General features: G+C 50.0%; 49 protein-coding genes, 9 tRNA genes and 2 pseudogenes (1 of these 60 running past the window's edge). 27 read left to right on the top strand and 33 right to left on the bottom strand.

Going from position 1 to position 57671, the window contains the following annotated elements:
- The 4 genes from AAY72_RS04450 to AAY72_RS04435 all read right to left on the bottom strand — a co-directional run.
- Window positions 1-713, bottom strand: partial view of a methyl-accepting chemotaxis protein gene (locus AAY72_RS04450; RefSeq protein WP_057785743.1) — the 5' end (the start) only. 982 nt of this gene lie to the left of the window's left edge; the window shows 713 of its 1695 coding nt (coding positions 1-713); it begins with the start codon at window positions 711-713; its stop codon lies off the left edge, out of view.
- A 179-nt stretch (window positions 714-892) separates the two neighbouring features.
- Window positions 893-1507 (bottom strand): FKBP-type peptidyl-prolyl cis-trans isomerase, encoded by a 615-nt coding sequence (locus tag AAY72_RS04445; protein ID WP_057785742.1) that lies wholly within the window; start codon window positions 1505-1507, stop codon window positions 893-895.
- A gap of 104 nt (window positions 1508-1611) precedes the next feature.
- Window positions 1612-1911, bottom strand: coding sequence for a YfcL family protein (locus AAY72_RS04440; RefSeq protein ID WP_057785741.1), 300 nt, complete (start codon window positions 1909-1911; stop codon window positions 1612-1614).
- Window positions 1911-3041, bottom strand: coding sequence for an ATP-NAD kinase family protein (locus AAY72_RS04435; RefSeq protein ID WP_057785740.1), 1131 nt, complete (start codon window positions 3039-3041; stop codon window positions 1911-1913). The genes AAY72_RS04440 and AAY72_RS04435 overlap by 1 nt, the downstream gene beginning before the upstream one ends.
- A 513-nt stretch (window positions 3042-3554) precedes the next feature.
- Here AAY72_RS04435 and AAY72_RS04430 point away from each other — a divergent pair.
- Entirely contained in the window at window positions 3555-4952 is a 1398-nt protein-coding gene (locus AAY72_RS04430) for a coniferyl aldehyde dehydrogenase (RefSeq protein WP_057785739.1), read from the top strand.
- Here AAY72_RS04430 and AAY72_RS04425 read toward each other — a convergent pair.
- From AAY72_RS04425 to prmB, 3 genes are read right to left on the bottom strand one after another with little or no spacing between them, the layout of a single operon-like run.
- Window positions 4949-6130, bottom strand: a complete 1182-nt coding sequence (locus AAY72_RS04425) for an MFS transporter (RefSeq protein ID WP_057785738.1) — start codon at window positions 6128-6130, stop codon at window positions 4949-4951. The two genes, AAY72_RS04430 and AAY72_RS04425, sit on opposite strands and share 4 nt — an antisense overlap.
- Before the next feature lie 46 nt (window positions 6131-6176).
- A complete protein-coding gene (aroC, locus tag AAY72_RS04420) occupies window positions 6177-7283 on the bottom strand; it encodes a chorismate synthase (protein WP_057785737.1) in 1107 nt (368 codons plus the stop codon).
- Window positions 7284-8240, bottom strand: a complete 957-nt coding sequence (gene prmB, locus AAY72_RS04415; RefSeq protein WP_057785736.1) for a 50S ribosomal protein L3 N(5)-glutamine methyltransferase — start codon at window positions 8238-8240, stop codon at window positions 7284-7286.
- Window positions 8241-8290: 50 nt separating this feature from the next.
- Here prmB and smrB point away from each other — a divergent pair, with 50 nt between their 5' ends.
- Complete coding sequence (smrB, locus tag AAY72_RS04410) at window positions 8291-8875, top strand: endonuclease SmrB (protein WP_057785735.1); 585 nt, start codon at window positions 8291-8293, stop codon at window positions 8873-8875.
- On the opposite strand, the gene sixA is transcribed toward smrB, so the two are convergent.
- On the bottom strand, window positions 8872-9360 hold the full coding sequence (sixA, locus tag AAY72_RS04405; protein WP_057785734.1) for a phosphohistidine phosphatase SixA: 489 nt from the start codon (window positions 9358-9360) through the stop codon (window positions 8872-8874). The two genes, smrB and sixA, sit on opposite strands and share 4 nt — an antisense overlap.
- A 219-nt stretch (window positions 9361-9579) precedes the next feature.
- On the opposite strand from sixA, the gene AAY72_RS04400 reads away from it, so the two are divergent.
- Both AAY72_RS04400 and AAY72_RS04395 read left to right on the top strand, forming a co-directional pair.
- Window positions 9580-12345, top strand: coding sequence for an insulinase family protein (locus tag AAY72_RS04400; protein WP_057785733.1), 2766 nt, complete (start codon window positions 9580-9582; stop codon window positions 12343-12345).
- A gap of 249 nt (window positions 12346-12594) precedes the next feature.
- Entirely contained in the window at window positions 12595-14664 is a 2070-nt protein-coding gene (locus AAY72_RS04395; protein ID WP_057785732.1) for a bifunctional diguanylate cyclase/phosphodiesterase, read from the top strand.
- A 317-nt stretch (window positions 14665-14981) separates the two neighbouring features.
- Here AAY72_RS04395 and maoP read toward each other — a convergent pair whose 3' ends face one another.
- Complete coding sequence (maoP, locus tag AAY72_RS04390) at window positions 14982-15329, bottom strand: DUF413 domain-containing protein (protein WP_008983170.1); 348 nt, start codon at window positions 15327-15329, stop codon at window positions 14982-14984.
- A gap of 128 nt (window positions 15330-15457) precedes the next feature.
- Between maoP and AAY72_RS04385 the strand changes: the two genes are divergently transcribed.
- Complete coding sequence (locus AAY72_RS04385) at window positions 15458-16279, top strand: LysR family transcriptional regulator (protein WP_057785731.1); 822 nt, start codon at window positions 15458-15460, stop codon at window positions 16277-16279.
- Here the strand turns inward: AAY72_RS04385 and AAY72_RS04380 are convergent.
- From AAY72_RS04380 to fadI, 3 genes are all read right to left on the bottom strand, one after another.
- Complete coding sequence (locus AAY72_RS04380) at window positions 16265-16462, bottom strand: hypothetical protein (protein ID WP_008983168.1); 198 nt, start codon at window positions 16460-16462, stop codon at window positions 16265-16267. The two genes, AAY72_RS04385 and AAY72_RS04380, sit on opposite strands and share 15 nt — an antisense overlap.
- Before the next feature lie 172 nt (window positions 16463-16634).
- The gene (gene fadJ / locus AAY72_RS04375) at window positions 16635-18770 is read right to left on the bottom strand and encodes a fatty acid oxidation complex subunit alpha FadJ (protein ID WP_057785730.1); all 2136 of its coding nucleotides are present in this window, start codon (window positions 18768-18770) and stop codon (window positions 16635-16637) included.
- Window positions 18770-20080 carry an acetyl-CoA C-acyltransferase FadI gene (fadI, locus tag AAY72_RS04370; protein ID WP_057785729.1) on the bottom strand — a complete coding sequence of 437 codons (1311 nt, stop codon included), beginning with the start codon at window positions 20078-20080 and terminating at the stop codon, window positions 18770-18772. Before fadI ends, fadJ begins: the two co-directional genes overlap by 1 nt.
- 223 nt (window positions 20081-20303) lie before the next feature.
- On the opposite strand from fadI, the gene AAY72_RS04365 reads away from it, so the two are divergent.
- The 8 genes from AAY72_RS04365 (at window position 20304) to AAY72_RS04330 (ending at window position 30133) form a co-directional block, all read left to right on the top strand.
- Entirely contained in the window at window positions 20304-21260 is a 957-nt protein-coding gene (locus tag AAY72_RS04365; protein ID WP_008983165.1) for a MoxR family ATPase, read from the top strand.
- 1 nt (window position 21261) lies between these two features.
- On the top strand, window positions 21262-22209 hold the full coding sequence (locus AAY72_RS04360) for a DUF58 domain-containing protein (RefSeq protein ID WP_057785728.1): 948 nt from the start codon (window positions 21262-21264) through the stop codon (window positions 22207-22209).
- Complete coding sequence (locus AAY72_RS04355) at window positions 22202-22702, top strand: DUF4381 domain-containing protein (RefSeq protein WP_057785727.1); 501 nt, start codon at window positions 22202-22204, stop codon at window positions 22700-22702. Before AAY72_RS04360 ends, AAY72_RS04355 begins: the two co-directional genes overlap by 8 nt.
- A complete protein-coding gene (locus tag AAY72_RS04350) occupies window positions 22695-23681 on the top strand; it encodes a VWA domain-containing protein (protein ID WP_057785726.1) in 987 nt (328 codons plus the stop codon). The genes AAY72_RS04355 and AAY72_RS04350 overlap by 8 nt, the downstream gene beginning before the upstream one ends.
- Entirely contained in the window at window positions 23671-25482 is a 1812-nt protein-coding gene (locus AAY72_RS04345) for a VWA domain-containing protein (RefSeq protein WP_057785725.1), read from the top strand. The genes AAY72_RS04350 and AAY72_RS04345 overlap by 11 nt, the downstream gene beginning before the upstream one ends.
- Window positions 25476-27119: a BatD family protein gene (locus AAY72_RS04340; RefSeq protein WP_057785724.1), complete on the top strand. Its 1644-nt coding sequence runs from the start codon at window positions 25476-25478 to the stop codon at window positions 27117-27119. Before AAY72_RS04345 ends, AAY72_RS04340 begins: the two co-directional genes overlap by 7 nt.
- Window positions 27120-27301: 182 nt before the next feature.
- The gene (gene putP / locus AAY72_RS04335) at window positions 27302-28795 is read left to right on the top strand and encodes a sodium/proline symporter PutP (RefSeq protein WP_008983159.1); all 1494 of its coding nucleotides are present in this window, start codon (window positions 27302-27304) and stop codon (window positions 28793-28795) included.
- 111 nt (window positions 28796-28906) lie between these two features.
- On the top strand, window positions 28907-30133 hold the full coding sequence (locus AAY72_RS04330) for an EAL and HDOD domain-containing protein (protein ID WP_057785723.1): 1227 nt from the start codon (window positions 28907-28909) through the stop codon (window positions 30131-30133).
- 13 nt (window positions 30134-30146) lie between these two features.
- On the opposite strand, the gene AAY72_RS04325 is transcribed toward AAY72_RS04330, so the two are convergent.
- Complete coding sequence (locus AAY72_RS04325; RefSeq protein ID WP_008983157.1) at window positions 30147-30455, bottom strand: helix-hairpin-helix domain-containing protein; 309 nt, start codon at window positions 30453-30455, stop codon at window positions 30147-30149.
- Here AAY72_RS04325 and AAY72_RS04320 point away from each other — a divergent pair.
- The 6 genes from AAY72_RS04320 (at window position 30447) to AAY72_RS04295 (ending at window position 34850) form a co-directional block, all read left to right on the top strand.
- Entirely contained in the window at window positions 30447-30728 is a 282-nt protein-coding gene (locus tag AAY72_RS04320; protein WP_057785722.1) for a hypothetical protein, read from the top strand. The two genes, AAY72_RS04325 and AAY72_RS04320, sit on opposite strands and share 9 nt — an antisense overlap.
- Window positions 30729-30963: 235 nt before the next feature.
- Window positions 30964-31242, top strand: coding sequence for a PepSY domain-containing protein (locus AAY72_RS04315; RefSeq protein WP_008983156.1), 279 nt, complete (start codon window positions 30964-30966; stop codon window positions 31240-31242).
- Window positions 31243-31244: 2 nt separating this feature from the next.
- Complete coding sequence (locus tag AAY72_RS04310; RefSeq protein ID WP_057785721.1) at window positions 31245-31922, top strand: response regulator transcription factor; 678 nt, start codon at window positions 31245-31247, stop codon at window positions 31920-31922.
- A complete protein-coding gene (locus tag AAY72_RS04305) occupies window positions 31923-33239 on the top strand; it encodes an ATP-binding protein (RefSeq protein ID WP_008983154.1) in 1317 nt (438 codons plus the stop codon). It begins immediately after the preceding gene.
- 54 nt (window positions 33240-33293) lie between these two features.
- Window positions 33294-33659 (top strand): dihydroneopterin triphosphate 2'-epimerase, encoded by a 366-nt coding sequence (gene folX / locus AAY72_RS04300; protein WP_008983153.1) that lies wholly within the window; start codon window positions 33294-33296, stop codon window positions 33657-33659.
- A 309-nt stretch (window positions 33660-33968) separates the two neighbouring features.
- Window positions 33969-34850, top strand: coding sequence for a TIGR01777 family oxidoreductase (locus tag AAY72_RS04295; RefSeq protein ID WP_057785720.1), 882 nt, complete (start codon window positions 33969-33971; stop codon window positions 34848-34850).
- A 68-nt stretch (window positions 34851-34918) separates the two neighbouring features.
- Here the strand turns inward: AAY72_RS04295 and AAY72_RS04290 are convergent, their stop codons facing one another.
- Both AAY72_RS04290 and AAY72_RS04285 read right to left on the bottom strand, forming a co-directional pair.
- Window positions 34919-37405, bottom strand: a complete 2487-nt coding sequence (locus AAY72_RS04290; RefSeq protein WP_057785719.1) for an ABC transporter permease — start codon at window positions 37403-37405, stop codon at window positions 34919-34921.
- Between the two features lies 1 nt (window position 37406).
- The gene (locus tag AAY72_RS04285) at window positions 37407-38096 is read right to left on the bottom strand and encodes an ABC transporter ATP-binding protein (protein ID WP_008983150.1); all 690 of its coding nucleotides are present in this window, start codon (window positions 38094-38096) and stop codon (window positions 37407-37409) included.
- On the opposite strand from AAY72_RS04285, the gene AAY72_RS04280 reads away from it, so the two are divergent.
- Window positions 38095-38679: an arylesterase gene (locus AAY72_RS04280; protein WP_008983149.1), complete on the top strand. Its 585-nt coding sequence runs from the start codon at window positions 38095-38097 to the stop codon at window positions 38677-38679. The genes AAY72_RS04285 and AAY72_RS04280 overlap by 2 nt on opposite strands.
- Before the next feature lie 141 nt (window positions 38680-38820).
- Here AAY72_RS04280 and AAY72_RS04275 read toward each other — a convergent pair.
- The 9 genes from AAY72_RS04275 to AAY72_RS04235 all read right to left on the bottom strand — a co-directional run bounded on the left by AAY72_RS04275 (window position 38821) and on the right by AAY72_RS04235 (window position 39721).
- Window positions 38821-38896, bottom strand: a tRNA-Glu gene (locus AAY72_RS04275).
- 11 nt (window positions 38897-38907) lie between these two features.
- Window positions 38908-38983: transfer RNA gene (locus AAY72_RS04270), tRNA-Ala, on the bottom strand.
- A gap of 45 nt (window positions 38984-39028) precedes the next feature.
- Window positions 39029-39104, bottom strand: a tRNA-Glu gene (locus tag AAY72_RS04265).
- A 26-nt stretch (window positions 39105-39130) separates the two neighbouring features.
- Window positions 39131-39206 (bottom strand) — tRNA-Glu (locus tag AAY72_RS04260).
- A 12-nt stretch (window positions 39207-39218) separates the two neighbouring features.
- Window positions 39219-39294: transfer RNA gene (locus tag AAY72_RS04255), tRNA-Ala, on the bottom strand.
- Window positions 39295-39339: 45 nt separating this feature from the next.
- A tRNA-Glu gene (locus AAY72_RS04250) sits at window positions 39340-39415 on the bottom strand.
- Between the two features lie 33 nt (window positions 39416-39448).
- A tRNA-Glu gene (locus AAY72_RS04245) sits at window positions 39449-39524 on the bottom strand.
- A gap of 33 nt (window positions 39525-39557) precedes the next feature.
- A tRNA-Glu gene (locus tag AAY72_RS04240) sits at window positions 39558-39633 on the bottom strand.
- Window positions 39634-39645: 12 nt separating this feature from the next.
- A tRNA-Ala gene (locus tag AAY72_RS04235) sits at window positions 39646-39721 on the bottom strand.
- 220 nt (window positions 39722-39941) lie between these two features.
- Between AAY72_RS04235 and AAY72_RS04230 the strand changes: the two genes are divergently transcribed.
- Window positions 39942-40952, top strand: a complete 1011-nt coding sequence (locus AAY72_RS04230; RefSeq protein WP_057785718.1) for an ExeA family protein — start codon at window positions 39942-39944, stop codon at window positions 40950-40952.
- Between the two features lie 36 nt (window positions 40953-40988).
- Here the strand turns inward: AAY72_RS04230 and AAY72_RS04225 are convergent, their stop codons facing one another.
- Genes AAY72_RS04225 through AAY72_RS04210 form a run of 4 tightly spaced genes read right to left on the bottom strand, consistent with a single transcriptional unit; the run spans window position 40989 to window position 45728 of the window.
- Window positions 40989-42620: a TIGR03016 family PEP-CTERM system-associated outer membrane protein gene (locus tag AAY72_RS04225; protein ID WP_057785717.1), complete on the bottom strand. Its 1632-nt coding sequence runs from the start codon at window positions 42618-42620 to the stop codon at window positions 40989-40991.
- On the bottom strand, window positions 42595-43467 hold the full coding sequence (locus tag AAY72_RS04220) for an XrtA-associated tyrosine autokinase (RefSeq protein WP_057785716.1): 873 nt from the start codon (window positions 43465-43467) through the stop codon (window positions 42595-42597). Before AAY72_RS04220 ends, AAY72_RS04225 begins: the two co-directional genes overlap by 26 nt.
- A complete protein-coding gene (locus AAY72_RS04215; protein WP_008983145.1) occupies window positions 43464-45041 on the bottom strand; it encodes an XrtA system polysaccharide chain length determinant in 1578 nt (525 codons plus the stop codon). Before AAY72_RS04215 ends, AAY72_RS04220 begins: the two co-directional genes overlap by 4 nt.
- A gap of 48 nt (window positions 45042-45089) precedes the next feature.
- Window positions 45090-45728, bottom strand: a complete 639-nt coding sequence (locus AAY72_RS04210; RefSeq protein ID WP_008983144.1) for an XrtA/PEP-CTERM system exopolysaccharide export protein — start codon at window positions 45726-45728, stop codon at window positions 45090-45092.
- A gap of 206 nt (window positions 45729-45934) precedes the next feature.
- On the opposite strand from AAY72_RS04210, the gene AAY72_RS04205 reads away from it, so the two are divergent.
- Genes AAY72_RS04205 through xrtA form a run of 3 tightly spaced genes read left to right on the top strand, consistent with a single transcriptional unit; the run spans window position 45935 to window position 49710 of the window.
- Window positions 45935-47347, top strand: a complete 1413-nt coding sequence (locus AAY72_RS04205) for a TIGR03013 family XrtA/PEP-CTERM system glycosyltransferase (protein ID WP_057785715.1) — start codon at window positions 45935-45937, stop codon at window positions 47345-47347.
- 2 nt (window positions 47348-47349) lie between these two features.
- A complete protein-coding gene (locus AAY72_RS04200) occupies window positions 47350-48204 on the top strand; it encodes an XrtA system polysaccharide deacetylase (RefSeq protein ID WP_057785714.1) in 855 nt (284 codons plus the stop codon).
- 21 nt (window positions 48205-48225) lie between these two features.
- Window positions 48226-49710 (top strand): exosortase A, encoded by a 1485-nt coding sequence (gene xrtA / locus AAY72_RS04195; protein ID WP_057785713.1) that lies wholly within the window; start codon window positions 48226-48228, stop codon window positions 49708-49710.
- On the opposite strand, the gene AAY72_RS04190 is transcribed toward xrtA, so the two are convergent.
- Genes AAY72_RS04190 through AAY72_RS04170 form a run of 5 tightly spaced genes read right to left on the bottom strand, consistent with a single transcriptional unit; the run spans window position 49691 to window position 55049 of the window.
- Window positions 49691-50809: a glycosyltransferase gene (locus tag AAY72_RS04190; RefSeq protein ID WP_057785712.1), complete on the bottom strand. Its 1119-nt coding sequence runs from the start codon at window positions 50807-50809 to the stop codon at window positions 49691-49693. The genes xrtA and AAY72_RS04190 overlap by 20 nt on opposite strands.
- Window positions 50806-51753 (bottom strand): glycosyltransferase family 2 protein, encoded by a 948-nt coding sequence (locus tag AAY72_RS04185; RefSeq protein WP_057785711.1) that lies wholly within the window; start codon window positions 51751-51753, stop codon window positions 50806-50808. Before AAY72_RS04185 ends, AAY72_RS04190 begins: the two co-directional genes overlap by 4 nt.
- On the bottom strand, window positions 51746-52363 hold the full coding sequence (locus tag AAY72_RS04180; protein ID WP_057785710.1) for a DapH/DapD/GlmU-related protein: 618 nt from the start codon (window positions 52361-52363) through the stop codon (window positions 51746-51748). The genes AAY72_RS04185 and AAY72_RS04180 overlap by 8 nt, the downstream gene beginning before the upstream one ends.
- Window positions 52360-53586 (bottom strand): TIGR03087 family PEP-CTERM/XrtA system glycosyltransferase, encoded by a 1227-nt coding sequence (locus AAY72_RS04175; RefSeq protein WP_057785709.1) that lies wholly within the window; start codon window positions 53584-53586, stop codon window positions 52360-52362. Before AAY72_RS04175 ends, AAY72_RS04180 begins: the two co-directional genes overlap by 4 nt.
- 53 nt (window positions 53587-53639) lie before the next feature.
- Complete coding sequence (locus tag AAY72_RS04170; protein ID WP_057785708.1) at window positions 53640-55049, bottom strand: DUF2264 domain-containing protein; 1410 nt, start codon at window positions 55047-55049, stop codon at window positions 53640-53642.
- A gap of 235 nt (window positions 55050-55284) precedes the next feature.
- Between AAY72_RS04170 and AAY72_RS04165 the strand changes: the two genes are divergently transcribed.
- The 3 genes and pseudogenes from AAY72_RS04165 to AAY72_RS16665 all read left to right on the top strand — a co-directional run.
- Window positions 55285-56208 carry a glycosyltransferase family A protein gene (locus AAY72_RS04165; RefSeq protein WP_231728891.1) on the top strand — a complete coding sequence of 308 codons (924 nt, stop codon included), beginning with the start codon at window positions 55285-55287 and terminating at the stop codon, window positions 56206-56208.
- 8 nt (window positions 56209-56216) lie between these two features.
- Window positions 56217-56456: pseudogene (locus AAY72_RS17025) on the top strand (hypothetical protein); the annotation flags it as partial.
- Between the two features lie 315 nt (window positions 56457-56771).
- A pseudogene (locus tag AAY72_RS16665) lies at window positions 56772-57671 on the top strand (hypothetical protein); the annotation flags it as partial.

Raw genomic sequence — 57671 nt, 5'->3', positions numbered from 1 at the left:
GGTGTAATAATACTGCGTACTACTACCAGGGCTAGCAAGGTAATCACAATTAACGCAATAGCTGCGGTGACTATCGAACTCCAGAGGCTGGTTGCCAGCGAGTCATCGACTCGCTGCTGCATTACTGCAACCTGTTTATCCAGGCTGTCGATCCAAAAGCCGGTGCCTAGCATTAAACCCCATTTGGTGAGCTCTTCGGCATAACCCAGTTTCGGATCCGTGGTATTGGTTTCCGGATTATTCCAGTGATAATACAAATAGCCTTTGCCACTGCGGGCGGCATTCCATAGGCCCCGAATGACTTCAACGCCGTTCGGATCTTTTAGATCCATCAGATTACGACCCTGCAAGGCGGGGTTAGCAGCGTGCATCACATTGACACCCTGCTGATCATAGATAAAGAAGTAGCCCATGCTGCCACTGTCATCAAAACGCAGTTGGCGCAAGATATTTATGGCTTCTTCCCGAATGGCCGGATTGGTTGCGGCATCCGGCGCATTATAAAGATGAGCAATGGCCGTTTTACCCAGCTCCATATAGTTTTTAATTACTGCCTGCTGGCTTTGGCTATACACCTCTGCAAAGCCATCCACGCCCTGCTGGCCAAGGCTACGCGCCTGCATTAAGCTAAAAGTCACCAGCACTATTGCCAGTAAGGTGCTGGGTAATAACGCCAGCAGGAGGATACGGGTTTGAATGGTCAAATTTGCCATAAGCTACTCTCAGTTCGGTGAATAAAAAACGTCTGCTGAAAGTATAACGTCTGTTTAGAAAACTGCAGAAAAACTGGGGGCTTAGGCGACTGTTTGCTGATCTTTTCAGCAATTTTATCAGCATTAAAAGCACAAAGCCGGCAACGCCGGCTTTTTCACATGGAAGCGGAAACTAAGGGTTACAGAATCGCCAGCAGTTCCACATCAAATACCAGGGTGCTGAAAGGTGCAATAGCATTGCCGGCACCGCGCTCACCATAGGCCAGGTTATGCGGAATATATAGCCGCAGTTTTGAACCTACCGCCATCAGTTGCAGCGCTTCAGTCCAGCCAGCGATAACGCCGGATACCGGGAATTCTGCTGGTTCACCGCGCTGATAAGAGCTATCAAACACAGTGCCATCAATCAGGGTACCGTGATAGTGGGTACGCACGGTCGAGGCTGCGGTGGGCTTATCGCCTTCGGCGGCTACCAGAACTTCATACTGTAAGCCAGAAGCAGTAACGGTTACTTCCGGACGCTTGGCATTTTCTGCCAGGAACATTTCACCGGCTTCTGCCAGTGCCTGGGCTTTTTCCTGCTCTTCGACCTGCATGCGCTGGCTAATAACGGTGAAAGCAGCACGGATTTGCTCATCGCTAACTTCTGGCGCCTGCTCGTTGTAAGCAGCGGCTAAACCGGCTGCGACAGCGGTAATATCTAAACCATCGAACGGACGATCAGCCAGTTGCTGCCCCATTTGTAAACCGATACCGTAGCTGGCGTGCTGCTCTAACGTAGTAAATTTTGACATGGATTTCACTTGTATTGACGGGTGCAGCCGGGCTGCACCACTGTTAAAAGATGGCAGTATCTTACGTCAATTACCGCCAAAAGTCTTGTTCAGGCTGCCTTGACTCAGGCAGCCTGTTGTAAACGTTGCCAGATATCCTGCACCAGCAATTCGTCTGTTGCATTTAGCTCGCCCTGGGCAATCGCCTGCTCCAGGCTATCGTTAACCTGTTGCAGCAAGGTGGCCAGGCTAAAAGGTTGTTCGGCCAGTTGCAGGGTTCCGACGGCTAAATCAACATGACCACGTAAATAGCCGGCGGCAAATAGCTCATCGTCCGTGGCAACCGGCACTAACTGGTCAAAAAATTCCGCCGCCCGGGCAATAAAGTGTTCGGTATTGCAGTGTTCGGTATTGCTATCTTGCATTATGCTTCGTCCTCATAACCTAAGCGGTAAATCACATAATCGTTGTAACCGGTCAGCACCGGGATTAAGCCCTGTAACTCGCGATCTAACACCGGATCGCCAGTATCGGCCAGTAATGGCCGGCCATTCAGTTGCTGCAGCTTGCTCTTAGTCGCCAGTAGCAGAATGTTGTCGCGGCCAATGGCGCGGATCACGGCCGGGGAGAGTTGTTGATTACCGCGGCCAAACACATGGCCCTGACCACCAATCAAGGTAATAATTAATTTGCTGGGGGTATTCTGCACCAACTCCAGCAACTGCGCTGCGGTCACGTCTTTGGCCAGCAACTGACCATTTTCGACCACATCAACACCAAGCAGGGTATTGTCCAGCCCCAGTTCCGCCATCACCGCGGCAACAGTCGAGCCAGAGCCCATCACATAACGCACATCCGGTTCCATTAAGCCGGCAACGTAAGCCGCTAAATCATCCAGTACCAGCTCTTCTGACTCCTTGCCGGCCATTTTAACGCTTTGTACATAACGCAGCTCAGCCGGAATGCGCATCTCGCCATAGCGGCGGGCTTTAACGACCCCTTGACGAAAGGCACTTTCATCAATATCCATCACTGCGGCTTCCTGCTGACTGACCAGCTCACCGGCGACCAGTTTCGCCAGCAGCTTACCGGCGGCCAGCGGCGAAATCGCATACACGCCGGAATGGATCTTACAACCGGCAGGGATACCTAAGACAGTAGTTTTAGCGCCGACAACGCTACAGACATTGCGCGCTGTACCATCACCACCGGCAAACAGCAGTAAATCAACACCAGATTCGGCAATCACAGCTGCAGCCTGCTCGGTATCTGCCGCGGTAGTAAGTGAATCCGCTGGGGTATAGCAAAGCTGGTAATCAAAACCCAACTCTTCACAAAGCTGCTGCCCCATATCGCCAGCGACGGTGACGATTTGTAGCTTGTCACGCAGCGGCAGCAGTTGCTCCAGGCTCTGTCTGGCACGCTGCTGCGCCATCGGCACTGCACCAAGCGCCAGCGCCTGCTCTGCCATGCCATCACTGCCTTTTAAACCGACACTGCCACCTAAACCAGCCAACGGATTAACAATCAAACCCAAGCGAAACTGCGTTGTCATCGACCTCACCTGTGTGACAGCTTTCGAAATTGCTGCGCATTGTAGCGATTTGACTGCGGCTTGCCCAGCGCTGTGCCTGACAACCTGGCAACGAAGCAACTTAGCAACGTAGCAGCCTGGTAACCTGGCAACGAAGCGACTTAGTAACGTAGCAGCCTGGTAACCTGGCAACTAAACTTGCTCCACTGGTTGGACTACTTTAGAGTAACGGCATAACCCAGCGTGTTCTAGGGCGTGTTGACGTTTGCTGCTTAGATTTTGTTCGCACTGGCGGCGCTTTGATCGCGAAACGAGGAGCGCAGTTTAGTTATTCTAAATAAGTGACGAGTGACAAAGAGCAAAGCGTCGCCAGCGCGAACCCTTCGGGCAGCGTTTGGCTGGCGTTTCTACTGCGTTATCGCTTGTTCATGTAGAATAACTACACATCACAAGCTCTGCCTTGTATAAACACCAGCCAAACGGCTGCAAAAACAAGCAGCAAACGTCAACACGCCCTAGCAGTAGTGAGTTCTGATGAGCATAGAAAGCCTGTTTCAACAGCATCAACAGCAGTTTAACGCCGAACCCTATCCATCACTTGCTACACGCAAGCAACGCTTGCAGCGTCTGGCTGGGTTGCTAAAACAATACGACACGGCGTTACAACAGGCCGTCGCCCGTGATTTTGGCCAGCGCAGCAGTGTTGAAACGCAGCTGCTGGAAATTGCGCCCAGTCTGCAGGGCATCAAATATCAGTTGTCACAGCTTAAAGGCTGGTTAAAACCGCAGCGCCGTGCCGTGCACTATACCTTTGCGCCGGCAAAAAACTTTGTGCTGGCGCAGCCGTTAGGTGTGGTTGGTATTATTGTGCCGTGGAATTATCCGATTTTTCTGGCACTTAGCCCGCTTATGGCGGTACTCTCAGCCGGTAATCAGGTGATGTTAAAGCTGTCGGAGTTTACTCCGGCAACCAATGCGGTGCTGGCTGAAATGCTGGCAGAGGGCTTAACTGACTGTGTTAGTGTGGTTCAGGGCGATGCTGGGGTTGCCGCCGATTTTGCCGCCCTGCCTTTTGATCATCTGTTGTTTACCGGCTCTACCGGCGTCGGACGCAAAGTGATGCAGGCTGCGGCGGCCAATCTTACCCCGGTGACGCTTGAGCTGGGCGGTAAAAGCCCGGCACTGCTGACAGCGGATACCGACTTAGTGCATTTTAGCCAGCGCTTGCTGTTTGGCAAAACCGCCAATGCCGGCCAAACCTGTGTCGCACCCGATTATGTGTTAGTGCCAAAAGCCCGGATCCCAGCGCTGATTAGCCAGCTGCAAGCCGATTTTGCCAAACTCTATCCTGATTTTGCCACTAACCCCGATTACAGCACGGTGATCAATACGCAGCATTATCAGCGCTTACAACAGCTGCTAAGCGAGGCGCTCTCTAAAGGCGCAACCGCTTATCCCTGTGCAGGAATAGGCAGCGAGCTGCAACAACAACAGCGCCGGCTACCGCTAACCTTGCTGGTTGATGTGCCCGAGGAGTGTCAGATTTTACAGCAGGAAATTTTCGGTCCCTTGTTGCCGATTATCGGCTATGACAGCTTTGAGCAGGCGCTTGACTATATTAAATCCAGACCCAGGCCGCTGGCGCTGTACTTATTTAGTGAAGATAAGCTGTTACAACAGCGAGTGTTAACCCAAACTCATGCCGGTGGTGTTTGTATTAACGATACGCTGCTGCATGTAGCGCAGGAGGACTTACCCTTTGGTGGCATCGGGCCATCAGGTTTGGGTAACTACCATGGTCCGGAAGGCTTTTGGCGTTTTTCCCACGCTAAGGCGGTGCACCAGAAAGGCCGCTTTAGTAGCAGCATTTTGATTTACCCGCCCTTTAACCGGCCGTTGTTTAAAGCGCTGCTTAAGTGGCTAATGCGCTAAGACGAATCCGTCGCTTTATCATCCGCTCGCGGCATAGTACGCGGTAAGCTTAGCGCCAATAGCATCGCTATTGCCGCTGCCAGTGCTGCCAACGTAAAGGTGGCACTGGCGCCAGCCCCATCGCGCCAGCTGATACCGGCAATATAGGCGCCGATAGCCCCGCCACCGCCATAAATAATACCGGCATAAAACGCCTGACCGCGGCCACGCTGTGCCTTGGGGAAAAACTGCTGAATAAACTGCATAGCGCCGCTGTGGGCAATGGCAAAGCTACCGGCATGTAACAGCATACTGGCTGCCAGCACCAGCGGCTGATCACCAAGATAAGCGACGATTAACCAGCGCAGCGCAGTTAAGCCATAACAGGCGGCCAGTAAATGCCCCAGTCTGAAACGGCCTAAAATGCGGCCAGCAAAATAAAAAGCGACAATCTCCGCCGCCACCGCTACGCCAATCAACAAGCCGGTAACAGTGCCGCTATAGCCCAGATCGCGGCAATACAGGGTAAAAAAGCCATAGTAAGGCGCAAAGCTCATTTGCAGCATTAAGGCCGCGCCCATAAACAGCCACAGCACCTTACTTTTGAATAACTGACGCCAGGATAAGTGCACCTGCTGACTGGCCGACAACTTAGGCAATGGTGGCAGTTTAAATAAGCTCAGTAGCAGTAAGCCTAAAAACAGCAGCGCCGTCGCCGGCATAAACTCACTGCCAAAGCGCTGAAATAAATAGCCGCCAAGCAGCACCAGAATGATATAACCGACACTGCCGGAAGTGCGGATGCGGCTGTAAGCACCGGCATCATCGTTCAACGCATGAAAGGTACAGACTTCGAGCTGCGGTAAAATAGCGGTCCAGAAAAAACTAAACAGCGCAAAGCCGGCCAGTAAGGGCCAAAAGCCGGCATCGACAAAGCTGCTGCACCAGGCCAGGATCGCGATAATGGCGCCAAAGCGCATAATGCTCAGCGGCCTGGCGGTTTTATCAGCCAGCGTGCCCCATAGCGCCGGGCCAACAATTCGCGTCGCCGTGACCAGCGCCAGCAATAAGCCTATTTGCGCCGAACTTAAACCGCGGCCATCCAGAAACAGCCCGAAATAAGGCACAAACAGGCCTAGGACGCCGAAATAAGCAAAATAAGCCAGCGCAAGGGCTGGCTTGGTGGCAAGTGTTAACACGACTGTTCCGTTAAACTAGTGTTATTAAAAAGCGGTATTAATTACTTTACTGCTGCCGTGCCAGTGCCGCGATATCTGGTGTACTGACCTGGACGCCGGCATTTTGGGCGCGATGGCGCAGCAGATGGTCCAGTAGCACAATGGCGAGCATGGCTTCGGCAACGGGTACCGCGCGAATACCGACACAGGGATCGTGCCGGCCTTTGGTCACCACATCCACCACTTCACCGGCGGTATTAATGGTTTTGCCCGGAATACTGATACTGGAAGTCGGCTTTAACGCCATGCTGACCAGAATATCCTGGCCACTGGAAATACCACCCAGGGTGCCACCGGCATGATTCGCCGTAAAGCCCTGCGGTGTCAGCTCATCACGGCCAGTGGAGCCACGCTGCTCAACTACCGCAAAACCATCGCCGATTTCCACTGCCTTAACGGCATTGATACTCATCATCGCATGGGCGATATCCGCATCCAGACGATCAAACACCGGCTCACCCAGACCGACCGGCACACCGGTTGCCACCACATTAACCCGCGCGCCAACCGAATCACCGTCTTTTTTCAGCTGCCGCATATAGTCATCCAGCGCTTCTAGCTTGCTGGCATCCGGGAAGAAAAAGGCGTTTTGTTCCACCTGCGACCAATCCAGCTGCTCGGCCTTAATCGGCCCCAGCTGCTGTAAATAGCCGCGGATTTCTATACCGCAGTGCTCAGCGAGATACTTTTTAGCGATGGCACCGGCCGCCACCCGTACTGCCGTTTCGCGCGCCGACGAACGACCACCGCCGCGGTAATCGCGAATACCGAATTTATGCCAGTAGGTATAGTCGGCATGGCCAGGCCGGAACTGGCTGGCAATATTGGCATAGTCTTGCGAGCGCTGATCAGTATTTTCAATCAATAAGCCAATACTGGCGCCGGTTGTCTTACCCTCGAACACACCAGAGAGGATTTTGACACTGTCTTCTTCACGGCGCTGTGTGGTGTAGCGCGACGTGCCGGGCTTGCGCCGATCAAGATCCAATTGTAAATCTTCGGCCGTTAATACCATACCAGGCGGGCAACCATCGACAATGCCGCCAATCGCCGGACCATGACTTTCACCAAAAGTCGTAACTTTAAATAACTGGCCGATGCTGTTACCTGCCATTTAACTTTCCTCGAATAAATGCTGGCAAGCGACAAGTTGTGCTTTGCTCAGTGCAAAGACACCAAGGCCTCCGGCACTAAACTCCAGCCAGCGAAATGGGACGTCTGGATATCTATACTGCAATTCAACCATACTATTGCCCACTTCACAAACTAAAATACCCTGCTCGGTTAAATGTGCGGCCGCATCGCGCAGGATCTGCCGGGTTAATGCCAGGCCGTCGATACCAGACGCCAGCCCCAATTCTGGTTCGTGCCGGTATTCATCCGGCAAATCAGCCATATCTTCAGCATCGACATAAGGCGGGTTGGTGACTATCAAATCATATTGCTGACCGGCAAGGGCACTAAAGCCATCTGACAGAATGGGGTAGACCCGCTCCTGCAGCTGATGCTCGGCAATATTCAGCTCGCATACTGCCAGTGCATCCTCGCTGATATCGACGGCATCAACCTGCGCTTCCGGGAAAGCCACCGCACAGGCAATGGCAATACAGCCCGAGCCGGTACAGAGATCCAGAATATGGGCCGGGCTGCTGCCAGCCGGTAGCAGGCCCTGAAACTGCTGCTTAATCAGCTCGCCAATCGGTGAGCGCGGGATCAACACCCGCTCATCGACATAGAACGGCAGATCACAAAAATAGGCTTGCTGGGTCAGATAGGCGGCTGGAATGCGCTGCGCAATCCGTTGTTCTAACAGCGCGACAAATTGCTGTTTCTCATCCAATGTCAGGCGCACGCTAAATAACTTTTCATCACGCAGGGGCGGCAAGTACAACACATGCGAGAGCATCACTGCGGCTTCATCCCAGGCGTTATCGGTACCATGGCCAAAATAAACCCCACCCTGGTGCATCCGGCTAACGGCCCAACGTAACCAGTCATGCAGGGTCTGCAGTTCGCTATAGGCGCGGTCCAGTAATTCAGGACTAAAGGGTGCGGGTAAGGTGTCAGACATGGTATCCTTGGCTCCGGTAGCAGCTAATAAGATAGTATAGATTAAGGCCGATGCAGCAAAAAAAGCCGAAGCCCGATGCACTCAGCGTCGAAGAGCGAGCCCTGTTTCGCGACAGTGTCGCCGGTGCCCGCCCGCTTGAGCAGGACAAGATACCGCCAGTTGTCAGACGCAGCAAGCAAAAACGCCTGCCGACAGCTGCCGCTGAGCTATCTGCGCAAAAACTGTTCTTTTTCTCCGATGAATATGAAGCCATTACCGACACCAGCGGCAGCTTGTCTTATGTGCAGCAGGGTGACGATCCGATGCTGGCCGGCCGCTTACGCCGCGGTGAATTAGAACCGCAGGTGGTATTGGATTTACACGGCATGACGGCCAATGAAGCGAAAACACAGCTGGCTGGCTTACTGGACTACTGTCAGCAGCAGCAATTTAATTGCGCCTGTGTCGTACATGGCAAGGGGCTGGGCATACTGGCACGTAAGGTACCAAACTGGCTGGTGCAACATCCGAATGTGCGCGCCTTTCACACTGCTCCGAAAACCTGGGGCAAGCATGGCGCCCTGTTGTTATTGCTTAAAATCAATCAGAGCAACGAGCAGCAATTTCGTGAACTGCCCGCTGCTGGCCGGCGCTAACTTTTTAACAACGTCAATTCGAGTGGCGAATTTTGCTCCAGCAATTTTCCGCCCCGTGCCGTCTGATAGTCGATACAGCACAAGGCTGCAGTGGTAAAGATCGGCGCTCTGCCGGTTTCGGTCAGGCTTTCCACCAGAAAACTTACCAACGGCATATGCGATACCAATAACACTCTGGCATCAGGTTGTTCAGCGAGCAATAAATCGAGAGCGGTTTTCACCTGTTCTGCCTGACCATCGGGTACTAACTGCTGCATCACCTGCAACTGACATCCGCGTTGCTGTGCCTCCAACATCAGTGCCGCCGTTTGCCGGGTTCGCAAATAGGGGCTGACCCACAGGTAATCAAATGCCGGGTATGCCTGCGCCAACCAGCTTGCCATTTGCTGAACTTCGCTGCGCCCCTGTGTGGTCAGGGCTCGCTGCTGATCGTCCACTGCTGGCGGCTCGGCTTCGCCGTGACGCATAATCACGATATTTACCATGAAGTTGTTACCATACTACTCTATCTGTCCCATCTCGGTGGTCTGTCTGTCCCATCTGGTCGGCTGTTTAGCAAATAAGCATGCGTCAGGTGAAAATAGTGCGCTATGATAATGAAAGTCAGCGGCCAGCGTAACTGCTATTAAAGCATAAGACTCATGCTGGTTATTACTTATCGCTATGAGAGGCCGGATACTCCCAGCCACTCCAAAGGATATCACTTGGCAAGCACATCTATCCTGCAAAGCCCGAATGATCCCAGACAATTTGAATACCTGAAATTGTCTAACGGTTTGGCCGTGCTGTTGGTTCATCAGGCCGATAGTGAAAAAAGCGCCGCCGCGCTGACAGTCAACGTCGGCCACTTTGACGATCCTGCAGACCGGGAAGGCCTGGCTCATTTTCTGGAGCATATGCTGTTTTTGGGCAGTCGCGCCTACCCGCAAGCCGGCGAGTTACAACACTTTATCAGTGAGCATGGCGGCAGTCACAACGCCTGGACCGGTACCGAACACAGTCAATTCTATTTTGATATCGAGCAGCAGCACTTTGCCGCAGGTTTAAGCCGCTTCGCTGCCATGTTTAGCGAACCGCTGTTCAGTAGTGACTATGTCGAAAAAGAACGTCAGGCTATTGAAGCTGAGTTCTCTTTAAAGCTGAAAGACGATAGCCGGCGAATTTATCAGGTGCACAAAGAAAGCATTAATCCGGCGCATCCCTTTGCCAAATTTTCTGTTGGCAACGCCCAAACTTTGGCTGATCGCCCCGGCGACAGCTTGCAACAGGCCGTCAGTCAGTTCTTCCACCAGCAATATAGTGCCCAAAGAATGAGTGTCTGTCTGATTGGCCCGCAAAGCCTGGCCGAGCTGCGCACTCTGGCAATACAAAGCTTCAGTCAGATCAGTGATCACCTGCCAGCGAAAGCACCGTTACAAGTCCCGCTATACCTGGAGCAACAGCAGCAGTTACAACTAAACATTAAGCCGCACAAAAGCAGTAACCGGCTGGTCATCAGCTTTGCGCTACCGGATATCCAACCCTGGTATCGCTATAAAGTAGTCAGTTTTGTCGCTCATCTGCTCGGTGATGAGGGCCCGGGTTCATTACTGGCGCTGCTAAAACAGCAGGGGCTGGTTAATCAGCTGAGTGCCGGCGGTGGTATTGACGGCAGTAACTACAAAGACTTTACTCTGGCATTTGAACTCACTGTGGCCGGACGACAACAGTACCGACAAATCGTGCAAACACTGTTTGCCAAAGTGCGTTTACTAAAAGACAGCCCCTTCCCGGCCAACTTATTTGCCGAGCGCCAGAAATTATTAAACTGGGCTTACCGCTTTTATGAGCCGGCGACAGTGTTACAAACTGCGACCGATCTGGCGCTGAATATGCAGCACTATCCGCTGCAGGATGTGCTGTTCGGTGACTACCGGATGGAAGTGCCACCCGAGGCGCTATATCGCCAGTTATTGGACTATTTTTGCAGCCGTAACCTGCGACTGATGTTAGTTGCAGATGATGTCACCACAGATCGCGAGGCACGCTGGTATCACACGCCTTATCAGTTACAGCCGTTGGATCCGAACTGGTTAACCACGCTGGATACTCAATCGCCCTTGCCAGAACTAAGCTTGCCACTACCTAATCCGTATTTGCAATCTGAACTCAAATTACTGGATAAAGCGGCGCATATGACCAGCCCGCAACACTTTTGTAACCAGCCGGCACTGCAGTTGTGGTACAAAGCAGACACCGACTTTGCCAGTCCCAAAGGTCATATTTATTTGCAAATTACCTTACCACAAAGCTGTGCCACTATCCGGCAACAAGCAGCCAGCCGGCTATGGGTAGAACTACTGCTGGATCGCTTTAACCAACAACTTTACGCGGCAACGACTGCGGGTTTAAATTACTTTTTACACGTGCACCGGCAAGGGATCAGTTTGCAAACCAACGGTTTAACTGCGAACCAATTAGCGCTGTTTGCCGATTTGCTGCGCCAACTGCCAGATCCGGTGTTTTGTCCGCAGCGTTTTGCGGAGTTAAAACAACTGCTATGCCGGCACTGGCAAAACAGTAGCAAGAACAAACCTGTTGCCCGGTTATTCAGTCAACTGTCTGCGCTGCTACAACCGCAAAACCCTGAACCGGAAGAGCTGGCGCAAGCCCTTGCTAAGTTAAGCTTTGCCGACTTTTCGTTGTTCAGGCAGCAATTGTGGCAACAGTTACATCTTGAAGCTTTGCTGCTCGGCAACTGGAGTCCGGCAGATGCCCAACAGCTGCAGACACTGTTAACCGATTGGCAAGGCGCTCAGGGGGCTGCGGGCCAGGCGCTCAGCGCTGTACAATATCGCTATGCTCAGCCCGGACCAGTGTGGTTATGCAGTGCCAATCCGCATCAGGCGGACCATGCTTTGGTCGCCTATCTGGCAGCGACTGACAAGTCACCGGCACAGATGGCGCGCTTTATGTTAGCGAACCACTTACTGGCGCCGCGCTATTTTCATCAACTGCGCACCGAGCAACAGCTTGGATATCTGGTCGGCACCGGTTATGTGCCGGTCAACACCCTGCCCGGCATGGCGTTTTATGTTCAGTCACCGGCTTATCCTGCCGCCGCACTCTACCAGGCAACAGTGCAGTTTTTTCAGCAATGCGTGAGCGAGTTAAGTTTACTGGATAACGACGAGTTTCAATCATTAAAGCAAGGGTTGGCGGCTCAGCTTTGTGAGCGGGATACCAGCCTGAGCGCCCGTGCCAAACGTTTCTGGCTGGCGCTGGGCCAGGCTGACTATCAGTTTGATTTAAATCAGCAAATTCTTAGTTGTTTAAATGCGTTAACCGCCAGCGACTTTCTGGCGTTCTTACAACAATTGCTGGCGCCAGACTATCCGGTGTTGATTCTGGCGACAGACAGTGCGCCGGAAAATAATTATGTACAATCTTTGCATAAAGCTGAATTACTGAAAATATTGCAACGGCAGTAAATTGCTTTTGACAGTACCGTTTTTCTTGGTTAACTTAGCCCAAAAGCAGTATAAAAAAATAATAAAGTGCGCGATAAAACAATTACTTTTCTTACCCTGACACTTTTGGGGCTAACGCTAGCAACGTTATTCTTCTTGCCCCTCGCTGCAGCGGCCCTTAGCTGGGATGCTGTACAACCTTATTTATTCCACGTTTTACTCGCGTTGGCACTTACCGGACTGCTATTAGCTCAACTCAGTTTGCGGCGGATGCGGCGTTACCATCAGGCGCTGGCGAAAAGCGAAGAACGCTTACGCTTATCGATTTGGGGCAGCGGTGATGAACTTTGGGACTGGAATATTGAAACCGGCGAACTTTATCGCTCCAGTGCCTGGCTTGAGCCGCTGGCGATAGCCCCAAAGACTGAAGATTTCCCACCGAATAAACAGCTGATTCATCCTCAGGATCTGGAACGGGTCAGCCACGCGCTATCGCAACATCTGGCCGGTAACAGCCCGTTTTTTGAAGCCAGTTACCGGGTTAAAACCGCGGATGAAACCTATATCTGGGTGTTAGACCGCGGCAAGGTTGTCTCATATAACGAGACCGGTAAAGCGCAACGGATGACCGGTACTCTGAAAAACATCAGCCAATTAAAGCAAGCTGAAGCACGAATGCAACTGTTTGCCCGCTGTCTGGAAAACATCTCCGATGCGGTGCTGATCTGTGATACCAAATTCAATATTATCGAAGTTAACCCGGCCTTCAGCGTCATCACCGGCAAGAGTCGCGATGAAGTGTTACAAAGCCGCTTTCAGCTTACGTTGTATCCGCCGCGCTTTATCCAAGAAATTGAAAAGAAACTGGTTAAAGACGGGCGCTGGAGTGGTGAGATCCGGGAACTGAAAACCAACGGCGATTACTACCAGGCAGAGTTAACCTTTGACGTGATCAAAGACGAGCAAGGCTTTATTACGCAGTATGTGGCAGTATTTTCCGATATCTCTGACCGCAAGAGACGCGAAGCTGAGCTAAGCCGGCTGGCCAACAGTGACACCCTGACCGGCTTGCCCAACCGCGCGGTCTTTATGAATAAACTGGCCAGCCTGGTAACCGACAAAACCGAACATGCACTGTTAGTGTTCGATCTGGATAACTTTAAAAAGATTAACGACTCATTGGGTCACGAGCTGGGTGACGCCCTGCTTTGCAAACTGGCCGAGCGCCTGCATAACAACAAATTGTTCCGCCAGAAACTGTACCGGCTGGGTGGTGATGAGTTTGCGGTGTTACTGGACAACACTAACGATATCCACGCCATTACCAGTCTGGCGAAAAGCCTGCTGGAGCAAATCAATAAGCCTTTTGCCGTTGATCAGCACGAATTAGCCGTTACCAGTAGTATTGGTATAGTGTTATTCCCGGAGGATGGTAAGGATCCGCAGGCGTTACTACGTAACGCTGATACGGCCATGTACCACGCCAAGAGTTCAGGCGCCAACCGCTATCTGTTTTTTAATGACACCATGAACAAACAGGCGGTAAAACGACTGCAAATTGAAAACCTGATCCGTCATGGCCTGAAAGAAGATTATTTTACGGTGTTTTATCAACCGAAGATGGATCTGCTCAGCGGCAAGGTGGTCGGGATGGAAGCGCTGGTGCGCTTTATCACGCCAAAAGGTGGCCTGGTCAGCCCCGGCAGCTTTATTCCGGTTGCCGAAGAAACCGGCCAGATTGTCGATATCGGTACCGTGGTATTACGTAAAGCCTGTATCGATGTAAAACGCTGGATTGCTCAGGGATTATTCCATGGCCGCGTCGCGGTGAACCTGTCGGCTAAGCAATTTATGCTGCCGTTTTTGTGTGACCAGATTGACGATATTCTGCAGCAAACCGATCTGCCTTCTTATCATCTGGAGCTGGAAATTACTGAGGGTACGGTAATGCAGTCGCCAAAACTGGCGATTGATACCATGAAAAAACTGCGTGCCCGCGGCATTCACCTGGCGATGGACGACTTTGGCACCGGTTACTCCTCGCTGGCTTATCTGAAACAATTCCCACTGAATACGCTGAAGATCGATAAAGCCTTTATTGACGATATGAGCAGTGCCCGTGGTCGCAATATGGTTGATACCATTGTCACTATCGCCCACAACCTGAGCTTAAGTGTCGTAGCTGAAGGCGTGGAAACCCACGAACAACTGGAACAACTGCGTAAGCTGCGCTGCGAAATTATTCAGGGTTACTACTATAGCAAGCCGCTGTCGGCGGAAGACTTTGCCGCCTTTCTGGTAGAGCAAAAGAAACAACGCCCTAAGGTCGCCTTGCTTTAGGACTCGTTAATCTAGGGCGTGTTGACGTTTGCTGCTTAGATTTTGTTCGCACTGGCGGCGCTTTGATCGCGAAACGAGGAGCGCAGTTTAGTTATTCTAAATAAGTGACGAGTGACAAAGAGCAAAGCGCCGCCAGCGCGAACCCTTCGGGCAGCGTTTGGCTGGCGTTTCTACTGCGTTATCGCTTGTTCATGTAGAATAACTACACATCACAAGCTCTGCCTTGTATAAACACCAGCCAAACGGCTGCAAAAACAAGCTGCAAACGTCAACACGCCCTAGGTTACAGCCGTAAAAAAAGCCCTGACGGGCTTTTTTTAATCGGCATCGGTCTCGACGTAAGAAAAGTCGTCCGAACCATCAGCGATACGCTTTTTGCCAAACACTGTGTGGAACTTACGCTTCTCAGCCAGCCGTTGTTTATACTTTAGCCAGGTTTTTTCATAGACTGAAGTGGCTTCCGCCTCACCACGACACACCAGCACAAAGCGCTGTTCTTCGTCGTTAGCTGGCTGTCTCGCACCCTGCTCCAGTTCCTGCATTGCTAAACCGTGTTTCTCCAGCAGATTGCCCTCTGCCAGTGTAAAGCGCCCGGACCGGGTAAAACCACGCGGGAAATTCCGGTCATCGAAAAAGCGACGATTAGCGACAAAACTTTGCTGCATCACTTTTTTCCTCTCATGTCGTTGAATATCAAGCCAGCCTGTTTAAACTGTGCGGAGTATGGTTAACAAAATTCCTGTCGTAAAACAAAAGTTTTTTATGGTTACGATAAATTTAATTTGAGGCTAGCTTGGATACTGACTTACTGAAAACCTTCCTGGAAGTACAGCGCACCCGCCATTTTGGTAAGGCTGCTGAAAATTTATACCTCACGCAATCTGCGGTGAGTTTTCGGATCCGTCAACTGGAGCAACAACTGGGGGTAAATCTATTTATCCGACATCGCAATAACATTCAGTTAACAGCCGCAGGGGAACGTTTGTTGCCACATGCGCAAACCATGCTGGCAGCGCTACAAAAAGCCCGCCAGGACGTTGCCAACAGCGTCAACGAGCCCTGCTATTTCCAACTTGGGGTAGCACCACTGTTTGTCAATTCGCTGCTCACAGCACCGCTCAGGGCGTTACAACAACGGCTGCCAGAATTGAATCTGCGTATCGATTCGTTGTCGCGGGAGCACCTGAGTCAACAGCTACTGAGCCAACAGCTGGATCTGGCGCTGCTAACCGAACCGGCAAAAACCGACGAGTTGTATGGTGTTGCGCAAGGACAAGTTACTTTGCTAGCGGTATGCCAGGGTTCGGCGGTGGTGGACGAGCTGGCGTACTGCCATCTGGATTGGGGCTATCATCCGGGCCATCAGTCGGCAAACCGGACCACCCTGCGCACTAACAGTTGTGAGCTGGCATTAGACGCAGTATTACACCAGGCGGTTTACAGCTACTTACCGGCGCCGTTACTGCAGCCATATCTGAGCAGCAAGCAATTACAACCCATGCCACAACTTCCCAGCCTGGTATTACCTTATTACCTGGTATGCCATCGGGAGCGACGTGAAGACAATCTGATTAAACAGATCAGTCAACAGCTACTGACCTTAGGGGCGGAATAAACCGGCATTGCGGCCACGGGCGCGACGCAATAATAAGCGTTTGTGGCTGTTAAACAGCGGTAACAATAACGGACCGGTAAAGATGGCTGCAACCGCCCAACGCAACGCGGCCATGCCACTGCGTAGTGCTGCAATATAAACCCCCACTGCTACCATTAACCAAACTACCGGAACCAATAACACCTGGTCACTCCTCTACAACGCAATCTGAGCTGACGATTATATCAGCAATCCAGACGTCTTGCTGTTATCCTTTAGTTGCATTTTTATACAAAAAAGGCAGCAAAAAGGGCCCGCAGGCCCTTTAATAGTTCGACCAGTAACAATTAATCATTGTTACTGGGAAGCGGTGAAGCTATGAATAGAAACGCTCGCCTTGCTCCGCCATTTTTAACAAGGTATCGCACGGCGTAAAGCGGCTACCAAAGCGGCTTTCCAGCTGCCGTAAGGTCGCCACCAGATTATTGACACCCAGCTTATCGATATAGCGGAACGGACCACCAAGGAACGGCGGGAAACCGATACCAAAGATGGCACCAATATCCCCATCCCGGGCCGAGGCAATAATACCCTCTTCCAGACAACGTACCGCCTCATTTAACATCTGCGCGGTACAGCGGCTGGCAATTTCATCGCTATTTAGCGCCGGCGCCGGTGTTACGCCAAGCACTGCATACACCGACTCATCAACCAGCTTTTTACCTTTTTTCGCGGCCTTACCATAAAGATAAAACCCTTTTTCGGTTTTCTTGCCTTTACGGCCATCGGCCAGCAGTTTGTCAAAAGCAGCCGGGGCGGCAAAGCGCTCACCGAGCTCAGCCGTTAAAATCGGAGAAATTTTGGCGCCAACATCAATACCCACTTCATCCAGCAGCGTCACCGGGCCTACCGGGAAGCCGAATTTGACCAGTGCACGGTCAATTTTTTCTACCGGCTCACCGGCAAGCAGAATATTGGCCGCCTCATTCATATACAGCGCCAGAATGCGGTTAACGTAGAAACCGGCACCGTCTTTAACCACGATCGGCGTTTTGCCTTGCTTACGGGCGAAAGCAACCGTAGTAGCGATGGTCTCCGCAGAGGTTTTGTCATGCGCAATCACTTCTACCAGCGGCATTTTATCTACCGGTGAGAAGTAATGCAGACCGATCACATTTTCCGGGCGCGCTGCCTTTTCGGCAATTTTGTGAATAGGTAACGAACTGGTATTGCTGGCAAAGATGGTATGCTCCGCACAGTGCTGTTCAATATCAGCCACCATTTGCTGCTTTAAGCTCAGATCTTCAAATACCGCCTCAACCACGATATCGACATCATGGAAACCACTGTAATCGGTAGTGCCGGTGATCAACAGCAGCTGCTTTTGCATCTCGGCCTTGCTGATAAAGCGCTTTTTATATTTTTTGTTCAGGATATCAAAGCTGTATTTCAGCGCATTATTAATACCCTGCTCAGCGATATCTTTGATCCGCACCGGTACACCGGCCTTGGTGGCGCTGACATTGGCAATACCGCCGCCCATCAGACCGCCGCCCAGTACTGCGGCTTTGCGCACCTTACGCGGTTTAGCATCACCGGCACCGCTTTCTTTCTTCATCTGAGTGGTGGCAAAGAAAATACTGCGCAGCGCCGCCGACTCTGACGTCATACAAAGCTGGCCAAAGGCTTTGGCCTCTGCGGCCAGGCCTTTTTGATAGCCTTGCTCGACGCCGGTTTGAATCACTTCAATAATCCGCAGGGCGGCAGGATAATTGCCCTGGGTTTTCTTCAGCGTTTGTTTTAGCGCCTGTGAAAACACCAGTTTGCGACCTGGTCCGGTATTTTCCAGCAGTTTATTCAGCAGGCTCTGCTTTTTCGCTTCGCGCCGTGGTTTACCGGCCAGCGCTTTTTTCACTGCGGCATCGAGCAGAATGCTCTCCGGCACCACTTCATCGACCAGACCGAGCTTCTTCGCCTGGGCAGCACGCAATTGCTTACCCGTCAGGATCATATCCAGCGCTTTTTGCACGCCAACTAACTTCGGTAAACGCTGGGTACCACCACTGCCCGGTAGTAAGCCCAGCTGTACTTCCGGCAAACCCAGCACAGTTTTCGGGCTGCTGCTGGCAACCCGGGCATGACACGCCAGTGCCAGCTCCAGACCGCCACCTAAGCAAGGGCCATGGATCGCAGCAACGACCGGCAGGCGCAGTTGCTCCAGCCGGTCGAACATTTGTTGTCCCATCGCGGCAATAGTTTGCGCCTGCTCTGCCGTCTGACAGGCATCGAGCATGCTGATATCGGCGCCGGCAATAAAGGAGTCTTTTTTGCCGCTGATAAAGACCACGCCTTTTAAGGTACTGTCGTTAGCCAGCTGTTTCAGCATGGCATCAATTTCATCGGCAAACGAGGCTTTCAGGACATTCATGCTTTCACCCGGAATATCCATGGTGATCACGGCCACCTTGTCATCGCGGATGCTTAAGCTAAAGCTGCTTACTGTCTCAGTCATTATTCGGTCTCCACAATCATCGCTGCGCCTAAACCGCCGGCGGCGCAGGCAGTGGTCAGGCCGATGCCACCACCACGACGTTTTAATTCATTCAGGGTTTGCACTATTAAGCGGGTGCCGGTCGCGGCAAAGGGGTGGCCATAAGCCAGTGAACCACCGTTGACGTTAAATTTGTTCATATCAATTTCGCCAATGGCTTCGCTGCGGCCCAGCTTTTCTTCAGCAAATTTACGGCTACCAAACATCTTCATATTGGCCAGCGCCTGCGCAGCGAAGGCTTCATGCATTTCAATCAGCGTCAGATCCGACAGTTTCATCCCGGCGCGATCCAGCGCGATCGGCGTCGCATAAGACGGGCCCATCAGCATATCTTCATGTACGCCGATGGCCGAAAAGGCGTAGCTGCGCAGATAACCCAAAGGGGTATAGCCCAGCGCCTTGGCGCGGCCTTCGGTCATCATCAGTACTGCAGAAGCACCATCGGTCAGCGGCGTACTGTTTGCCGCCGTTACAGAGCCATGCACCCGGTCAAATACCGGCTTTAATTTGACGTAGGAGTCGAGTTTCGACTCCATCCGGATATTGTTATCGATCTTTAAATAGCGGCTGTACGGCTCAACATAGGCGGTCATTACCTCATCGGCCAGCTTGCCGGCTTGCCAGGCAGCCGCCGCCAGCGTGTGCGAGCGGTGTGCCAGTTCATCCTGCGCCGCCCGGCTGATACCATGGCTTTTCGCCATTTGTTCAGCCGTATCGCCCATTGACAGGCCGGTGCTGTATTCGGCTACCGCTGGTGGAACCGGCAGTAAGTCTTTCAGGCCCAAGCGGCGGAAAATTGCCAGTTTCTGGCCCAGAGTTTTAGCTTTATTGACATCGACCAGGGCGCGCGCCAGTTTCTTGCTCACGCCAATAGGTAAGACTGAGCTGGAGTCCGCACCACCGGCAATGGCGATCTGCGTAACACCGGCCAGCATGGATTCGGCAACACTGACTACTGACTGAAAGCTGGTGGCACAGGCGCGGGTGACACTAAAGGCGTCAGTGTGTACCTGCATACCGGTGCCCAGCACGATTTCGCGGGCAATATTCGGTGCTTCCGGCATTTGTACCACCTGACCGTATACCACCTGCTCGACCAGAGCCGGATCCAGCTCAGCCCGGATCAGCAGTTCGTTAACCACCAACTTACCCAGATCCAGGGCGGATACGCCATGAAACTCAGTAGCTTGTTTAGCGAAAGGCGTACGAAGCCCGGAGACGATCGCAATCCGCTCACCATCACGGGTTCTCAGGTTGATAGGCGCTGCCATAGTTATCCTCTTGTTTTCTGATGGCCTGATTACAGGTCAGACCTCTGATATTCATCCGATTGTAACCACTGTCTACCGAAATTAAAACAGTTGTTTTAAAACTCTTGTATTAGCATAGTGGGAACCTTATAAAGAGTTATGAGTCCTAACGTCGCTATTCGCCATAGTCAGGCCGGATAAAGCGGTCATAAATCAACCACTTTTAAAGAATAAGACAGAAATCATGATGGTACAGGCTTTTGCGTCATTAAAATCTTATCTGGATAGTCAGGTACTGGGACAACCAGCATTAACCGAAGGCATTTTGCTGGCGCTATTAGCCAATGGTCACCTGTTGGTCGAGGGCCCGCCAGGTCTGGCGAAAACCCGGGCAGTGAACGCGCTGGCGCAGGGTGTAGAAGCCGAATTTCACCGTATTCAGTTTACGCCTGACTTACTGCCGGCTGATTTAACCGGCACCGATATCTACCGGCCGGAGACCGGCGCCTTTGCCTTTCAATCCGGTCCGTTGTTTCATAATTTAATTCTGGCGGATGAAATTAACCGTGCCCCCGCCAAGGTTCAGTCTGCGCTACTGGAAGCGATGGCAGAGAAACAGGTCACCGTGGGTCGCAATACTTATAAACTGCCGGAGCTGTTTCTGGTGATGGCGACGCAAAACCCACTGGAGCAGGAAGGCACTTATCCGCTGCCGGAAGCTCAGCTTGACCGCTTTTTATTACATTTAAAGGTGGATTACCCGGATAGCGCGACCGAGCTGGAGATCCTGCGCTTAACCCGCGCCGAAGCCCGCCATGAAACACCGGTTAAAGCGGCCCCCATCAGTCAGGCGGATATTTTCGCGGCCCGCCAGCAGGTATTAAAACTGCATCTGGCTGAGAGCCTTGAACATTATATGGTGCAACTGGTGATGGCCACCCGCCAACCTGCAGCCTACAGCGCCAAACTGGCCAGCTATATCGGCTATGGCGCCAGCCCACGGGCAACAATTGCCCTGGATCGTTGTTCCCGCGCCCGCGCCTGGTTAGCCGGCAGAGATTTTGTTACGCCGGAAGATATTCAGGCCGTATTTCATAATGTGCTGCGCCATCGCTTAATTCTGACCTACGCCGCCGAGGCTGAGGGTATCAGTACCGACCAGGTACTGACTGACATCCTAGAACTGGTTGCAGTACCTTGAAATGAGTAACCCGGTCTTTGATCCGACAACTTGGTTCCAGAGTTTGCAGGCGACTGGCGTACAGTTAGCCCTGCCAGAATTGTTATGGTATCAGCGCCATACCCGGTTGCTGGATTTAAAACCGGGGCGTAACGCCCAGAGTAAGCTGGCTGGGAGCTATCTGGCCCGCAGTAAAGGCCGCGGTATGGAATTTGATGAAGTGCGGCATTATCAACCCGGTGATGACGTCCGGGCTATCGACTGGCGTGTTACTGCCCGTACCGGTCGGGTGCATACCAAGTTGTTCCGCGAAGAGCGGGAGCGGCCGGTATTTATTCTGACCGATCTAAGCGAAACCATGCGTTTTGGCTCCACCTTGCTACTAAAATCCGTACAGGCGGCGCATCTGGCCGCACTGCTCGGTTGGCACTGTAAAGCCCAGGGCGATAAACTCGGCGGCCTGGTATTTAGTGAACAGCAACATGTTTTACTCAAACCGCTTGGCAGAAGTAAAGGCGTACTGCGCTACCTGCAGGCACTGCTGGATGTGCATCAGCAACAACAGACTAATCAGGGCATGACGCTGGCCAACGCCTTAGCAGAACTGCGCCGGGTATTAAGGCCAGGCAGTTTGCTGTATATTTTATCCGACTTTAATCAGCTTGATGATGAGGCGTTACGACATTTACAGGTGTTAAAACAACATAACGAAATTCATTGTTGTCAGTTTTCCGATCCGCTGGAACTGTACCTGCCCGACAACCTGTATGGCGAGGCATTAGTCAGTGCCCAACAAGGCAGCACCGCCGTAGTGGATTTAAACAACAAGCTAAAACAGCGCTATCAACAACAACAACAGCAAGCTCTTGCCGAGTGCAAAGCCAAACTGCTGCGCCAGGGCTGTCAGTGGTTAACGCTGAGTAGCGCCGCACCTTTATTGTCGCAACTGGCCGGAGCTTATCATGACTGATCAGGCACAACTGCTTAGTTTACTGGCCGATATTAACGAGCCGCCCTTCCCTGATACGCCCTTACTGGCAGCCGGACACTGGTTGCTGATTGCACTCGCGGCCCTGGGTTTAGCAATGCTGAGCTATCATCTGTGGCGCCGCTGGCAGCAGCAGGCAGCAAAGCGACAGGCCTGGCGTGAATTTCAGCGCTTAGATCCACAGGATGAACTACTGGCGACTCAGCTGAATCAACTTTTAAAACGTTTGCTGAAAAGCTACTGGCCAAGTCATCCGCTACTCAGCGCTGGCACAGCGGATTGGCAGCAGCATTGGCAACAGTGCTTACCAGCGGATGTGCGCTTACCGGATCTGAGCGTGTTGTTATATCAGGCCCCGTCGCAACATAGCGTTGCAGACCGACAACAGCTGTATCACGCAGCCCGGCTGTATCTGCAAGCCTTTAACGCAACTAAACTTAGCCCGACCCTCTCCAGCGGAGGCCAGCATGTTTGATCTGAGCTATCCCTGGTTGTTGTTAGCCTTGCCCCTGCCCTGGTTATTACGAAAGCTACCGCAGCCAGCCGGCCGGGCGCTAAAACTGCCGGCACTGGCCAAACTCGGCCAGCAGCAGCGCGAAGCGGCTGCGGCTCCGCTGAGTAGTCGTTTGGTATTGCTATTGTGTTGGTGTTTACTGGTGTTTAGTGCCAGCCAACCACGTTGGCTGGGTGAGCCGGTGGCACTGCCGCAACAGGGCCGGGAATTGATGCTGGCACTGGATCTCTCCGGTTCGATGGATATTCCGGATATGGAGCTAAATGGTCAACGTTTTACCCGTCTGGAAGCAATGAAGAACGTATTGCGGGATTTTATTCTGGCACGCCAAGGCGATCGCGTCGGCTTAATCTTGTTTGCCGATGCCGCTTATCAGCAAGCCCCGTTAACCTTCGATTTAGCGACAGTACAACAATTTCTGGACGATGCAGTAATGGGTCTGGTCGGGCAACGTACTGCGATCGGTGAAGCCATTGGCCTAAGTGTAAAGCGCCTGAATAGTTACGACACCACCAATAAAGTGTTGATTTTACTCAGTGATGGCGCCAATAACGCTGGCGACATTCAGCCGCAGGAAGCGCTGAAACTCGCCATAGCTGCTGGGATCAGGATTTATACTGTCGGTTTGGGCGCCGAGCAAATGGTGCAAAATAGCATTTTCGGCCAGCGCGTAATTAATCCATCACAGGATTTGGATGAACCCTTATTAATCCAAATCGCAGAGCAAACGGGCGGGCGCTACTTCCGTGCCCGCAGTCCGGCGGAGCTGCGACAAATTTATCAGCTGCTTGATGAACTGGAGCCGATTGAACGAGAACAACTCACCTACCGGCCACAGCGGAGTTTACTGCATTACCCCCTGGCCCTGGCTTTACTTTGCTCATTCTGGCTGGCGGCGCGGCGTATTGACTGGACAGGAGTAATATCAGGTGCTCGCTGATTTGCATTTATTACGACCCTACTGGCTGCTCGCGCTGGTACCCGCAGTATTGCTCTGGCTGTTGTTACGTAGTCACCGCCAGCAACACAGCCTGTGGCAAAATCTGATTGCCCGCCATCTTCAGCCTGTGGTGTTGCTGGGTGAACAATTAAAGCGTCAACAGCCCTGGGCTCTCCCCATACTGGCACTGTGCTGGTTGTTAGCCGTACTGGCGCTTAGTGGTCCAAGTTGGCAAAAACTGCCGCAACCGGCGCTGGCGGTAAAAAAAGCGACGGTGTTGATTCTGGATATGTCGATGTCGATGCGGGCAACCGATATGGTGCCAGACCGCTTAACCCAACAGCGTTTTAAAGCACTGGATTTTGTTGATAAATTACGCGAGGGTGACCTGGCATTGATCAGCTATGCCGCGGAAGCCTTTGTGATTTCGCCTCTGACCATCGATTACAATAATATCCGACTACAGATCCCGAATTTAAAACCCGAATTACTACCGGGCCAGGGTTCCAATGTGTTGCATGCGCTGCAATTAGCCGACGAGGTGCTGCGACAGGCAGGCTACAGCCGCGGTGAAGTCATGCTGTTTACCGATGGCTTTGATCAAGACAGCTATCACGCATTGCAGCAACTGCTCAATAATTACCCGCACCGGTTATCCATTCTGGCGTTTGGCCAGGCCGAGGGGGCGGTTGTTCGTCTGGAAAATGGCGAGTTACTAAAGAACAGTCAGGGAGCTGTCGTCGTACCAAGAGTACCACTACAGCAACTGAGTATTTTAGCCAAACAGGGTGGCGGCGAGTATCAGCAAGCCGGCGCCGATAACAGTGATTTGCAGGCGCTGCTGGCTGGCTTTAGCCAACCTGAAGATACCCGGGATAATACTGAAGCCAGGCTGGGAGATAACTGGCAGGATGCTGCCGTCTATCTGGTGTGGTTGCTGCTGCCGCTGGCGCTGTGGCTGGGACGGCGATCGGCTGTCCTGCTGGTCTGTCTGTTAGTGTATTTACCACCGGCTGAAGCGGTGAGCTGGCGTGATTTATGGCAAAACAAACAGCAACAAGCCATTGCTGATTATCAACAAGGTGACTTTAGCGCCGCCCAACAAAAATTTACCGATCCCTTGTGGCAAGGTAATGCCGCTTACCGTGCCGGGGACTATGCCAAAGCCGCCAGCGCCTATCAACAAGCAGTGAGCACGCAACCCAATGCTGCCGCCTGGCAGAATCTCGGCAATGCCCAGGCCATGCAGCAGCAGTTCGAGCAGGCGCTCTCGTCCTATCAGCAGGCGTTAGAACTCGAACCTGATAATGAAAATGCACGTAAAAACGCCGAGTTGATGCAACAGCTGCTAAAAGAGCAACAGCAGCAAGCACAACAACAGCAAAACCAACAATCACAGCAGGATCAACAAGACCAGCAGAATCAACAAGACCAGCAGGGTGATCCGCAATCGGCCGAGCAAAACCAGCCGGCAGAACAGGGCGAAGCTGAGCCGCAGCAAGCAGACAACACCCAGACTCAACAAGATGCCGCACCAGCAGCAGGCGAAGAGCAAGCTAAACAAGCTCAGCCACGCCCTGCCGGTGACGCGGGCGAAGCTGAAGAGCAGTCTGCTGAGCAGCAACCGCAGCGGCAAATCACCGAGCCCTGGCCCAATGCCACGCCAGAGCAACAGCAACAACTTGAAAATTTATTGCGCAAAGTGCAGGACGATCCGGGTCTGCTGCTGCGCAACCGCATGTTACTGGAACAACAAAAACGGCGCACTGCCCCGCCGCCAGGAGCTCAACAGGAATGGTAACCCGCTTACTTGTCGTTATTTTGTTTAGCCAATTGCTATTTGGCGGTGCAGCTATGGCGTTTAGCAGCCTGCAAAGTTCGGTGGATAAAAATCCGGCGATGCTTGGCGAAGCTATTACTCTGGTCGTCACTGCTGACGCCCGCCTTAGCGCCGATGCGCTGGATTATCGTGAGCTACAACAGGACTTTCGGGTTATGGTGCCGGCGGTAAGTCAAAGCACTCAGGTGATTAATGGCCGCACCAGTCATAGTACCAGCTGGAGTCTGACGCTGTTTCCAAGGAGTACCGGCAGTTTTCGGATCCCGGCTTTTACGATTAATGGCATTAGCTCAACCCCTATTGCACTCGAAGTTATCGAACAAGCACAGAGCCAAACGAAACAAGATATCTTCCTGGAGGCGAAGCTCTCCGGCTATCCGTCAGTCTATGTGCAGCAGATGCTGTACTACGATGTGGTGATTTATTTCAGCGGTGACCTGCAGCGCGGCAACTTAACTGAGCCGGCACTGGAGGGCGCTGAAATTCAGCGGCTGGGTCCGGATGTCGAAGGGACAGCACTGGTTGATGGTGTACGCTACCGCACTATTACCCGGCGTTATGCCATTACACCGCAGCAAAGCGGTAACCTGAGTATCCAGCCCCCCCTCTTTACCGGTGACATGATTGATCGCGATCCAAGCCGCTATAACTATTTTTCGCGCAGTAAAACCGTGATGGCCGAAGCAGAGCCCGTGCGGCTGGAAATTAAACCGCAACCGGACAACTTTCCCGGTAACTGGCTGGTTGCTGGCCTGGTCACGCTAACCGAAGAATGGCAGCCAGAAGGCGCTGAGCTAAAAGCCGGTGAGCCGGTAACCCGGATTATTACCCTGTCGGCAGTTGATGTCGCAGCAAACCAGTTACCCGACTTAAGTCAACAATACCCCGACGGGATCAGAGCTTATCAGGAGCAACCGCAAAGCCGGGGTGCTGAACGCAGCGGGCGGATGGTCGCGCAAAAAGTCTATACCACAGCCCTTATCGCCAGCAGCAATGGCAGCCTTGTCCTGCCTGAAATCCGACTGCCGTGGTGGAATAGTCAGACCAACCAGCTAGACTATGCGGTACTGCCAGAGCGGACCCTCCAAGTCAGCGGTCAGGCGCAACAGCCAATAAGTCCGGCGCCAGTAATCCAAACTAAAGTGCAAACTCAGACGCCCACCGCTAACCACTGGCAATGGAACTACACCAGCAATCTGTTAGCTGGTCTGTGGTTAAGCTCACTCTTGCTGGTTGGCTATCTGCTGCAGCGGCGTGCTTCTATTGCCCGTACAGCACCAACAAGCCAACCCGATGCCAGCTATAGCCCCAAAGCCTTGCAACGCGCGTGTCAGACTGGCGACGCAAAAGCGGCGGCGCAAGCGTTATTGTATTGGGGCAAACAGCGTTTTCAACCAGCGCCAAGAAGTCTGGGCGAATTGCGCCGCCACGCCGGTACCCCCGCCTTTGCTGACGCACTGTTACAACTGGAACAACAGCTCTATGGTCAGCAAAATACGCCCTGGCAAGGCGATATGCTTTATCAGGCCTGGCAGCAATTACCCAAAGCGACTGCAACTTCGAAACGCTCTGCATTGACTGCGCTCTATCCGGAATAATCCGGAATATTCGTCAGATCCCCGGCCCGGCAAGTTAAGTCAGCATAAAAGCGCTGGCAACCCCGGGCACATCTTGTTAGCATTTAAAGCGAATTGACCTTTGCTGATGCGCTGCCTATTCAGTGTCGTCAGCAAACGTCAGCTCACTTTACTAAAACCTAGAACAAACAGGAGCTTTCTGCGTGGAAACTGCCACCCTTGTTGCGCTCGCCATTTATTTTCTGGCGATGATTGCTATCGGGCTTTATGCCTATAAAACAACCGACAACGACGTATCAGGCTATATGCTCGGCGGCCGGAAACTCAGCCCCAGTGTTACGGCGCTTTCTGCCGGTGCTTCCGATATGAGCGGCTGGATGCTGATGGGCTTGCCCGGTGCGATGTATATTTCTGGATTAAGTAGCACCTGGATCGCCGTGGGCTTATTAATCGGAGCCTATCTGAATTACCTGGTGGTTGCCCCCAGGTTGCGGGTGTACACCGAAATCGCTCAGGATGCGATCACCATTCCGGATTACTTTGAAAAACGCTTTGAAGATAAAACACGCTTACTGCGCATAGTATCATCACTGGTTATAGTGGTATTTTTTACCCTTTATACGTCATCCGGCGTCGTCGGCGGCGGTAAATTATTTGAGAGCTCCTTTGGGCTTAACTATGAACTCGGTCTGTTTATTACTGCCGGTGTGGTAGTCATTTACACCTTGATTGGCGGTTTTATGGCGGTGAGCTTAACCGACTTTGTGCAAGGCTGTCTGATGTTTCTGGCGTTAGTGCTGGTTCCGATAGTCGCAATTGATCATTTAGGCGGCATGACCGAAGTTAACCAAATCGTGAATCGGATCAATCCGGACTTACTAAGCTGGGTGGGAGCCAGCTCAGCATTAGCCATTATTTCAGCCTTATCCTGGGGGCTTGGCTATTTCGGCCAGCCGCATATTATTGTGCGTTTTATGGCGATCCGCTCAGTACAAGATATTAAGGTTGCACGCCGTATCGGCATGAGCTGGATGTTGGTGACCATTGTCGGCGCTGTCATGACCGGCTTTGTTGGTATCGCCTATGTCGCAAAAACCGAAATGACACTGAATGATCCGGAAACTATTTTCATTGTGTTCTCACAATTTCTGTTTCATCCGCTCATCAGTGGCTTCCTGCTGGCTGCGATCCTGGCAGCAATTATGAGCACCATTTCATCACAGTTATTGGTCACCTCAAGCTCACTGACCGAAGACTTTTATAAAGCCTTTGTCAAACGTAACGCGTCGCAGACTGAGCTGGTGGTTATTGGCCGGTTGTCGGTATTACTGGTAGCATTGGTTGCCATTGCCCTCGCGTTTGACCGCAACAGCTCGGTATTGCAGCTGGTCAGTAACGCCTGGGCAGGCTTTGGTGCGGCCTTTGGTCCGTTAATTATCCTTAGCCTGTACTGGTCGCGAATGACCTTTGCTGGTGCGCTGAGCGGTATTATTGTCGGTGCACTGACGGTACTGATTTGGATCTACGCCCCTGTTACCGTCGATGGCCAACGGCTTAGCCAGTTAATGTACGAAATTGTGCCTGGTGTTATCCTCAGTACGCTCGCTATTGTTGGCGTGAGTTTATGCACTAAAGCTCCCGCCCCGTCGATCCGACAATTATTCGGCAAAATGGAGCAGCAAATAAAAAACAGTTAACTCACAACAATTAAGCGATGCTAAACTAGCTGCAGGGATAATAGTTATTGCCAGTTTTCAGGCTGGCAATAACAATAGCGCTGTCGCTATGTTACCGGAGACTTGTTGGTTATGTATTTTTATGCTGCGCGCCAGCCAATTCTGGATAAAAATAAACAGTTATTTGGTTACGAATTGTTGTTTCGGGACGGTCTGGTTAATGCCTTCCCGAACATCGATGGCGACGAGGCTACCTCTAAAATGATTGAAGGTAGCCAATTTAGTTTTGGCCTGGATGATTTTCTTGGCGATAAACCCGGCTTTATCAACTTTACGTTAGAAACCCTGGTTAAAAAATATCCCAGCATGCTGCCGCGCGACCAAATTGTGGTAGAAGTACTGGAAACCATTCAACCTGGTAAACGCTTACTGGCCGAATGTCAGGAACTAAAAGAACAGGGCTACACGCTGGCATTAGATGATTATGTGCATCGCAATGTCTGGCGCCATTTCTATCAGTATGTAGACATCATCAAAATCGATGTTCGCACCACCAGCGACGAAACTATCGATGAGATTAAGCAGGCGCTTACCGATTTTCCACATATTAAGTTACTGGCAGAAAAAGTAGAAACTAATGAAGCCTTCCAACATGCTTTGAAGCAAGGTTTCGACTATTTTCAGGGCTTTTTTTTCTCAAAGCCGGAAATTCTGCAGACTCGAGCCCTGTCACCAGCACAACTTGCCCTGGCAGAGCTGTTATATGAAACCTCGAAGGCAGAAATTGATCTGGTGAAGATCACCGAGGTATTTAAACGTGACGTCACCCTCTCCTACAAATTATTGCGTTACAGTAATTCAGCCATTTTTCGGCGCCGGGCAGAGATTGAAACCATTAAACATGCGCTGGTGGTGTTAGGTCAGGCAGAGCTGAAGAAATTCCTCTCGCTACTCTTTACCGCGCAAATTAGTACCGACAAACCGGCTGAATTGCTGCGCATGGCGATGACCCGCGCCTGCTTTGCAGAAGGTTTAGCGGCGTTATCGAGCAATGTACCGCAAGATAAAGCTTATCTCACCGGGATGATGTCGTTGATGGATGCCATTCTCGATGAGCCGATTCAAAGTGTAATGGAAAAGCTACCACTGGCGGCTGAAATTAAGGTTGCGTTAGTGGAGCGCAGCGGTGTACTGGCTACCTATATCAGACTGATTGAGTGTTATGAAAATGCGGACTGGGAACAGGCGACGCAGCTTATTAATACCTTGAAATTACCCGCTAATAAAATTCCTGATGCCTACCATCATGCCGTGCAATGGGCAAATGAGCAAATGAAGGCCTTAGGCGAGCTTGCCTAAGGCCGGTTCCGGTTTAGTCAAAACTGACGTACTCTGCGACCTTAGCCGCCAGTTTATTGCCAATACCTTTTACCTTGGTCAGATCGGCCTCACTTTTAATCGCACCATGTTGCTGCACATAGTCGACAATCGCCTGCGCTTTGACCTTACCCAGGCCCGGAACTGCAGCCAGTTGTTCAGCACTGGCTTGATTCAATTTCAGCTTAGTGCTGGCTTCGGCGGCGGCGGTTTTACTGACTTGCTGGGTATTGGTATTAGCCAGGCTGACATTCGCACCAATCACCAGGGCTGCCAGGAAAGCAGAAATAAGTAGATGTTTCATGTTATGTTTCCTCCCGAAACGGCTGTCAGCGCTGCTGCTCACAGCTGCCTGCAACCAGATCCTGTCGCTCCAGGTTGGCATTACAGGGCGACGAGATCAGGCATTGCAGCCACAGTGACAAGCCTTAACATACCAACCACAATAAAATTAGCCTTAATTTTTATTTTTGCAACTTTATTAAAACTAAATTTACCAAATTATTTACAAAATGATTCAGCAGCAATTAAGGCTATGAACGCTATGCTTCGTGCTAGTGTTCTTTGCAATAAGTAATCAATGATGAATTCGATGCTAATTGCAAAGAGCGCTAGGGCTTGGGAATGTCATTTTGCAGATTGCCGCCTGGTTCAGAATTAAGTACAGTACAGCTGATAAAGTGGTTAGGTAAGCGCTACAATAGCGCTAGCTGTTGAAATGTCGAAGTTTTAGTTGCCGTTCCCCTTGGTGAACAGTATCTGGCAGGCCTGCTGCATGTGCTAACGTTGCCGGCCAGAGGTAGGAGGATGTTATGAAATTTGTATTAGTGATCTTGGCCATGTTATGGGTTTCGCCGCCGTTACTGGCCGCACCGGAACCGAAAGCGGATCCTAAGCAACAGCAACATCCGGTAAAACGTGAGATCAATAAAGAAAAAGCAACCCGTCTGGCACAGGAGCGTTATCCGGGCCGGGTATTAAAAGTGCAGTCAGACAGCAGACAATTTAAAGTCCGGGTGATGCAGTCCGATGGCAGAGTAGTCAATGTGGTAGTTGATGGCCGCAATGGCCGGGTACAAAGGGAAGAATAAGTATGCGGGTATTAGTGGTTGAAGATGAAAAACTGTTAGCGGAACAAATTAAAGGACAGTTGTTACTACAGCAATTTAGCGTCGATCTGGCGGCAGATGGCGCGGATGGCTGGTTTAAATTGTCCGAGTACCCCTATGATCTGGCGATTATTGATTTGGGCTTGCCAAAATTAGATGGCCTGTCGGTGATCCGTAAAGCCCGTAAACAGGAAATAAAAACACCGATCATTATTTTGACCGCCCGCGGTAGCTGGCAGGAAAAAGTAGAAGGCCTGGATGCTGGCGCCGACGACTACCTGACCAAACCCTTTCACAACGAAGAGCTGCTGGCACGTTGTAACGCGCTGATCCGTCGTGCTGCGGGTCAGCCGGATCCGTTATTACGCTCCGGGCCAATATCGTTAAATAGCCGCACACAGCAAGTCTGGTTGGCCGATGATGAAGTTAGTCTGACCGCATACGAATACAAGGTTTTAGAGTATTTTATGCTCAACCCGGGCAAGGTGATTTCGAAAACCGAGTTGACGGAGCATATCTACGACCAGGATTTTGATTTAGACAGTAACGTGATTGAGGTCTTTGTTTTACGCCTGCGCAAAAAGCTGGATCCGGATGGCGAACTCAAACCGATCGAGACCTTACGTGGCCGGGGTTATCGCTTTAACCTGACTGTAGAATAAATGAGAGTTATCCCACTTAAACTGCGACAGGGACTGGTGAGTGCCGTATTGCTGGTGTTGTTATTGCCCAGCTCCTTTGTCGCCATTGAGCAAGCTTTTTATAAGCAACTCCTGACCGGTGCCGAGCAAAAGATGGAAGTTCATATGTACGCCATCTTGTCCGAGTTAAATCTGGTTGATGACAAAATAGAATTGACCAACAATACCCTGGCGCCGGACTTCTACCGCCCGGATTCAGGTTTAACCGCCTACGTCACAGATGGTCAGCAACTGCTATGGCAATCAGACTCTTCTTTAAATCAGTCTTTTAACCTGCCCGATATTGAACTGACGCCCGGTCAGCATATTTTTTATGCGGTGGAACAGGAACAAAATTATCAGGTGCTCAGTATCGCCTTTTTGTTTGACACCGGTGAAAGCGCCAGACCCTTGACGATCCATGTGGTGCAAAGCGAACAACTGTTGCTGGCGCCGCACCAGAGTTTCCGCTCTACCCTTTTGCGTTGGTTTACCGGTATAGCGGCAGGCCTGACGCTGTTGAGTATTCTGGCATACTACTGGACAACAAAGCCGTTAACCCGGCTGGATCACGAGATCCGCCAACTGGAAAAAGGTCGTCAGGACCATCTGACTGGGAATTACCCATCAGAACTCAGAGGGATTAAAGAGGATCTGAATCTGCTGTTAGCAAACCAGAACCGGCAGAAACTGCGCTATCGTAACCATTTAAGTGACTTAGCTCATGCGCTGAAAACACCGGTCGCCGTGTTACGCACTTCGCCACTGGCGCAACAACCCGAGCTCAAAGAACAAATTGATCGCATTACGGTGATGATTGAGCATCAGTTAAAAAAAGCCAGTAGCTCTGGTCAGGATATCTGGAAAAAACAAACCCCGATGCTACCGGTAGTCGAAAAAGTCAGCAACGCGCTGCGCCGGATTTATCAGGATAAAGGCTGTCAGATTGAGATACAGTGCGCGCCCGACGCCTTTTTCCGTGGCGATGAGACCGATTTGATGGAGATCCTCGGTAACCTGCTGGATAATGCCTGTAAGGCCTGTCGGCGTCAGGTAAAACTCGAGGTGCAAACCACCCCCTTTACGCTGGTGATTGAAGATGATGGCCCGGGGATCGCCAAAGCACGGCGGGCTGAATTGTTTCAACGCGGCACCCGGCTGGATACCTATCAGGAGGGGCATGGCGTGGGTTTGTCGATTGTTGCTGAATTAGTCAACTCCTACTCCGGAGCGATCCATATCGACGATAGCCCGCTGGGAGGAGCCCGCTTTACGCTGCAATTACCACAAGACAGCTGATCGCTTTAGGTCCGCCCGGCGTAAAGGATCGCAAAACAACTTAAGGATTCTGTTATGGCGCTGAACCCAGCCGTGATTAAAATTAAAAACCTCCGTCTACGTACCTTTATTGGCATCAATGAGGACGAAATTAAAAATAAGCAGGACGTGGTGATTAATGCCCGTATTCAATATAGCGCCGAGGCTGCCGCCAATAGTGATGAAATGGACAAGGCTCTGAATTACCGCACCATTACCAAGCAGATTATTGCCCTGGTTGAAAACAATCGCTTTGCACTGCTGGAAAAATTAACCGCCGACGTGCTGGCACTGGCCAGCGCGCATCCCAGTGTCAGCTATGCTGAAGTTGAAGTGGATAAACCCCATGCGCTGCGCTTCGCAGACTCGGTATCTTTGACCTTATCGGTCAACAAGCCCTAGGGCGTGTTGATGTTTGCTGCTTAGATTTTGTTCGCACTGGCGGCGCTTTGATCGCGAAACGAGGAGCGCAGTTTAGTTATTCTAAATAAGTGACGAGTGACAAAGAGCAAAGTGCCGCCAGCGCGAACCCTTCGGGCAGCGTTTGGCTGGCGTTTCTACTGCGTTATCGCTTGTTCATGTAGAATAACTACACATCACAAGCTCTGCCTTGTATAAACACCAGCCAAACAGCTGCAAAAACAAGCAGCAAACGTCAACACGCCCTAAAGCAGCTATACTTAACGGATTAAGCCATTAAGGAGTGCCGCTATGCGGATCCTGCTAACCGGTGGTACCGGTCTTATTGGCAGTGCCCTGCTAAAGCACTGGCAAAATGAGCATCAGCTAACCTTGCTAACCCGGACTGTGCGTCCCGGCAGCAGCGCGGTACAGTATATTACCGACCTGGCTAAGGTTGATTTTAATCAGCTGGATGCCGTGATTAATCTCGCCGGTGAACCGATAGCTGACAAACGTTGGACCGATGCCCAAAAAGACCGGATTTGCCAAAGCCGCTGGCAACTCACAGAACAGCTGGTGCAGCATATCACGGCTGCCAGCACACCGCCGGCTGTGCTCATTAGTGGCTCGGCTATTGGTTTTTATGGGCGCCAGGGCGAGCAGGAGATCAGCGAAGAGTATCAGGCATTTTTTCCCGAGTTCAGCCATGATATCTGTGCACGCTGGGAGAACCTTGCATGGCAGGCTAACAGCCCGCAGACCCGGGTCTGCCTAATCAGAACCGGAGTGGTACTGGCCGCAAATGGTGGTGCCTTGAAAAAGATGTTACCACCGTTCAAACTCGGCCTGGGAGGCAAAATTGGCTCCGGTGACCAGTATATGTCCTGGATCCATCTGGATGATATGGTGGCACTGATTGACTTTCTGCTACATAACGACCAGATCAGCGGTGCGGTCAATGCAACAGCCCCCAAACCAGTCACCAATGCGATATTCAGTACTGAGCTGGCTAAACGCCTAAAACGCCCCGCGCTGCTGCCAATGCCCGCGCCGGTGTTAAAACTGTTGTTTGGTGAAATGTCGGATATTTTGCTGTACGGCCAGCGGGTGATCCCGAAAAAACTGTTAGACGCCGGCTTTCAATTTCGCTATCCCAATTTACAGCAGGCACTGGCTGCGTTAGCGCTTTAATCACGCCCTGGATCGAACCTGGTAAAAAACCGGCACAAGCCGGTTTTTTACTTAAGTAGCATCTCGCTTTAACTTTGAATCACCCGCCGGATCAGTACCGCACCAGGAATTCGTAGTAGTTTACGTAGTTGCCACCAGCCCAATAACGACACAATAACGGCACCAGCCAGTGGTCCTAACCACCATAGCGCATAATGTGGGCTAAAGGGTAACTCAAACAGGCGTTGTTGCAAGGTGAGTAACAACACCTCGGCCAGCACCGTCGCAAAAATGCCGGCCAGAATGCCCAGAAAGGTAAACTCCAGTAACAAGGCATTACGCAAAAAGGCATAACGGGCGCCCAGAGTACGTAAAATCGCCAGCTCCTGCTCCCGCTGCTCTAGTGTGGCTTGTACCTGAGCCACTAACACCAGTACCGCTGACAGCGCAATAATAATCAGAATAAAACTTAGCGCCAGCGTCACCTGAGCAATAATATCCTGCACCTGGCGAATAATGGCTTCAACACTGATTACCGTTACAGTGGGCATCAACCGTGATAACTGGTTCACCAACTGATAACGTTCTGACTCCAGATAAAACGCCGTGATATAACTGGCGGGGAAATCTGCCAGCAGATCCGGGCTTAAAATCATGTAAAAGTTCGGCTGTAAGCTGTTCCAGTCAACCTGACGGATGCTGGTCAATTGTGCTGTTACGGCTTGCCCACCAATAGAGAAATGCAACGTATCCCCCAATTTCAGGCCTAAACGCTCAACCAGTTCTTGCTCGACCGAGACCTCGGCCGTTGCGTCGCTGCCAAACCAGGTTCCGGCGATAACCTTGTTCGCTGGCGGCAGTTCAGTCAGCCAGGTCAGATTCAGTTCCCGCCCGATACCGGTACGCTGCTCGCTACGATCTTCCTTGGTTGCTTCCTCACGGAACACTTCATCGTTTAATTGCACCAGCCGCCCTCTTACCACCGGGTAAAAGGTATCCGTTTGCAACTGATGTTCCGCCGCAAAGTCTGCCAGTGTGCTACGCTGCGCTTCAGAGACGTTGACTAAAAAGTGGTTGGGAGCACCTGGTGGGATCTGCTGCTGCCACTGCCCGATTAACTCAGCGCGGACGAAGTACAGCAGCAAGGCCAGAAACAACGCCAGCGTAAAAGTAATCAGCTGAAAGCTATTGGCCCATAGCCGGCGGCGTAAATTCGCCAGCGCCAGCTTACCGGCACTGCTTTGCCCCGCAGCAACCGGTTTGGCAGCCTTAACCAGTAACATCGCACCACCCAGTAAAATCGCCACGAAGACGGCGCAAATCAGAAATAGCCCTAAACTGATAAACCAGTCGCCGGCAAATAGCCACATCAGGCCGAATACGGCGGCAGCACCGGTTAGCAGCTGTAGTCTGTCGATAGTCATTTGCTGCAACGGTTGCTTTAATACCTGGATCGCAGGCGTTACCGTTAACCGCCATAATGGCCGGGCGGCAAACAACAAGGCGCATAACACACAGGTTAAGGCCCCCAACCACAGGGGCCGCCAGCTAAACTCGGGGCGAAAATCACCGACATAGTGCTTAATACCGAGCTCTGCGCCGGTTAACGCGACCTGGCCTACGGCTAAACCCAGTACCAGACTAAAGAGCACGACCAGCAGCAAGTGACCAAAATAGATCACTCTAACCTGCTGCGTTGTGGCACCCAGCGCTTTGATAATTGCCACAGCCTGCGAGTGGCGCTGGCTATAGCGGCTGGCAGCGACCGCCGCTGCGCAAGCAGCCAGTACGATACCCAATAAACCGGCTAATAGCAGGAAGCGTTCGGCGCGATCCAAGGCGCTGCCTAACGCCGACTGGCGATCCCGATCCCGCCAGCGTTGATGCACCGTCAATAGCGGGGTCACCGCCTGGCTAAAGGCATCCAATTCACTATTGCTGCCGGCAAACAGATAGCGATAACTGATGCGGCTGCCCGGTTGCACTATCCCGGAGGCGGCCACATCGTCGATATGCATTATCGCCCTTGGATTGCCGCCGAATACACTGAGTGGTGCATCGGGCTCGTTGACAATAACCCCACCAACCAACAGCTGAGTATTCCCCAACTCCAGGCTCTGCCCAACCTCAACCTGCAGCAGATCAAACAGCCTCGGCTCCAGCCAAATTGTGCCCGGTACTAACTCACCGGCTTCACCCGTTAACAGGTTATCGGAACGCCGCAGTATCAAGTCGCCCCGCAGCGGATAACTGTTACTCACCGCTTTAACTGTCGATAACTGCATTTGCGCGCTACTGAATAACATCGAGTCAAATTGCATTTGTCGGGCACTGGCAATGCCCGACTCTGCTGCCAGTGCAAAAATCTGCTCATCAAACGGCTGGCTGGAACCCAAGACTCTGTCTGCGGCAATAAAATGCGCGCTGCGTTGTTCTAATGCCGATTTTACGCTTTGCGTAATGCCACTCAGGCTAACTACCGAAAACACCGCTAAGAACAGCGCAAAGGCGATTACCCACAGCTCACCGCGTTTTAGTTCGCGCCAGAACAGGCGCCAGGCGATTGCGGTTGCCATCTTATTGCTCCTCAGTGATAAAGCGGCCAGCCTGCATCTTCAGTTGTCGCTGACAGCGTTTGGCTAAGGCATCACTATGCGTCACTAGTACTAAGGTTGTCCCCTGCTGCTGATTAAGCTCAAATAACAAGTCTTCAATACGTTGCCCGGTAACCGCATCAAGATTCGCCGATGGCTCATCCGCAAATAAAATGGCGGGCCGGGTTATAAAAGCCCGTGCAATAGCTACCCGTTGTTGTTCACCGCCAGACAGCTGTGACGGATAAAAATCCGCGCGCTCACTTAAGCCAACTAACGCTAATAGCTCCAGTCCGCGGGAACGGGCACGGCGATCCCCGGCCAGCTCGGCCGGTAAAGTAACATTTTCCAGCGCCGTCAGTGCCGGCAGCAGTAAGAAGGATTGAAATACAAAGCCCACCTGACTGGCCCGCACGGCGGCCCGCTGGTCTTCCGACAGTTGATGTAGCGGCTGACCAGCTAAATACACTTCCCCAGCCGTAGGTTGGTCTAAACCTGCCAGTAAGCTAAGTAAGGTTGACTTGCCTGAGCCGGACGCGCCCACAATAGCAACCGACTCCCCGCGATTGATTGTCAGGCTGATATCATGCAGGATAGTGAGTGATCCTTCAGTCAGGTTAACCCGTTTAGCCAAATGACTCGCTTTAATATGAACTTCAGGTGTTGTTGTCATGCGCATTATCTTCGTTTTAATTTTCTGTTTATTTAGCCAACCAACGCTGGCGCAAAAGTTACTGATTCTGGGTGATAGTTTAAGCGCCGCTTATGGCTTACAAGAACATCAAGGCTGGCCAGCATTGCTGGCGGCAGACAGCCCAATCGAACTGGTGAACGGCAGTATTAGCGGTGAAACCACCGGTGGTGGCTTAGCCCGCCTGCCCGCTTTACTTAAACAGCACCAACCAACCTGGGTATTAATTGAACTGGGTGGCAATGATGGTTTACGCGGTTTTGATCCGCAATTAATTGCCAACAATCTGCAACAAATGATTAATCTGGTCAAGCAGCATAATGCCGAGCCATTGTTAATGCAAATACGGATCCCGCCAAACTATGGACCACGTTATGTCGAACGCTTTACCGGAATATACCCGCAGCTGGCCGCAGCTAATGAGATCCCGCTATGGCCGTTTTTTATGGATGAAATTGCCGTCAGGCCAGAGTTGATGATGCAGGATGGCATCCACCCGAATGCGAAGGCGCAGCCGCTGATCCGCGACTTGATGTTACCGCTGCTGCAACAACTTACAGAATAATAATGAAGAGTTGGAAGTTAAAATGGCGTCCCCTAGGGGATTCGAACCCCTGTTACCGCCGTGCAAAATGATCGCGCGGTGTCACACCGCCATCACGGCGATACAATTAACTAGAATATGAAACAGATCAGAGATAAAAGATGGCGTCCCCTAGGGGATTCGAACCCCTGTTACCGCCGTGAAAGGGCGGTGTCCTAGGCCTCTAGACGAAGGGGACGCACTGGAAATTGGTGGAGCTAAGCGGGATCGAACCGCTGACCTCTTGCATGCCATGCAAGCGCTCTCCCAGCTGAGCTATAGCCCCGAATGATGTAGAACTGTTAGTCCAGGAAAATACCACTTTAATGAGTGGCGTCCCCTAGGGGATTCGAACCCCTGTTACCGCCGTGAAAGGGCGGTGTCCTAGGCCTCTAGACGAAGGGGACATAACAGTGTGCTGGTGTGACTGAAGTGGCGTCCCCTAGGGGATTCGAACCCCTGTTACCGCCGTGAAAGGGCGGTGTCCTAGGCCTCTAGACGAAGGGGACGCTGATAAATCTTGGTGGAGCTAAGCGGGATCGAACCGCTGACCTCTTGCATGCCATGCAAGCGCTCTCCCAGCTGAGCTATAGCCCCGAATGATGTAGAACTGTTAGTCCAGGAAAATACCACTTTAATGAGTGGCGTCCCCTAGGGGATTCGAACCCCTGTTACCGCCGTGAAAGGGCGGTGTCCTAGGCCTCTAGACGAAGGGGACGCAGTAACAGTCGTGAAAAGTGTGTAGATTTAGTGGCGTCCCCTAGGGGATTCGAACCCCTGTTACCGCCGTGAAAGGGCGGTGTCCTAGGCCTCTAGACGAAGGGGACGCTGTAACAGTCGTGAAAAGTGTGTAGATTTAGTGGCGTCCCCTAGGGGATTCGAACCCCTGTTACCGCCGTGAAAGGGCGGTGTCCTAGGCCTCTAGACGAAGGGGACGCAGATAAATCTTGGTGGAGCTAAGCGGGATCGAACCGCTGACCTCTTGCATGCCATGCAAGCGCTCTCCCAGCTGAGCTATAGCCCCACACTTTTCTATGCTCATCAACACGCAAGCGTTATCGCTGAACACGGGGCGCATTCTAGGTTGACGGCTGATCCCTGTCAACAATTTTTTATAAGGGTTAGATTGTTCGGGCAAATTTTAGACTCTGGCGAAAAAAAGTGGTTAAATAGCTGCAGGCACAGCATTTACACCGTCACGCCTTTCCCGAACCAGGAAGATTTGGAGCAGCATAAGGAGTTTTATGTACGAGTCTTATTATGGGTTTTCTGAGCGCCCTTTCCAGCTAACCCCGAGTGCCGGTTGCTTCTATGCCGGCAGGCTGCATAAAAAGGCCCTGGCGTATCTGCAATATGGTTTGTCGCAAGGCGAAGGCTTTATCGTGATTACCGGCGATGTTGGCACCGGCAAAACCACTATCGCCAATCAACTGTTAGCACAACTGAGCCCGGATGAAATTATTGCCCGGCAAATCGTCACCTCTAAGCTGGCTCCGGACGATCTGATCCGCATGATCGCCAGTAGTTTTAATCTGGTTGTAAATGAGCACAGCAAAGCAGCCTATTTGGATGCGATTTATATTTATTTAAAACGGTTACACACTCAGCACCGGCGGGCATTACTGCTGGTAGACGAGGCGCAAAACCTGCCACTCGAGTCGATTGAAGAGTTACGGATGTTGTCTAACTTCCAAATCAACGGCTCGCCTCTACTACAAAGTTTTCTGCTCGGCCAAAACGAATTAAATGCCATTATCCAGGCACCGAATATGGAGCAGTTTCGGCAGCGGATTATCGCTTCATCGAATTTAACCCCGTTACAGGAAGATGAAACGCGGGAATATATTGAGTTTCGATTAAGAGCTGCCGGCATCAACGAACCGCTACTCAGCCCTGACAGCTACCCTGTTATCCATCGTTTTAGCCGCGGTATTCCGCGTAAAATCAACCTGTTGATGGATAGAGTGTTATTATTGGGTTTTTTAGAGCAGCTGTCTTTTCTCTCTGCGGAGCATGTGCAGAAAGTCGTCGATGAAGTTAATGGCGAAGTAGCCCATCAGGTAGCGGCCCCCAGCCTGAGCAACACAGCAAAACCTGCTGCAGCATCGGCAGAAAACGTACAAGCTAGTGCTGAGCTCGAGCAAGATAAACCCATGCAACAACTATTAAATGACTCTCTAGAGCTGAAAATCAGAATGTTAAAAGAATTGGATGAGTTAATTTTAAAGCGGCAACGCGACCAGGGCTTAGGCTAAACAACAGGCAGCCGGATTAATTATCCGGCTGTTCCTTTAGAACTTGTAGGTGTACTCCATCCAAACCCGATTCTCGCTGTTATCGAATTCTGCGATTGAAGAGTTTCGATCGAGACGTCTGATGGTAAACCGTAGATCTGAGCGTTTAGTCAATTGCTGTTGATAACTAACAGATGCAGACAAGTTCTCGTCTTTACGATTCTCGTTACGGTAATCGATGTCATAGTAATTTACATTTGCCAGTAGCTGACTGTGTTCCGTTAACTTCCAACTCAGTTGCAGAGCCGCTCCCTGATTCGTACTAAAATCACCCGACTCGACGTAGCGTAATTCGGTGTCCGACAACGTGATTGACGCATTGAGCCGATTCTTGCTGTACGCTACTGTCAAGCTAAGATTCCGTTGTTCGACCAGCTCTTCACGTAACTCAGAGTTTGGCCCCCGCACTTGCAGTAAGGTTTCACCAAACACCGGCATATACTTGTCGGTTGGCGGCTTAAAACAACCCGATAAATCGGTACTGCCTACCGGACAGACAAAAATTCCTAAATCTTCTAACTCGCGGTCAAACTGGTTTTGCGTTCTAACGTTATCGCTAATTCGCAGCCGCATCGATAAAAAGCGCAGATCATATTTACCCTGTAAATCCCAGGTGCGGCCAAAATAGCGGCGGTCAAAAGACCCTTCCAGGCTGGTACGGCGAGTTGGTGCAATTAAAAACTGTGACGCAGCGTAAGTATCGGTTTCCTTGCGCTGACCGAAGGCTTCAGAATCACTTCGGTTCATCGTAACATTTATCCGGGAGCGTGCGCCGAACCGAAACTCCACGCCCGCACCAAAATAATCAAAGCTATTATCATACTCTCGGCCATTATCCAGCCGCTCTGAACCTGCGCGACCGATAACCGAAAATTTAGGAGCAAAGGGTACACCGACAACCAGGCCGTGTAAAAGACCGGAAACGTTGTTGTCAGTCGATCTTTCTGCACGCTGTATATTGCCATTATACTGCCAGAAAAAATTCAGCCCTCTGTCGTTAGTTCCAAACAACCAGCGGCCATCATAAGCTTCAGTACGATAGCTAAGCAGTCCATCATCGACTTCAGCGGCAGCAGAATCATAATTCCGATAGCTCAAATCCAGCTCAGTGCGGTATTTTGCCGACCTTAGATTACGAAATAACAAACCTGAACCATAACGGTTAGTTTTACTTAAATTTTCTGCACCGGTAATTTTGTCAGAGAAAATCCCCAGACGACTGTCTCTAATTTGGTAGGCTTGCGAGGCATCCAAAGACCAGATTAAACGTTCGCGAAAAAAGCTAATCTGATTATTAAAATCAAACTCGTTAAAACTGCGTTTATCCGGTTGTGCATCATTGTAGAACAAGGTTTCGTGCCGCCAGTTGATACGTGTTTTCATCGCAGCGCTTTGTCGCTGCCAGTTAATGGTGGGCGCTAACTCCCAAACTAAATCATCCGTTTTATTACTTTGCTCTGCCGTCTCTAACTGATACCCGTACACTGCACTTTTAAGGGAGGCGTCAAATAAACTTTCGGCAGCAATAGCTTGTGGACCAACCAAAGCCAACGGCAGCACCGTCATCGCCGGGCATAGCCAATATCTTTTACTGCCGAAGGTTCTAACCCGCGCCATAATAGTACCCATAACCGTATCCTTTTCCCTGATTACGATGCGCTTTATTAATCAAAAATCCCACAGCCATTTCCGGCGGTAATAACGCCACGGATTGTTCAATCTCAGCCAAGCGCGATTTGTTTTCCTCCACCACCATAACGCCCTGTCCGCACATCGTCGCCAAAACAGCGGTTTCGTTTACACCCAGCAGCGGCGGTGCATCGAAGATCACAACCCGATCGGCATAGCGATTGGCAAATTCAGCGGCAAGCCGTAACATACGGTCTGAAGCCAATAACTCGGTAGACAAATGATGAGGCGTGCCGGCAGTAACCAGCTTTAGGCGTGGCACATTGGTGTTGAGCAGAATATCGGCAACCTTTATCTCCGGATCCAGCAAGTAATCCGTTAAACCAACGGCGTGACTTACATTGAGCGTTTTGGCGACCTTTGGACGCAGTACGTCGGCGTCAACCAACAACACGGTTTTATCTTGCTCCAACGCAATACTCAAGGCCAGGTTTATCGATGAAAAGGTTTTACCTTCACCGGGCCGGGAGCTGGACACCATTATTAAATTAGGATGGTGTAAAGTCGCAGCCAACTGACCAAACGCATTAGTAATCAGTTTTCGCTTGATGACCCGGTACTCTTCGTTGATCAGCCGTCGTTGTGTACTTAACGACACAAAACCCTGCTGTTCCAGTGCTTTCAAATCGATTTCAACATAGTTTGCCGCAGAGCCCGCACCATCAGATTCGAGTAAGTTTGTGTCAAAACCCGCTGCCTGCCGGCCATTGTTTTCTGGATCAGATGAACCAATGCCTGGCGATACCTGACCGGCTTTGCGGGCTAATGCTTTTTCAATAATGCTCACCTTACTACCCTCAGTAACAACTCAGCAGAACGGCCGAAAATAATGTCATTACTCATCAAGACTATGTAGAGAGACAATAACAACAAGCTTAATGCTGAAAAATAGACAAAGTGCATCCGAACCTGTCTTAAGATCTGCGCTTTACGTGTATGAGAAATCACGCCAAACACAGGATAATTACTAATAGTGGCAAGCTGAGAGGCACGACTTAATACCGGGGAGATTAGGCTGCGTAAAAACGCCATACCGATGCCAGCACCAATACCGATGAGTAACACAACCGAATAAAGCACGCGACGGTTCGGGCCGGACGGCTCAAAAGGTACCCGCGGTGGCTCAATAATTTTGAACTGCACATCCTGCTCTGACGCGTCAGCACGTCGGGCCAGCTCAGCAGCTTCGCGGCGAGCCAGTAAGGCTTCGTACTTCGAGCGAGTAACATTGTAATCACGATTCAAACCCGAAAACTCGGCTTCGATCTCTGGTATCAGATTTAAGCGCCCTTCCAGTTCGGTTACCCGTCTTTGAAATGCGCCCACCCTAACCCGGGTCGATGCCACCTCGGTTTCGAGACGGGCTACATTAAGTTGCAATTCGTGATAGAGCGAGTTTTGCGTGGCAACGAATCCTGAACCTGAATTAGCATTACCGGCTTTTGCGAGCGCAGCAAGCTCGTTCTCACGTTGCTTTACCAAACTATCCAGCAATCTCCGGATCTCCAGTACATCGGGGTGGTTATCGGTAAAACGGATCAACGCACTATCCAGCTGTGTTTGCAACTGCCTAATCCGTTCGTCGTACTGGGTTGTAATGTTGGACGAGCTGCCATCGGCAGGGTTGATGCCTGATAACTGACCACGTGCTGCCGCAAGCCGGGTCTCCATCTCGGATAACTCAAGCTGCGCTGTCTCCAAGCGTTGCTTTTCTGCCGCTAACTGAGTGTAATAATTAGTCTCTGAGCCCGGCAGCACATTCATTCGTTGTTGCTTAAATTCCGATAACCGGTGTTCAGCTTCAGCTAAACGGCGCTCGTAGTCCGCAATCTCACGATCCAGAAACTCCTGAGCTGCTTGAGAATCTGCCCGATTAGAGCCTATCCGGTTTTCCATAAAAGTATTTAATGTCTCTTGTACCACCTTTAACGCAACCTGAGGCTGTGGGTTGGTATAACTTATTGAGTAAATATTTTCGCGACTGGTACCTGAAACTTTAATATCTTTCAACAAACGATCGATTAGCGCTTCAAACTCCTGATCGGTTTTTGTTTGTAAATCCAAATCAGCTTGACGCGCTATTTTCTGCAAGTTAGTGCGACTTAACAATGTCCTGGCCATTAAGTTAATCTCGTCGCGCTGACTGGTGTTAATAGTCAGCCCCCTTAGAATTGGCTCAAGGAAGGTACTACTTTCAACATAAAGTCTGGCACTGGCCTCATAAGTCGGCGGCATCTTATAGACATAGAACCAGCCGACCGGGCAAACCAACCAAGCGGTTATAATAATGTAGCGGCGGCGCAACCAAACACCCTGCAAATAAGTGCTTAGTAACTCTAACGCCTGCTGAATCTCTCTCATTACTCCTCCCTGAAAGATCCAAAGTTAAATGCGTAATGCCTTATCGCGTTAGAACCAGGCCTCAGGAATAATAATGATATCACCGGGCAGAATATCGACATTGGCTGTGATATTTCCATCCCGAATCAAATCATCTAACCGCACTTCATATGTTCGTTGTGAGCCATTTTGTGTTCTTACCAGTTTCGCACTGTTGCCGGCGGCGAACTCAGTTAAGCCCCCTACTGCAATCATCAAATCCAATAACGTCATATACTGGCGATAATTTACTGCCTGCGGATTGGTCGCCTGACCAATCACCCGTACTTGCTCACTATATGGACCAACAAAATTGTTAACCGATACCGTAACAACAGGGTCACGGATGTACTTAGCCAGAATCTGCTCCATATCCCGCGCTAACTGAGTCGGCGTTTTACCACTTACCGGGATATCTTCAACCAAAGAGGTAGAAATACGGCCATCAGGACGCACGATAAAGGTTCCCGACAGCTCCGGGTTACGCCAGACAAAGATCGTCAGGGTATCATCGGGGCCTATCAGATACTGGTAATTCTCAACCGTTGTGGTCAGTGAATTTTGAACGGTAGCTTTGGGTAGTGTATTGTTTTGGGCACAGCCGGTTAAGCCTAAAGCCATAATTACAGCAGCGAATACTGCATTTTTAGTTAGAGCGGCGTTGGTCATAAAACTCATCCTTTTGTCTGATGCGAAATCAATATAACCAAAAGATAGTCGTTTGGCTGCACTTTTTACATCTTTTATTTAAAAAACTGGCTAGAAATTAAGCCAGAATTCAGCTAGATTAAGGTTCGTGCGTTTGAGACTACTGCTGGTCTCTTGCTGTAAGCCCTCTGTAATAGTTGTCTGCAGTTTTGCGTCAAGGAAGTTATATGCTCAATAAAAGGAACAATCGCTTCAAAGTATCGGACACGATCCTGCTTTTTGGCGAGTTGAGCTTAATCTTACTGGCTTGCCACCTGGGCTATCTTGCTGGTATTCAATTAGGTCTGGCTCTGACCCTCAATGCCGAATGGCAACTCGGGTATGTATTTGTATTTACCTGCGGCAGTATGCTGTCATCGCTCTCCTTAGGTTTGTACGACCAAAAACTTCGTGAAACCAATACTGGAATTATAAAAAGATTAGTTTTAACACAGCTGTTTAACTTTGCATTGCTGGAATTGCTGGTCTTCAACCTGTCGCCACAAATGTCACCTGGCTGGTTAACATTGTTGCTCAGTAGTCTGTTAGCTGTAGTGCTGGTCGCTGCATTCCGGGCGCTTTTTCAGTACCACGACATTTCACAGCTTAGCCGCCGCAGGGTGTTGATATTAGGCTCAGGGGAGCGCGCTGCCATTATCGAAAAAAGAATGCGCCGCACAGTAGACCGACGCTATTTTGAGCTTGTCGGTTTTGTGCATATTCCCGGCGACAAACCAGGTTATATTCCTGACGAAAAACTTATCACTCTGGACTTCCAAAACGACCTGTTTACCTTTGCTGAAGAGAATAACATTGACCAGCTCGTTATTGCCTGCGATGAGCGACGCAATATGTTGCCGGTTGATCTGCTGTTTAAATGCAAAACTCGCGGCATCGATGTAACAGACATTCTTGACTTTATTGAGAGCGAAACCGGTCAAATTGCGGTTAATCTTATTTACCCCAGCTGGGTTATTTATTCCAACGGCTTGTCGATTAGCCAACGTTTCCGCACCAGCCTTGATTATCGGTTAAATGTTATTCTGGCTTTAATTACTTTGCTACTCGCCTGGCCGATTATGTTAATTACGGCGCTGTGCATCTATCTGGAAGACGGTCGGAAAACTGGTGCGCCTATCCTCTATCGCCAGATCCGGGTTGGTTTTGATGGTAAACCTTTTCAAATTATCAAATTCCGAAGTATGCGTCAGGACGCGGAGAAAAATGGTGCGCAATGGGCTACCACAAACGACAGCCGTGTCACCAAAGTTGGCCATTTTATTCGCAAATATCGCATCGATGAGCTACCACAGCTGTTCAACGTACTTAAGGGAGAAATGGGTTTTGTTGGCCCTAGACCTGAGCGACCAGAATTTGTTAGCCAGTTGACAAAAGATATCCCCTACTATGCGCAGCGCCATAATGTCAGACCAGGCTTAACAGGCTGGGCACAGCTAAAATATCCGTATGGTGCCTCAGCAGAGGATGCCATGGAGAAATTAAAGTTTGATTTGTACTATATTAAACATCGTAGCTTGCTACTAGATCTGACTATTCTAATCCGGACCGTTGAAATCGTTATCTTTGGTAAAGGGCGCTAATAGTGACGAAGACGCAGTTAAATCGCATTAGCGCACTCACCGTTGATGTTGAAGATTATTTCCATGTTGCTGCCTTTGAGAACAATATCAAAAGCAGCGATTGGCACAAAATGCCAGTGCGCGTTGAACGTAATACCTACCGCTTATTGGAATTATTTGAGCAACAACAAGCCCAAGCGACGTTTTTTCTATTGGGTTGGGTCGCAGAGCGCTACCCACAATTAGTAAGAGCAATCCATGCTGCTGGACATGAAGTAGCCAGCCACGGCTATAACCATACCAAAGCCACCTTACAAAGCCGCGCTGAATTTGCTACTGATATCAGAGATACCAAAAAGCTGCTTGAGGATATTATAGGTGCAGACGTTTATGGATATCGCGCACCCAGCTTTTCAATTGATAAAACCAATGAGTGGGCTTTTGCTGAGTTAAAGCAAGCGGGCTATTTATATAGCTCCAGTACTTATCCGGTAAAACATGATTTATACGGTACGCCTGACTGGCCACAACAACCTTATATGCGGCCAGAAGGGATTTGGGAATGCCCGATGCCAATCCTGAATCTGGCAGGCAAACAGTTGCCGGTTGCCGGTGGTGGCTATTTCCGGTTACTGCCCTATTGGCTAAGCAAACGTTTAATTAATCGCTATTTACTAAACAGCGCCTCGCCTTATATGTTTTATTTCCATCCGTGGGAAATTGATCCGGAACAACCACGGATAAAGGATGCCAGCGCAAAATCTAAATTCCGTCACTATGTCAATCTGGGAAAAATGGAAGCCAAGCTAACCGCCCTGTTGCAAGATTATCAATGGAATACTGTAAAGCAGGTTTTTGACCGCTATCACCAGGCTTAACCCTGAATGGAATAAAACGCTATGGAGCATGGATTGCCTGCCTCAGAACACACCAATCGCCTCACACCACCCACCATAGTCTACGCTTTAGGCACTGTGCTGCTGGGTGTTTATTTGCTGGTGTTCTGGCCATCACTGCTCAGTATGGAATCGATTTGGCGGCATTCTGAAACCTATATGCATGGCTATTTGATCGCACCTATCAGTCTATGGCTACTCTATCGTGATCGGGCGCAATTGAGTCAAATTAAACCGCAGCCCACCGTATTACCCGCTATTTTGGCACTACCTTTACTACTGGTGTGGTTATTGGCTTATAGCATCAATATCAATTTTGTCAGTCAATTTGCTGCAATAATTTATCTGCAGCTGATGTTATGGAGCTTTTTCGGACACCAGTTTTTTAAACGTTATTGGTTCCCGATTGGCTTTTTAATTTTCTTGGTCCCATTTGGAGAAGCTGCAAATCCCTTTTTGCAACAGCTAACCGCCGATTTAGTTGTGTCGATGTTGCACCTTATCAATATGCCGGTCTACCGTGATGGCCTTTATCTGTATACCGCTTCAGCGGTATTTGAGGTAGCTGTTGCCTGTTCAGGATTAAACTTCCTGCTCAGTAGTCTGGTGCTGTCTTGTTTGTTTTCATATTTACATTATCAGAAGCTTTATAAATCGCTGTTGTTTATTGTTTTTGTGATAGTTCTCTCAATTATTGCTAATGGCATCCGCGCTTTCTTGCTGGTTGTAATTGGTGAGAGTACGCAGATGGCTTATGGGTTTGGAGCTGATCATTATTACTACGGCTGGTTGGTATTTTTTATTGTGATGTTTTGCTCTTTCTGGCTTGGAGCAAAATTTGCTGATAATACCGATACTGCGGTCGCGGCTGATGTCAGTTCACGCCCAAACAATATTAGCCTGACCACATTAGCCCTGTTATTACCCTTAGTACTGGGTGTCGCCTTACGCTACTCTCTGCCTTTAACCATCATGCCAGATACTCCTGCAGCATTATTTACCCCCGCAGATGCTCAACCAGCCAACAGCAATTGGGGGATCCGCTTTAATGATGGCTTAAGCCGCGATCACTGGCAAGATGCACAAGGTATCGAGTATTTTGTAGCAACTTATGCAAACCGGCAGGATAAGGGCGATCTAATTACCTGGCACAATACGTTATTCGCTACCGACCGCTGGACGATTCGACGACTGCAGCAAACAGGTGCATTGTTTAGCAGCTATGGCAGCCTGGAACTAGTCAATGTCTCAGGACAAACACAGCGTATAGATTACTGGTACCAAATTGGTTCAGTGAAAACCACTAACCGCGTATTGGTAAAATTACTGCAACTAGCTAATTTATGGCTACAACAAGACGAGCCGGCAATACTGTTTGCGGTAGCGACCAGTGCCAGTGAAACGGTTGTTTCAGCGCAGCAACTGGTCGAAGCCCAAACAAGGCTAGCGGCTGTAGTTGCTGCGCAATCTAAACAGCGCGCGGATTAAGCATTTCAACATAGAGCTGGCAGTAAGCACGCTCCATCGCCTGTGCAGAAAAGTGTTGATAAACAAACTGGCAACCCGCCTCGGCTAATCGTAGCTTAGCGGCCGGATCATCGATTAACCTTAACCACAACGCCGTTAACGCCTTGCTATCACCATAATCTGCCAATAAACCTGTTCGCTGATGACTGATAAGTTGATCTACTCCAGGAATATTAAAGGCAGTCACACAGACCTTGGCTGCCATTGCCTCCATTAAACACCGAGGAATGCCCTCCAGGCTCGAGGTCATCACAAAACAATCAAAGGTTGGCAGCAACTGTAAGCGGTCATCCCGAAAACCAAGAAACTCGACTTTTTGCGCCACACCAAGCTTGTGTGCCAGCTCAGTTAATCGCTGTCGCTCCTCACCATCACCAATCAGTAGTAAGCGACTTTGTGGCGCCTGTTGTTGTAATAAGGCAAAAGCTTCCAGCGTTGCGCTAATATTTTTACGACTAATCAGCTGACCAATATAACCAATGGTAAAATCATCGCTAGTTTTGACAGCAGGCTGCTGCATAGCGCGTTCTATCTCAGCCAGATCCACGCCGTTATTAATCAAGCGAACCTTAGCAGGATTAACCCGGTATTGAGTTAACACGGTTTGCTGAATATCCGGCGATAACGGGCACACCCAATCAAACCAATGAAAAGCTTTACCCCCCAGCCACATATAAGCACGCAGTTTTTTATCGGTAGAATTTTCAAAACCATGTGGCGTACAAACGGAGGCAATACCCGCCCATCTGGCGGCAATTGCGCCGAGAATGTCTGATTTATAACCATGGGTATGAATGATATCAATGCGTTGCTGACGAATCAGGTCGACTAAGCCTTTGAGAGCCCGTAAATCAAATTTAGAAGACATGGCAATCCGGTGCTGTCGCGCTTCAGGTAAACCGCAGCGCTGCAATACCTCATCACAGACCCCGGGTTCCTCTGTAATGGCCAAGTGCTGTTCTACATCGGCACTAGGTGGCACCGACAACAGCGCATTTACCCACCGCTCTGCACCGTAATAGCCAGCAGGGCAAATAAACTGCAATACCCGAATTGTCATAACGCATCCTTACGAGAAAAGAAAAACCGCACGCCGGCCAGAGTACCAATGGCTCTGGCGGTAAAATATACGCTGTAAAATATCATCAGAAACATCAGATCTATGCTGTTATTTGGTAGACGATATAAACGCAGACTATACAAAATAACCGGTAACAGTAGCAGCACTACGGCAGCTGACAGCCAGGCCGGATAAAAGACACTGGCAAGCAACGCCATAAATGCAAATAGGATCCAAAACGGCAACAGGATACTGGGCCATTCGCGAAGCGGGATAGCTCGTCCATGCAAGGACTTAAGATTATACTCAGAACGCCAGATCTCTTTGCGAAAGGTTTGATTTAGCGTTTGATCCTCTCCCAAGTGCACATAACTGCTTTGCGAGGTGTAATATAACTCACCCAGATGACTTAGCTTGTCGGTATAGTAATAGTCTTCACAAGTTTGTAAGTGCTCTGGAAAGCCCCCGACCTGCAGGTGATGAGCTCTGGATAACAGGAGATTCCGCCCAGGTAAAAAATTCACCGCGCAGTCTACAACGGCATTACTCAACGTTGTGCGCAACTGCTCAACCTTTGAGGGATGAGCACTATTTTGCTGCATGGCGCTTACCAGTACTCTGCCGGGTTGCTGCAACAGTGTTAAACAGGTTGTCAACCATTCAGGCGCCAACTGAATATCGGCATCTAAAAATGCCAGGTAGTTCCCTTTGCCCTGAGCTGCACCAAAATTGCGTTGCTCTGAAATAGTCTTTGCCTCAGGCCGGTAAAAAATGCTGACTTTAGGATCGGCCGCCAAGGCTAAAGGCGAGGTATTTTTGGTTACAATAATAATCTGGCCAACGGACGCGGCGGCCGACTGCGCCAGGATTGACTTGATTGTGGCCTCCAACAACTCCGGACGCCCCATATGCGGGATAACAAAGTCTACCAACTGTTCAGCCATGGACGGTACTCTCGGCATTCCGCTGTAAATCCGCAACCTGCCGCACAATGCGAGCCGGATTGCCAACCACTACCACACCCGGAGGTACATCCTCGGTGACCACGGCCCCTGCCCCCACTATACTGCCATCACCAATCGACGCCATCACAATGGCACCATTGCCAAGCCAGCAATTTTGGCCAATGCTGATTTTTTCAAATCGTCCGCCCTGGTCTTTATAGGCTTTGGTTGGATCAGTAATATTATGTTGGTTCTTACCACTGAGAACATGCACACCACTACCCAGTAAAGTGTCTGCACCAATGCGACACAGACCAATGTTGCACTGTGGACCAATATAAACGCCATCCGCCAGCTCCGTCCCCTGTTGCGAGAACAAGGCACCAAAGCCAATATAACAATTAGAACCACAATACTGCATCAGTAACCGGTATACCGCTACCCGCAAATAACTACCAAGCTTACCTGGTACTAAAGACAACAACTGCGCACAACCGGCAAATAAACTGTCTTTCTGACTGAATGGTCGTAACAACAGATAACCGATTAATAACGGTAAGGCCAACAACGTCATAAACCCAAGTAACAGAGATTTGATTAAGGTTTTCATGATTGACCTTGTTGCGCAGTTAAACTGGCAGCGAGCGGGGCTAATACCCCTTGCCAGCTATAGTGTTGTTGAATAAGTTGTAACGCTGCAGCAGATAATTGTTGCCTTAACGCCGCTTCCGCCAATAAACGCGTAATAGCAGCAATAAACTGTGCCGGATCCGACGCCAGTAATAAGTGCTCACCATCCTCACAAGCAATGCCTTCAGCGCCCAGTGGTGTCGTCACGATCGGCAGGCCACAGGCCATGGCTTGTAAAATTTTATTCTGCACCCCACGAGCTAAGCGAAATGGCCCAACAAAGATATCTGCCTGGTGATAGTACGGCAGAATATCTACCACATAACCGGTTACTACCACACCTGGCTGCTTAGCCAATTGCTGTATGCGTTTACTGGGGTTCATTCCGGCAATATAAAATGTTGCCGCCGGATACTGTTGCCTGAGCTGCGGCCACATCGCCTCGACAAACCAGAGCACCGCATCTTCATTCGGTAAATAATCCATCACACCGGTAAACAAAAACACTGGTGCAGCGGCAACCTGGGACGCTTCCTTCACTGGTCCGGGATAAAACGCCTTAGTATCCAGACCGTTGGCCAACACGGCAACTTTGGAGGTCTCTGCCAGCTGACAGCTAAAGAGGCTGACTTCGTTAGCGGAAATAAAGAAACTTTGATCAAAAGTATGATAGATCTGTTGCTCCAGTTTCGCGACTAACCGCGCCTCACGCTGATAAACCCAGTTCATCGGCCAGCGAGCCTTGGCACTGTACTGTTGCCATTTATCGGAGTCCAAATCCATAAAATCCATTAATAATCGCGGCCGGAATGTCGCTGACAGTGGTTGGATGGCTTTCTCTGCATAAATGGCTACGGCCGAACTGGTTGCTAAGACCGCATCAGGTGCCTGCTGTTGCAGGCTTTGAGTAATTAACCGCTGTAACGCCCTACTGTAAAAATACGAAGCGGAAATAGCCTGCCCCATCAGCAAGGCTCGGACCTTGCGCCACCCTCCCGACGCCAGTGGCGCAGTATAGACCCGAATCGAGAGCTTTGCGGCAAGTTGGCGGGCAAACTCAACATCGGCGGCATCCTCGGCCGGTGCAAACACTGTAAGCGAATGCCCTCGTGCAACTAAATAGCTAAGCTGATGAAATGTCCTGATTTTCTCACCCTTATCTGCCGGGTAAGGTACCCGGTGGGCAATGACTACAATATCCATAATTTTCCATTTTTTTATGTAACACCAGCTGTTCAGTCAGGTAAAACATGACTTTACCTACAGAAAAAATCATCGCTTACGTATTCATCTCTACCATATTTAATATGAAGGTTATCAGGCCTTAAAGGTCGCCTTAGTACAAATTGCAGAAACTGCCTGACAAAGCCAAGGCGCGAGATATTCTGGTTAGATTGACGGTTCTGAAAAACAGGAACCCGCTTAAGTTTAACCTGCTTAGATTCTTTATTACCAATCAGCCTGAATTCAGGGCCATTTATCACGATGTCATAGTCAGTTTTCTCTATTGGAAGTGGTTCAGGCGTGCACATCCAGAAAAAAGAATCAGATTTATTTAAAAGCGCAATGGTTAAGGAGCGAACGCCCCAAAGCGCACTGCCGCGACCACTATAATTTTCAAGTAAGTCAGGCTGGTTGCCATAGTAACCTTGCGTTAAACTCCCGCCCTGTAATGCATCGTTTTTAATAAAGTGCGACCATGTGACTTCAAGTGCTCTTCTTGCGCTTTCCGCATTTTCTCCATTAATAAGCACATTTACTATAAGTGGTACTGGCAATGCTGTTCTGTAACTGAGACTACGTCCAAAAATTGGAAAACCTTCTGTTGAGAAGAAATACAGATATGACTCGGAGAATTCACTCACAGCGGCTTTAATAAAAGCGGTATCGTGTTCAGGCATAAATTTATTAAACCAAAACAAAAAGTAATAAAACTGCCATGCATTATAAAAATCTGGAATTCCTCCTTTACCATCTCCAAACCAACCATTACCAACATGAAAACTTTTGAATTCTTCGTACGCTTTAACCATATTTTCTAGGTAATGAGAATCATCATCCGACAGAACGCAATTTATAATCAAAGGAAATAAACACCAATTACCGCCATAAAGTTTTACGTTATTGATCTGGGCGAGCCAGATTCTGATATTTTGATGTTCTTGCTCTGTAAACATTTCAGAGTAAAGCGTTTTTAAAAGCTGATATGTAACTGCAATATCACCAGCTTCAACAGCTTTCTGGTCAAAATCCTGAATTCCCCCCCAGTATGCCGGATGCTTTGGATCGGTGCCTGTTATCAAAACAAGCTTTAAATATTCATCTAATTTAAAAATTTTACCTGTAGACAGTATAATTTGTTGATCTCTTCCGGCATAAAGCCAACTGGCTAAAAGTGGGGCACACCTTGCAAAGCCCTCCACTCCCTCAACAAATCGACCACGAGAACCCGGTATACCGGGATAATCGACCGTGGACGTGCCCTTGAGATGGTATGCGTCAATCCCTTCAACAAAATAATGAAAAAGCGCTTTAAAGTCTTGCTCAACAAGAGAATCTTTGGAGAAAACCTGCTTAATCTGATGATCAATATTATCGAATCTGGTATCAATTTTTACCCGTTCATTCCAGCCAGATACTGGCAAGATTTTTTTTAAGAGCTTCATCAAGATATTCGTTATAAGCCAAAGGAAATTCAGAGCGCTAAAATATCAAATTAACAAACGATTTTGTAATAATTTCACTTAAGTTCTAAAAACTTTCAGCATTAGTTAACTCTGCAAAGTTCTTGTTGAACCCCTCTCTACGGCAAGGTAAACTTCAATGAGAGTGACCAGCGATTTTTGACTATAATAACGTGTCAAAATCTCTAAAGTGCCTTTCAAAAAACGTGATGGATAGATGGAACTAATGATCTCAACGGATGATTCAGCAACACAATCTCCCGAAACCACTCAGCAAGCAGGCTACTCTGTAGTTGCATTTGCTTACAATGAAGAACGCACTATCGGCGCTACCCTCAGCAGCATACTAAAAAATGCTGACTCACAGTTAAAACATATTGCAGTGATTGCCAACGGCTGTACCGACCACACCTATCAGATTGCAAAAGCGGTATTAGAGCAACAGTCACCATGTAGCTTTGAGGTGGTGACTCTGGCATTGGGTGATAAATGTAACGCCTGGAATCAGTATGTTTATCAATATTTACCTGAATGCGCAGTACATTTTTTCGTAGACAGTGATGTTACCTTTACCGAACAGGCTTTTGGTAAGTTATTTCAACAGCTTCAAACCTCAGAACGAATTGCGGTAACGGGGTTGCCCCAAAGCGGACGTAACCTGGCACAATATACTGAATTAGCGACCCGTTACTCCTGCATGTTTGGCAATTTGTATGGCTTAAAACACGACTTTTTAGTCCGGTTAAAACAAAAGCACATTAGATTACCAGCCGGCTTAAGCTGGATTGACTCTCAACTTACCAAACTCATTAATCATAACCTTAGCGCTGATAAATCTGAGTACACCCACCAAGTCACTTTTCTGGAGGGGGTTGGCTTTACTTTCGATAGTTTAAAACCCTGGCGTCGGCATGACATTAGACTCTATTTAAACAGGATCACCCGCTATAAGGTGGGCCAACTTCAGGAGCGCTACCTTGATCCGCTGCCTTTTGTAGCATGGCCCGCAACCATGAATGATATTAATGCAAGCATTTTAGAACAGGATCTTACCCTGAAAAACTTGGGGAAAATGGTCATTTTTTTACCAAAAATAAAGCAACGCCTAGCCAAAAACGTTCAGCTTAAAAACGAGGCGTAAACAACGTCATGGCGGCTGAGCACAACACTGTAACCAACCCTCATACACAAACCGAGACGTTAAAGTCTCTGTCCGTTACTATTTTCCTAAAAGAAACCGCCGGCCTTAACCGCCAACAAGAGCCAGTTACCACAGGCGTTCCTTTTGCTGCAGGCATATGTCCGGCTAATACTTTATTTAGCTTATGGGATGATAAGCTGCAACTGCCACTAAACGCAGAGCCCACGCTTTATTGGCCGGATGGAAGTATTCGCTGGCTCTTAATCAACAGCCGGGTTGATATTGCAGCGAATACTGAAAAACAACTGCAGTTACGCTTAAATGATGCTGCTGCCGTTTCAGAACAAAACCCCGTTAGTTGTCAAAAGAAGGCGGGTTCTTTGGTTATTGAGACAGCAGAACGCATTTACCAATTTAGGCCAAATGCCATAAGCATTAGCTCTTCAGCTACACCAGATGTATCTTTAAAACTTCAATTTGAGCTTAATGATAGACAAAACAACATCACTGCTTTCGACCTGGAAGACTGGCAAATCCTAAGATCGGACAATACGAAAACCTTAGTGCAAACTAAGGGCACAGGCTTACTGACAACAGAAAATGCCATCGCCAATATCAAGCTTACGGTTACGATTTATCATGCCGATGGTCTGATACAATTGAAAACTACCCTGCATAATCCGCGACGGTCAGCACATATAGGCGGACTATGGGATTTAGGCGATTCTGGCTCATTGCATTTTAATCGCTTTAGCCTGGTGCTAACTGCACCCAGTCTTAAGAAAAGTTATATTATCCCTGATTGTTTGACGGAGCCTGGTGAACGCTTTGAACTGCAATCAGTCTTTTTGCATCAGGATTCTAGCGGTGGTGAAAACTGGCATAGCGCTAACCATGTAAACAAAGATGGTGTTATAACTACCAGCTTTCAGGGTTATCAACTGTCTTCTGAGAATGCCCTACTCAAAAAAGGGCGGCGTGCCAATCCGCTGTTTAGCTTTTGGCATGGTGAGCATCCGCTACAAATAAGTGTTCCCGAATTCTGGCAAAACTTCCCCAACGCACTGGAAGCTAGCCCAACTCAGCTGCGCTGCGATCTGTTTGCGCAACTGGCTAATGGTCTTGCCCACGAACTACAGGGTGGCGAGCGTAAAACCCGCTCCCTGTGGCTAAGCTATAGTGAGCAAGCGAATACGCTGGCCTGGAGTTATGCCCCCTTGGTACCACAACTTGATGCAGAATATCTGGCACAAAGTCAGGCCATGCCTTGGTTGACCACAGAGCGGGGCGATCCTTTGGCCGTTTTAATTCAGCAAGGATTGAATGGAGAGAATAATTTTTATCGCAAGCGTGAGCAAATAGACGAATACGGCTGGCGTAATTTCGGTGATATTTTTGCCGACCATGAAACCCTGTATCAGGGTACCGAACAACCACGCTACATTTCACACTATAACAATCAG

The organism is Alishewanella sp. WH16-1 (assembly GCF_001441695.1).
Taxonomy (GTDB): domain Bacteria; phylum Pseudomonadota; class Gammaproteobacteria; order Enterobacterales; family Alteromonadaceae; genus Alishewanella; species Alishewanella agri.
Note: the sequence above shows the minus strand (reverse complement) of the source record. Positions and strands in the feature narration are given on the sequence as shown.

What these genes read in the sequence shown, in the direction of transcription:
- AAY72_RS04445 (WP_057785742.1), bottom strand. Translation starts at nt 1,507, where the DNA reads ATGTCAAAATTTACTACGTTAGAGCAGCACGCCAGCTACGGTATCGGT.
- AAY72_RS04440 (WP_057785741.1), bottom strand. Translation starts at nt 1,911, where the DNA reads ATGCAAGATAGCAATACCGAACACTGCAATACCGAACACTTTATTGCC.
- AAY72_RS04435 (WP_057785740.1), bottom strand. Translation starts at nt 3,041, where the DNA reads ATGACAACGCAGTTTCGCTTGGGTTTGATTGTTAATCCGTTGGCTGGT.
- AAY72_RS04430 (WP_057785739.1), top strand. Translation starts at nt 3,555, where the DNA reads ATGAGCATAGAAAGCCTGTTTCAACAGCATCAACAGCAGTTTAACGCC.
- aroC (WP_057785737.1), bottom strand. Translation starts at nt 7,283, where the DNA reads ATGGCAGGTAACAGCATCGGCCAGTTATTTAAAGTTACGACTTTTGGT.
- prmB (WP_057785736.1), bottom strand. Translation starts at nt 8,240, where the DNA reads ATGTCTGACACCTTACCCGCACCCTTTAGTCCTGAATTACTGGACCGC.
- smrB (WP_057785735.1), top strand. Translation starts at nt 8,291, where the DNA reads ATGCAGCAAAAAAAGCCGAAGCCCGATGCACTCAGCGTCGAAGAGCGA.
- sixA (WP_057785734.1), bottom strand. Translation starts at nt 9,360, where the DNA reads ATGGTAAATATCGTGATTATGCGTCACGGCGAAGCCGAGCCGCCAGCA.
- AAY72_RS04395 (WP_057785732.1), top strand. Translation starts at nt 12,595, where the DNA reads ATGCGGCGTTACCATCAGGCGCTGGCGAAAAGCGAAGAACGCTTACGC.
- maoP (WP_008983170.1), bottom strand. Translation starts at nt 15,329, where the DNA reads ATGCAGCAAAGTTTTGTCGCTAATCGTCGCTTTTTCGATGACCGGAAT.
- fadJ (WP_057785730.1), bottom strand. Translation starts at nt 18,770, where the DNA reads ATGACTGAGACAGTAAGCAGCTTTAGCTTAAGCATCCGCGATGACAAG.
- fadI (WP_057785729.1), bottom strand. Translation starts at nt 20,080, where the DNA reads ATGGCAGCGCCTATCAACCTGAGAACCCGTGATGGTGAGCGGATTGCG.
- AAY72_RS04365 (WP_008983165.1), top strand. Translation starts at nt 20,304, where the DNA reads ATGATGGTACAGGCTTTTGCGTCATTAAAATCTTATCTGGATAGTCAG.
- AAY72_RS04360 (WP_057785728.1), top strand. Translation starts at nt 21,262, where the DNA reads ATGAGTAACCCGGTCTTTGATCCGACAACTTGGTTCCAGAGTTTGCAG.
- AAY72_RS04355 (WP_057785727.1), top strand. Translation starts at nt 22,202, where the DNA reads ATGACTGATCAGGCACAACTGCTTAGTTTACTGGCCGATATTAACGAG.
- AAY72_RS04350 (WP_057785726.1), top strand. Translation starts at nt 22,695, where the DNA reads ATGTTTGATCTGAGCTATCCCTGGTTGTTGTTAGCCTTGCCCCTGCCC.
- AAY72_RS04340 (WP_057785724.1), top strand. Translation starts at nt 25,476, where the DNA reads ATGGTAACCCGCTTACTTGTCGTTATTTTGTTTAGCCAATTGCTATTT.
- AAY72_RS04330 (WP_057785723.1), top strand. Translation starts at nt 28,907, where the DNA reads ATGTATTTTTATGCTGCGCGCCAGCCAATTCTGGATAAAAATAAACAG.
- AAY72_RS04320 (WP_057785722.1), top strand. Translation starts at nt 30,447, where the DNA reads ATGTTTCATGTTATGTTTCCTCCCGAAACGGCTGTCAGCGCTGCTGCT.
- AAY72_RS04325 (WP_008983157.1), bottom strand. Translation starts at nt 30,455, where the DNA reads ATGAAACATCTACTTATTTCTGCTTTCCTGGCAGCCCTGGTGATTGGT.
- AAY72_RS04315 (WP_008983156.1), top strand. Translation starts at nt 30,964, where the DNA reads ATGAAATTTGTATTAGTGATCTTGGCCATGTTATGGGTTTCGCCGCCG.
- AAY72_RS04310 (WP_057785721.1), top strand. Translation starts at nt 31,245, where the DNA reads ATGCGGGTATTAGTGGTTGAAGATGAAAAACTGTTAGCGGAACAAATT.
- AAY72_RS04305 (WP_008983154.1), top strand. Translation starts at nt 31,923, where the DNA reads ATGAGAGTTATCCCACTTAAACTGCGACAGGGACTGGTGAGTGCCGTA.
- folX (WP_008983153.1), top strand. Translation starts at nt 33,294, where the DNA reads ATGGCGCTGAACCCAGCCGTGATTAAAATTAAAAACCTCCGTCTACGT.
- AAY72_RS04295 (WP_057785720.1), top strand. Translation starts at nt 33,969, where the DNA reads ATGCGGATCCTGCTAACCGGTGGTACCGGTCTTATTGGCAGTGCCCTG.
- AAY72_RS04290 (WP_057785719.1), bottom strand. Translation starts at nt 37,405, where the DNA reads ATGGCAACCGCAATCGCCTGGCGCCTGTTCTGGCGCGAACTAAAACGC.
- AAY72_RS04280 (WP_008983149.1), top strand. Translation starts at nt 38,095, where the DNA reads ATGCGCATTATCTTCGTTTTAATTTTCTGTTTATTTAGCCAACCAACG.
- AAY72_RS04285 (WP_008983150.1), bottom strand. Translation starts at nt 38,096, where the DNA reads ATGACAACAACACCTGAAGTTCATATTAAAGCGAGTCATTTGGCTAAA.
- AAY72_RS04230 (WP_057785718.1), top strand. Translation starts at nt 39,942, where the DNA reads ATGTACGAGTCTTATTATGGGTTTTCTGAGCGCCCTTTCCAGCTAACC.
- AAY72_RS04225 (WP_057785717.1), bottom strand. Translation starts at nt 42,620, where the DNA reads ATGGGTACTATTATGGCGCGGGTTAGAACCTTCGGCAGTAAAAGATAT.
- AAY72_RS04215 (WP_008983145.1), bottom strand. Translation starts at nt 45,041, where the DNA reads ATGAGAGAGATTCAGCAGGCGTTAGAGTTACTAAGCACTTATTTGCAG.
- AAY72_RS04210 (WP_008983144.1), bottom strand. Translation starts at nt 45,728, where the DNA reads ATGACCAACGCCGCTCTAACTAAAAATGCAGTATTCGCTGCTGTAATT.
- AAY72_RS04205 (WP_057785715.1), top strand. Translation starts at nt 45,935, where the DNA reads ATGCTCAATAAAAGGAACAATCGCTTCAAAGTATCGGACACGATCCTG.
- xrtA (WP_057785713.1), top strand. Translation starts at nt 48,226, where the DNA reads ATGGAGCATGGATTGCCTGCCTCAGAACACACCAATCGCCTCACACCA.
- AAY72_RS04190 (WP_057785712.1), bottom strand. Translation starts at nt 50,809, where the DNA reads ATGACAATTCGGGTATTGCAGTTTATTTGCCCTGCTGGCTATTACGGT.
- AAY72_RS04185 (WP_057785711.1), bottom strand. Translation starts at nt 51,753, where the DNA reads ATGGCTGAACAGTTGGTAGACTTTGTTATCCCGCATATGGGGCGTCCG.
- AAY72_RS04180 (WP_057785710.1), bottom strand. Translation starts at nt 52,363, where the DNA reads ATGAAAACCTTAATCAAATCTCTGTTACTTGGGTTTATGACGTTGTTG.
- AAY72_RS04175 (WP_057785709.1), bottom strand. Translation starts at nt 53,586, where the DNA reads ATGGATATTGTAGTCATTGCCCACCGGGTACCTTACCCGGCAGATAAG.
- AAY72_RS04170 (WP_057785708.1), bottom strand. Translation starts at nt 55,049, where the DNA reads ATGAAGCTCTTAAAAAAAATCTTGCCAGTATCTGGCTGGAATGAACGG.
- AAY72_RS04165 (WP_231728891.1), top strand. Translation starts at nt 55,285, where the DNA reads ATGGAACTAATGATCTCAACGGATGATTCAGCAACACAATCTCCCGAA.